The following is a 57671-nucleotide window of genomic DNA, read 5'->3' on the forward strand; positions in this document are numbered from 1 at the left end:
AGCTAGGCTTCCCCGGGTGCGGTATTTCTACGACACCGAGTTCATCGAGGACGGCCGCACCATCGAGCTGATCTCGATCGGCGTGGCCGCCGAAGACGGCCGGGAGTACTACGCGGTGTCCACGGAATTCGACCCCGAGCGCGCCGGGCCGTGGGTGCGTGCCAACGTGCTGCCCAAGTTGCCGCCGCCGGCCTCGCAGCAGTGGCGCTCTCGCCGGCAGATCCGGGAAGACCTGGAGGCCTTCTTCGGCGTGGATTCTGAGGGGACCGCCCCCGAGCCGATCGAGCTGTGGGCGTGGGTGGCGGCCTACGACCATGTGGCCCTGTGCCAGTTGTGGGGGACCATGCCGGAGTTGCCGCGGTCCATCCCCCGCTTCACCCGCGAACTGCGGCAGCTATGGGAAGACCGGGGCAGCCCGCGGATGCCGCCACGGTCATCCGATGCGCACGACGCGCTGGTCGACGCGCGGGATCAGCTGCGCAGGTACCGGCTCATCACAGCCGGCGACTAAGACCGCGGGCCGAGTCGCGTTCGCGCAGATCAGCCCCGACCGGGGGCGCCCGCACCCCCGCTAAGATGGACCGATGAACTGGACCGTCGACATACCGATCGATCAGCTGCCGCCCTTGCCGCCGCTGCCGACCGATCTGCGGGCCCGGTTGGACGCCGCGCTGGCCAAACCGGCCGCCCAGCAGCCCAGCTGGCCTGCCGAGCAGGCGACGGCGATGCGCACTGTCCTGGAAAGCGTGCCGCCGGTGACGGTGCCGTCGGAGATCGTCCGGTTGCAGGAGCAGCTCGCCCAGGTTGCGCGGGGCGAGGCGTTCCTGCTGCAGGGCGGCGACTGCGCGGAGACGTTCACCGAGAACACCGAACCCCACATTCGCGCCAACGTGCGCACCCTGCTGCAGATGGCGGTGGTCCTGACCTACGGCTCGAGCATGCCGGTGGTCAAGGTGGCCCGCATCGCGGGGCAGTACGCCAAGCCGCGATCGGCCGACATCGACGCGCTGGGTCTGAAGTCTTACCGGGGCGACATGATCAACGGCTTCGCCCCGGACGCCGCCGTGCGCGAGCACGACCCGTCGCGACTCGTGCGCGCCTACGCCAACGCCAGTGCGGCGATGAACCTGGTTCGGGCGCTGACGTCCTCGGGATTGGCCTCGCTGCATTCGGTGCACGACTGGAACCGGGAATTCGTGCGGACGTCGCCGGCCGGCGCCCGGTACGAGGCGCTGGCCACCGAGATCGACCGCGGCCTGCGCTTCATGAGCGCCTGCGGGGTGGCCGACCGCAACCTGCAGACTGCCGAGATCTACGCCAGCCACGAGGCTTTGGTGCTCGACTACGAGCGATCCATGCTGCGCCTTTCCGAGAGCGACGGCGGCGAAGCGCAGCTGTACGACCTGTCGGCGCACACCGTGTGGATCGGCGAGCGCACCCGCCAGCTCGACGGAGCCCACGTCGCCTTCGCCGAGGTGATCGCCAACCCGATCGGCGTCAAGATCGGCCCGACGATCACCCCGGAACTGGCCGTCGAATACGTCGAGCGGCTCGACCCGCACAACAAGCCCGGCCGGCTGACCTTGGTGAGCCGGATGGGCAACAACAAGGTTCGCGACCTGCTGCCCCCGATCGTGGAGAAGGTCCAGGCCACCGGTCACCAGGTGATCTGGCAGTGCGACCCGATGCACGGCAACACCCACGAGTCGTCCAACGGCTACAAAACCCGCCACTTCGACCGCATCGTCGACGAGGTGCAGGGCTTCTTCGAGGTGCACCGCGCGCTGGGCACCCACCCGGGCGGTATCCACGTCGAGATCACCGGCGAGAACGTCACCGAGTGTCTTGGTGGGGCGCAAGACATTTCGGACAACGACTTGGTCGGACGTTACGAAACCGCTTGCGACCCAAGGCTGAACACCCAGCAATCGCTGGAGTTGGCCTTCCTCGTCGCCGAGATGCTGCGCGACTGACTTCCTGCAGAGGTGTTGGCCGGGCCCCCTACCCGGCCACCAGTCCGTTGAGGTTGCTCCCGATGGTCCACGCCGCAGCGGCGGCCAACCCGGTGATCGCCAGCACCAGCGCCACCCAGACCAGCACCATGCGCCGGCCGTGCTGGCGCGCCCACACGAATTCGCTGATCGGGATTCCCGCGAATTCGCCTGTGACAGGCTCGTATTCGTAGTCTTCGTCGGGCTCATCGCCGGTCTGCAGTTCCGGCTCCGACCAATCCTCGGGACCCCGCGTCATCTGGCGAGTGGGTTGACGCACCGGCTGCGGCCCGGGCTGCGGCGCAGTGGCCGGGCGCTGGGTGGCCCGGCTGCGCTGCAGCGCCGCCGACCGGTGTTGTGCGGAGTTTTGAGGCGCCGGCACGGAGAAGTCGGGCAGCGCAAGCTCTTCGGCGATCGCCTCGAGGTCGGCCCGCATCTCGACCGCGTCGGCATAGCGCTCGGCCGGGTCGCGGGCCGTCGCACGCCCCACGAACTCGTCGAACTGCGCGGGCACACCGTCGATGGCCGCGCTGGGCGCCGGCACGTCGCTGTCCAGCCGCTGGTAGGCAAGCGACAAGGCCGAATCGCCGGTGAACGGCGTGCGTCCGGTCAGCAGCTCATAGGTCATGATCCCCGCGGAGTAGACGTCGCTGCGCGGACTGGCGTCGCCGTCGCGCACCTGCTCGGGCGACAGGTAGGCCGCGGTGCCCAAAATCACGCTGCTAGAGGTGATTCCGGCCGCCGCGACGGCCCGGACCAACCCGAAGTCGGCGATCTTGACCTCGCCGTCGTCGGAGATCAGCACGTTCTCGGGCTTGACGTCGCGATGCACCAGGCCGGCCCGGTGCGCGGCGGCCAGCCCGCCGAGCACCGGACGAAGCACCGCCGCCACGGCGTACGGCGGCATGGGCCCGCGTTCGCCCAGCAACTCCCGCAGCGTGCCACCCTCGATGAGCTCCATCACCAGAAACGGGTGTCGGCCGTCCAGGCCCTGGTCGTAGACCGCCACCAGCCCGGGATCCTTGAGCCTGGCCACGGTTTGGGCCTCGCGCTGAAACCGGGTCAGGAATTGCGCGTCGCCGGCGTAGCGGGAATCCATCACCTTCACCGCGACGGGCCGGTCGAGCCGGGTGTCCAGGCCGCGATACACCGTGGACGTGCCGCCGCTGGCGATCCGGGACTGAACCCGGTAGCGGCCGTCCAGCAAAGCGCTGTCCAACGGGTCGGCCGGCCCGCCTTCGCGCGGGTGACGGTGCGGGCCCGCCCGGCCGGAGGCGGGGGTCTGACCCGCTCGCGGGGACGGGCCGGGCGGTTCAGCTTTGGCCACGGGGCCATCGTATGTGCGCCCCCGGGATTGCCCGGCAGAACACGGGCTCAAGGCCGGCATCTAGGCATACACTTGCCCGGATGAGCAGTATTCCTGCCGGCGACGATGTGCTGGAGCCCGACGAGCCGATTTACGATTTGAAGCGGGTCGCCGAATTGATGGGGGTGCCGGTCACCAAGGTGCATCAGCAACTTCGGGATGGGCACCTGGTTGCGGTCCGGCGCGACGAGGGCCTCGTGGTCCCGCAGCTGTTCTTCACCAAATCCGGTGAGGTGGTCAAGAGCCTGCCGGGTTTGTTGACGATCCTGCACGACGGCGGCTATCACGACACGGAGATCGTGCGCTGGTTGTTCACCAGGGACCCCTCGCTGACGGTCACCCGCGACGGCAGCCGGGATGCCCTCAACAACGCCCGTCCCGTCGACGCCCTGCACGCCCACCAGGCGCGAGAGGTCGTGCGCCGGGCGCAGGCGATGGCCTACTGAGCCCGATCGCTCATCCGACCGTGACGTCGGCTCCTTCGTCCTGTTGTGCGCGAGCCCGGTACAGGCTGTACCACGCGATCAGCGCGCAGGCGGTGGCCAGCGAGAAGTGCAGCCACGAGTACATGCCGTGCGAGCCATCGGGTTTGAAGATCACCATCACCCAGGTCGACAAGCCGCCGATGATCGCGACCGCCCGTCGCGACTGCGCGAGCGGGGCCACGATCGCCAGCGGCCACGAGTAGTACCAGGGCAGGGCGGCCGGCACGAACAGCACCACGATCAGCATCGACCACGCGATGCCGGTCAGCGCGGCCCGGTCGTCGCGGCGGAAGCGCCACCACAGCAGCGGCAGCGAAATAGCGATGACCGCGATGCCGACCAGCCGGGTGACCCGAAGGATCGGATAGAAGCTCACCGGGAAGAACCCGCTGCCGATCGCGTGGATCAGGTTGGCGGCCGCGGTCGGCACCGTCAGCCAGTTGATGATCTTCACCGATCCGGCCAGCGCGGTCAGCCATCCCAGACCGACGCCGGCGACTGCCGACACGATCGCGAAGACGACGGCGAAGATCAACAGCGATAACGCCGTCGCGGCGAAAAACGCTGGCATTGGCCGATATCCCCGCCGATCGCGCAGATGCCGCATCCACACCCACACCAAAAACGGCAGCGCAATGCCCGCGGTGGCTTTGACCGCGATGGCGACCGTGATGAGCGTGATGCCGGCAACGTGGCGGCCACCGAACGTCAGCGCGACACCGGCGGCCATCAAGCCCACCATCAACATCTCGTTGTGCACCCCGCCCATCAGATGGATGAGCACCAGCGGGTTGAGCACACAGATCCACAGCGCCGTCGGACCGTCGGCGCCCAGATGGCGCGCCACGCGGGGCGTCGCCCAGACCAGCAACAGCAGCCCGGGCAGCATGCACAGCCGCAGCAACGCGGTGCCCGCCACCACGTTGTTGCCCACGATGATGGTGATGATCTTCGCCACCAGGATGAACACGGGGCCATAGGGCGCGGTCGTGATCGACCAGATGGGACTGACGTTGTCCAGCAAGCTGTTCGGGTTGGCGACGGGACCGACCGCGTACGGATCCAGGCCGTCGCGCAGCAGTGCGCCCTGCGCCAGATACGAGTAGGTGTCCCGGCTGAAGACGGGCACCGACACCAGCAGCGGCGCCAGCCAGAAGCCGGTCGTGGCTTTCATGACGAACTCGCTCGCCTCGCCGCCCAGCACCCGACGGCCCAGGCTCAGCCACGCGATCAGCATCAGGCCGACGCCGGTCCATAACACGATCGACGACAGCACCAGGCCGTGGCCAAAACGCAACCAGGACATGTGCATCGACTCGAGCAGCGGATCGTGCTGCCGGGTGCTGCCGGCGCCCAATCCGCCCAGGGTGATCAGCACCGATCCCAGCAAGCCCAGCTTCGCCGGTCCGGAGTCGGCGGCGGCGACGAATGCCTTCAGCTGTGAAAACCATTCTCCCCGAGCGGGTTTGGCGGCCGGCGAATCCGCTGCAGGGGTGTCCGTGGGCGTCGTCACCGGTTCAGGCCGACCGGTTCGTGGCCAGCTTGGCCAATTCGGACAGCCCCGCTTTGGCCGCGGTGTTGATAGGCGCGGCCGCCAGGGTGGCCAGCGCCCGCTGGGTCAGCGCGGCGATTCGTTGTTCGGCCGCGGCCAGGGCGCCCACCGCCTCGATGACGTCGCGCAGCTGATCCACCTGCGCGTCGGTCAATCGGGCCCCAACCGAGGTCCGTAACAGGTTGGCCGCCAACGGGTCTGACTTCTCCGCCAGCTCCACCGCCTCGGCCAGCAGCACGGTGCGCTTCCCCGATCTCAGATCGTCCCCGGACGGTTTGCCGGTGACCGCCGGGTCGCCGAAAACCCCCAGGACGTCGTCGCGCAGCTGAAACGCCACCCCCAGGTCCGTCCCGAATTGGCTGAAGGCGTCGTGGACGTCGGGCCGGTCGGCCGCGGCGGCCGCCCCGAGCTGAAGCGGCCGAGACACCGTGTAGCAGGCCGTTTTGAAGGTGTCGACGTTCATTGCCGAGGCGATCGAGGCGGCCGCGCTGGCCTCGGCGACGATGTCGAGGTACTGCCCGCCGAGCACCTCGGTGCGGATGTTGGCCCACACCCGCCGCACCCGCTTTTGGGCCTGGGGTGTCAAGTCGACACCGAAGACGATGTCGTCGGCCCACGCCAGCGCGAGATCGCCGAGCAGGATGGCGGCCGATATGCCGAACTGCTCCGGGGAGCCCTGCCAGTGCCGGTCGCGATGGAGCTTCGCGAACTGCACGTGCGTGGTCGGCCGGCCGCGGCGGGTAGAGGAGTCGTCGATCACGTCGTCGTGCACCAGCGCGCAGGCGTGCAGCAGCTCGAGAGCGGAAAACAGCAGCAGCACTTGCTCATCGGGGGCTTCGGTGGTCACGGCGCGCCACCCCCAATAGGCGAACAAGGGCCGTAGCCGCTTGCCCCCATTGAGCACGAAATCTTCCAGCGCGGCAATCAGACCGCTGTAATCCTCACCGATGTACGCGGTCTCGGTGCGCCGGTCATGCATGTACCGCCGCAATTGGTCGGTGATGGCTCCGGTCAACTCGACGGTTGCCGCTGCTTCTGAAGCTCCTAGGCTCAGCGCGGCACCCCTTTCTGCTCGGCTGACTGGGTGTTCCAGGCCCGACCAGTGTATTCGCCGCCCCACCCGTGTCACCCCGCACATGACCCGGGCCACCGGACCCAGTTGCTTCGCCTGCCTCACTAACCCGCCCCTATGCTGGCGGGTGCGCTGGGGCTCGCGCGCAATCCGCGCGTCCCGCAGGGCGCCCCCCGGGAGTCGTCAGATGGAGAGAAGCCGCGTGACCCTCAACACCATTGCGCTCGAGCTGGTGCCGCCGAATGCCGACGAAGGTCGGGAGCGGGCACTCGAAGAGGCGCAGAAAGTGGTGCGGAATTCCGCCGAGTCCGGCCTCGACGGCCGGATCCGGCACGTGATGATTCCGGGGATCATCGCCGAGGACGACGACCGGCCCATTCAGATGAAACCCAAGTTGGACGTGCTCGACTTCTGGTCGGTCGTCAAACCGGAACTGCCCGGCATCAAGGGCCTGTGCACGCAGGTCACCGCCTTCATGGACGAGCCGTCGCTGCGGGCGCGGCTGTCCGAGCTGACGTCTGCCGGCATGGAAGGCGTTGTCTTCGTCGGCGTTCCGCGCACCATGAACGACGGCGAGGGCTCCGGCGTGGCCCCCACGGACGCCCTGTCGATCTACCGCGAGCTGGTGACCAACCGCGGTGTCATCCTGATCCCCACCCGGGACGGCGAACAGGGCAGGTTCAACTTCAAGTGCGACCAGGGCGCCACCTACGGCATGACCCAGCTGTTGTACTCCGACGCGATCGTGGGCTTTTTGACCGAGTTCGCGAAAACGACCGACCACCGGCCGGAGATCCTGCTGTCGTTCGGCTTCGTGCCGAAGATGGAGAGCCGGGTCGGACTGATCAATTGGCTCATTCAGGACCCGGGCAATCCGGCGGTGGCGGCCGAGCAGGAGTTTGTCAAGAAGCTGGCCGCGGGCGAACCCGCGCAGAAGCGCCAGCAGATGGTCGACCTCTATAAACGCGTCATCGACGGGGTCGCCGGGCTCGGCTTCCCGCTGAGCATCCATCTCGAGGCGACCTATGGGAATTCCGGGCCGGCCTTCCAGACGTTCGCTGAGATGCTCGCCTACTGGTCACCGGCCGGGCAGTACAGCTAGCTAGGCGGCGGTTGGTCGCGCGGCGCGGTCAACCGCGGTGAGCGATCCCGGCTGACCCAGGCCAACAGCCCCACCACGCCCGCGGCCGCGAACGACGCGATGCACAGCCACACCACCGCTCCGGTGAAGGACCGGGTGTTGGGGTCGGTGTAGCGGGCCTGGGCGGTCATGGTGCTCACCACGCCCGGTTTGAGCTTCCACGCCACCACGTCGGGTTCGACTCGATCGCCGTTGGTGGAGGTCACCACGCCGGGGAAGGCCACAGTCAGCTCCACGTCGGCCTCGGGGTCGGTCAGCGAGGTCAAGTCCGCCCGGCCCTCCAGGAGCACCAGGTTGCCGTTGCGACGCAGTGTCAGGTTCACCCCGGAGGCGTCGGAGTTCATGTTGGCCAGCTGCGGCAACTCCGCGAACGTCAGATCGGAGAACACCGCCTGCGAGCCGACGTAGCCGTCGCTGTCGTAGTTCGACACCGCCACCTTCTGGCTGAACGGCAGGTTGTTGCTGTCGAGTTGTGGACCGGTGTCCTTGGAGGTCTTGGGCTTGGCGGCGGCGACGATCTCGCCGGACACCAGGTCGTCGGGGGAGATGGTGAGCGAGGCCCTGACCCGCAGGCACCCGGTGGCCAGCGGCACCAGCAGCAGCAACATCGCGAAGGCCGTCAGGCGGCGCCGCCGAGCTCGAAACGCTCGGGATCCTCGGCTGCTGGACGGGGGAGAGCTGGCTCGCACCAGGTCATCGTGCCAGATCCGATGTGCCAGTTAGTGGAGTCGTCCGATGTGTGCCGAGTTGGGGTGTTACAGAGGGAGCTTGCGGCCCAGGATCGCGAACGCCCGCGGGTCGCCGGCGAAGTGGTAGCCGCGGATGACATCGGTGAAGCCCAGGCGCCGGTACAACCGCCAGGCGCGGTTGGGCTCACCATTGGTTTCCGGCGTGGAGAGCAGCACATTCTGTTCGGCGCGACCCGCCAGCAGCCGTCGGGCCAACGCCTCGCCCAGGCCGCGGCCCTGAGCGCGGGGATGGATGTGCAGCTCGGTCAACTCGAAGTAGCTGTCCATCAGCCGGGAGATCTCCTGGGGCGGCGAGCCGCCGCGCTGCATGCCCAGCACGACCTGCTGCTGCCACCATTGCCCGGGCGCACCGGGGTAGCCGTAGGCCACGCCGAGCAGCGGGGCGCTGGCCAAGTCCTCCGCCGAGGGCGGTTGTGCGCCTGCGTCTTCGGCTTCCCGGGTTTCGACGACGCCGGCGCCCTGCCAGCCCCGCCGCCGGATGTGCTCGAGCCACATCGCGGCGCGCTGATTCTCGGTGCCCCGCGGGTAGCGCATCGCGTCGACGTACACCGCCAGGGCATCACCCAGGCGACGCTCCATGTCGTTGGGAAGCAGATCGATGAGGAATATCGCCAACTCGCGGTGTCCTCCTCATCCGTCGTCGGGCCTAGGAAGCGGTGTCGGCATCATGTTGTCGCTGTGGTCGGTGTCTCTTTGCCCATTATCGGACCCAGCTGCGACGGCCGGGCGGGCGGTCGTGGCACCGGACCGGTGCGCCGTCCCGGTTCGGGAAGCCGGTTGTAGCGCACGGCCGTTGCGGTCCGGCCGAGCGCCGGCAGGCGGGCGGGATAGAATCGGCGGCGAACCAGTGGTATGGGGCAGATCGACCTCGTATCATTGAATTAATGCCCTCCCAACGGGCATCCGCGTGTTACACCGATAGCCACGTGCCACACCGTCGGCAAGGAGGGACGAATGCCACTCTCCGATCATGAGCAGCGGATGCTCGATCAGATCGAGAGCGCGCTCTACGCCGAGGACCCCAAATTCGCGTCAAGTGTTCGCGGTGGAGGGTTTCGTGCACCTACCGCCCGTCGGCGGCTGCAGGGCGTGGCACTGTTCGTCATCGGTTTGGCGATGCTGGTCTCCGGGGTGGCGTTCAAGGCAACGATGATCGGAAACTTCCCGATTCTCAGCGTCTTCGGGTTCATCGTCATGTTCGGCGGAGTGATCTTCGCGATCACCGGTCCACGGTTGTCCGGCAGGACCGATCATTCCGGGCCGGCGCCCACCTCACTGCGTCAGCGCCGCAACAAGGGCGGCGGTTCGTTCACCAGCCGCATGGAGGACCGGTTCCGCCGCCGCTTCGACAACTAGGCGCAGCCACGCACTCGGGGTAGCCATCGGCTGCCCCGTTTTGTTCTCCAGTATTCGGTGGCGTCGACCCTTCCCCGCTTGACCATCAATCGTCGATGCCGTTTCGCAGCCCAATCGAGCCCTAACCGAGGCGCGTCGTGGCAGTCGTGCCCCACCGCGCCCCACTAGAGTCCCCCACGACGCCCCACTTGGCGTGTTTTGCCTGGTAAGCGCGCTTCACCCGATGCCCTCGAGCAAGCCCGTGCATGCCCTCGACACACCTCATGCGGCGCATTGACAGCGTCCTGACGTCGAATAACCCCGGAAACGCCACGACGACGCCTCAAGAATGGGGCAGAGTGGGGGATTGTGGGGTATGGTGGCTGCAGCGTTTGGGTGACCCCAAAGGGGAGGTGAGCTGGTGTTTCTCGGCACCTACACGCCCAAACTCGACGACAAGGGGCGGCTGACGCTGCCCGCCAAGTTTCGCGACGCGCTGGCAGGGGGGTTGATGGTCACCAAGAGTCAGGACCACAGCCTCGCCGTCTATCCGCGGGCGGAATTCGAGCAATTGGCCCGCCGCGCGAGCAAGGCCTCGCGGAGCAACCCCGAGGCCCGGGCGTTCCTCCGCAACCTCGCGGCAGGCACCGACGAGCAGCATCCCGACGCGCAGGGCCGGATCACGTTGTCGGCCGATCACCGGCGCTACGCGAACCTTTCGAAGGACTGCGTGGTCATCGGCGCGATCGACAACCTCGAGATCTGGGATGCCCAGGCCTGGCAGGACTACCAGCAGACCCACGAAGAGAACTTCTCCGCGGCCAGCGATGAAGCACTCGGCGACATCATCTGAGGCGCATGCCCGTGCAACGTGGCCTCTGCCCGAACCGACCCTGGCGTACTTCCCCAACGCCAGGTTCGCGACTTCGGTCAGAGACCTCGATGCAGGGGCCGCCCGCCTTCCCGAGCACCCGTGCCGGCAGATCCGTGGAGGCGTTGCGGTGGCAGAGAATTCGAGTTCCGACGACCACGGGCATGTCCCCGTCCTGCTGGATCGCTGCGTCGAACTGCTCACCCCCGCGCTGACCCGTCACCGCCCCGACGGGTCTGGGGCGACGCTGCTCGACGCCACCCTCGGCGCAGGAGGGCATGCGGAACGATTCCTCACCGACCTGCCGGGGCTGCGGCTGATCGGACTCGACCGCGACCCCAGCGCGCTGGGCATCGCCCGGGCCCGGCTGGCGCGCTTCGCCGACCGAGTCACGCCGGTGCACGCGCGCTACGACGGGATCGCCACGGCGCTGGACGAGTCCGGTTATGCGGCAACCGAATCCGTGGATGGAATGCTATTCGACCTCGGGGTGTCGTCCATGCAGCTGGATCGCGCGGAGCGGGGCTTCGCCTACGCCCAGGACGCGCCGCTGGACATGCGGATGGACCCCTCGTCGCCGCTGACCGCGGCCGACATCGTCAACACCTACGACGAGGCGGAGCTGGCGAACATTCTGCACCGCTACGGCGAAGAGCGGTTCGCACGCCGCATCGCCGCGCACATCGTGCGCCGGCGTTCCCGTCAGCCGTTCACGTCGACGTCGGACCTGGTGGCCCTGCTGTACGAAGCGATTCCGGCCGCCGCCCGGCGCACCGGCGGACATCCGGCCAAGCGCACCTTCCAGGCGCTGCGGGTCGCGGTCAACGACGAACTGGACACCCTGCGCCGCGCCCTCCCTGCCGCCCTGGACGCGCTGGACGTCGGCGGTCGCATCGTGGTGCTGGCCTACCAGTCGCTGGAGGACCGGATCGTCAAGCGGCACTTCGCCCAGGCGGTCGCGTCGCGCACCCCGGTGGACCTGCCGGTCGAGCTTCCCGGCCATGAGCCGCGCTTCCGGTCTTTGACGCACGGCGCCGAACGCGCCGACGCCGCCGAGGTCGAACGCAATCCACGCAGTGCCGCAGTGCGGTTGCGGGCTCTGCACCGAACGAAGTCAGGGCAGGTTAGCGGGAAAGGCGAGGCATGAGAGCGGAACGCGAGACGTCGAAACGGCGCGGTGGCAGCGACCGTCGGGGCGCACGCGACGGTTCTGCCCGGCGCAGCACTCGTCCCGCAGCCGAATCGGGATCGGCGCGGCGCACCCGCAGCGGCCGGAGCTCGGCGCCCGCCCGCGAAACGCGCGCGCCCAAGTCCGGACCGCAGACCAGCCCGATGGCAAGGCCCGTCGACCGCCAGGCCCGCCCCAAGAGCACCAGCCAGGCCAAGGCGCGGGCAAAGGCGCGGAAAGCCAAGGCGCCCAAGGTGGTTCGTCCCCGCCTGACCGAACGGTTGGCCGCCCGGCTGGCGTCGATCGACCTGCGGCCGCGGACGTTGGCCAGCAAGGTTCCGTTCGTCGTCCTGATCATCGGTGCGCTGGGCATCGGCCTCGGGCTCACGCTGTGGCTGTCCACCGACTCCGCCGAGCGCTCCTACAAGTTGAGCCACGCCCGGGAGCGGACCCGGTTGCTGCAGCAGCAGAAGGAAGCGCTCGAGCGCGACGTACGCGAGGCGGAGGCCGCCCCGGCGCTGGCGGAGGCGGCCCGCAAGCAGGGCATGATCCCGAGCAGGGACACAGCGCACCTGGTCCAGGACCCGTCCGGGAACTGGGTGGTGGTCGGCACACCCAAGCCGGCCGACGGCGTTCCGCCGCCGCCGCTGAACAGCAAGCTTCCCGACGAAATGCCGCAACCCCCCAAGCCGCCGGCCGCGCCCCCGGAGGTCTCGACTCTGGTCGGGCCGGCCCCCGGTGGCCCCGCCCCGGCCAGGTCCGGGCCCGAAGCGCTGCTGCGCGCCCCCGACGGCGCGTCGACGGTGGGCGGGCAGCACCTGGGGCCTGTGGTGCCCCCAGCGCCCGGCGCGCCTGCCGCCCCCGGGCTGCCGGTGCCGGGTACGCTGCCCGGCATGCCAGGCGGACCGGCGACGGGTGCACTGCCCGGCCTGCCCGCTGCACCGGCGACCGGCCCGGTCACCGGACGCGCTCCCGGCGCGCTGCCGGGGTTGCCGACTCCGGGATTGCCCACGCCGGGGTTGCCCACGCCGGGCGGACCCGCGACTCCGCCAGCCCCGGCCGAGGTACCGATTCCCTTGGGCGGGCTGCCGATTCCGGCTCCGGGGCAGACGCCCGCGCCGTTGCCCGCCGAGATCCCGGTCCCGTTGCAGCTGGGCCGTCCGGCGGCGCCGGCTCAACCGGTGGCCCCGACCGGGCCGGCTAACGGCCTGCCCGGCGCCGCGGTCGTCGCGCCGCCAGGTGGGCCCAGGTGAGCCGCGGTGACTCCCCGCGGGCACGACGGTCGCAGTCCGCACGGCCGACACGTGGTCCCCGTAAGGACGTGCAGGCCAAGGGCGTACGGCAACCGAAGCGGCGCGTGAAGCCGCAGAAAACGGACGTTCGCGAGCCGAAGCGGTTCCGGAAGGCCAAGCAAGCCAAAGCCGCCGGGGCGGCACAACGGTCCGAGGCGGCGGCCGGGCACTCGGCGCGGCAGCGCCGCACCCGCCAGATCGTGGAATTGACCAGCCGCGGCGGGTCGTTCGTCTTCCGGCATCGCGCGGGCAACGTGGTCATCCTGGTGTTGATGCTGATGGCCGCCGCCCAATTGTTCGTCCTGCAGGTGACCAACGCGTCGTCGCTGCGCGCCCAGGCCGCCGGTCAGCTCAAGGTCACCGACGTGGAAAAAGCGGTGCGCGGCAGCATCATCGACCGCCAAAAGGACCAGCTTGCTTTCACCATCGAGTCGCGGGCGCTGACGTTTCAGCCGAAACGGATCCGCAAGCAACTAGAGGAAGCCAGGGCCAAGAACTCGACGGCCCCGGATCCGCAGCAGCGGTTGCGCGATATCGCCAAAGAGGTGTCCAGCCGGCTGGGCAACAAACCGGACTCGGCGACCGTTTTGAAGAAGCTGCAAACCGACGACAACTTCGTTTATCTGGCGCGCGCCGTCGATCCCGCTGTCGCCAGCGCGATCTCGGACAAGTATCCCGAGGTCGGTTCCGAACGCCAGGATCTGCGCCAGTATCCGGGCGGATCGCTGGCGGCCAACATCGTCGGCGGCATCGACTGGGACGGTCACGGCCTGCTGGGTCTGGAAGAGGCGATGGATTCGGTGTTGTCCGGCACCGACGGCTCGGTCACCTACGACCGCGGCTCCGACGGTGTGGTCATCCCGGGCAGCTACCGCAATCGGCACCGGGCGGTCAACGGCTCGATGGTCCAGCTGACCCTCGACGACGACATCCAGTTCTACGTGCAGCAGCAGGTGCAGCAGGCCAAGAATGTGTCTGGCGCGCATAATGTTTCGGCCGTCGTGCTCGACGCCAAGACCGGTGAAGTGCTGGCCATGGCCAACGACAACACCTTTGACCCCTCCCAGGACATCGGGCGTCAGGGCGATAGACAGCTGGGCAACCTGGCGGTGTCCTCGCCGTTCGAGCCCGGCTCGGTGAACAAGGTGATCACCGCGTCGTCGGTCATCGAGTACGGGCTGACCAATCCCGACGAGGTGTTGCAGGTTCCCGGCACCATCCAGATGGGCGGGGTGTCCATCCACGACGCGTGGGAGCACGGAGTGATGCCGTACACCACCACCGGCGTGTTCGGAAAGTCCTCCAACGTCGGCACTTTGATGCTCGCGCAGCGCGTCGGGCCGGAGCGCTTCTACGACATGGTCCGCAAGTTCGGTCTGGGGCAACGCACCAACGTCGGCCTGCCGGGTGAAAGCGCCGGACTGGTGCCCCCGATCGACCAATGGTCGGGTAGCACCTTCGCGAACCTGCCCATCGGGCAAGGTCTTTCGATGACGCTGTTGCAGATGACCGGGATGTACCAGACGATCGCGAACGACGGCCTGCGGATACCGCCGCGGATCATCAAGGCCACCATCGCCCCCGACGGCACGCGCACCGAAGAGCCGCGCCCGGAAGGCGTGCGAGTGGTGTCGCCGCAGACGGCGCAGACCGTGCGCAACATGCTGCGTGCCGTCGTGCAAAAGGACCCGATGGGTTACCAGCAGGGCACCGGGGCCGCGGGAGCGGTGACGGGCTATCAGATGGCCGGCAAGACGGGCACCGCGCAACAGATCAACCCGGCCTGCGGCTGCTACTTCGACAACGTCTACTGGATCACGTTCGCCGGAATGGCCACCGTCGACAACCCCAGGTATGTCATCGGCATCATGATGGACAACCCGGAGCGCAACGCCGACGGCACGCCGGGCCACTCGGCGGCCCCGCTGTTCCACAACATCGCCGGCTGGCTCATGCAGCGCGAGAACGTGCCGCTGTCGCCCGATCCAGGCCCGCCGCTGACGTTGCAGGCCACCTAGCGGGTCGGCGCCGTACAGCCGCGCGGCGATCGCCGACGCGCAGCCGCCCCGACTGCTCCGTCGGCGCGCGGATCGGCTCATGGCCGGTTGCGGCTAGGTAGGGTGTCATGGCCGATCATGAGGACGACGCGGCGTCGGAGGGAGGTGTGAGCACAAGTGGTGCCGATGCCCACTGGGTTACGCCCCAGCGCCGCCGCAGGCGTGCGGCTGCCCGCGCTCGCCGGCCAGGTCGGCGCCGTGTTGGCCGATCACCCAGGTCAGGGCGCCGCCGTGCCCGACGTGACCATCACCGGGGTGACGCTGCGCGCCCAGGACGTGCTGCCCGGCGACCTGTTCGCCGCGCTGCCCGGTCGGGCGACCCACGGGGCCCGCTATGCCGCCGACGCGGTCGAACGCGGCGCCGTCGCCGTGCTCACCGATCCCGCCGGGGTCGCAGAGATGACCGCGCCGGCCGTCCCGACGCTGGTGCACCCCGATCCCCGCGGCGTGCTCGGCGGCCTGGCGGCCACGGTGTACGGGAATCCGTCCGACCGGGTGGCCGTCATCGGCATCACCGGCACGTCGGGCAAGACCACCACCACTTATCTCGTCGAGTCCGGTCTGCGTGCCGCCGGCCGTACCGCCGGGCTGATCGGGACCATCGGGATCCGCATCGACGGCGCCGACGTCCCCAGCGCGCTGACCACTCCGGAGGCCCCCGCGCTGCAGGCCATGCTGGCCGCCATGGCCGAACGGGGTGTGGACACCGTCGTCATGGAGGTCTCCAGCCATGCGCTGGCGTTGGGCCGCGTGGACGGAACAGGTTTCGCGGCGGGCGGTTTCACCAACCTGTCCCGCGATCACCTCGACTTCCATCCGACCATGGAGGACTACTTCAACACCAAAGCCCTGCTGTTCGAACCGGATTCGCCGCTGCGGGCGCGCCGCGTCGTGGTGTGCGTCGACGACGAGGCCGGGCGGGCCATGGCGGCCCGGGCCGGCGACGCGATCACCGTCAGCGCCGAGGGGCAAGCCGCGCATTGGCGGGCCCTCGACGTGGCCCCGATGGGCGCCGGGGGACAACAGTTCACCGTGGTCGATCCCGCCGGCGCCCGGCATCGGGTCGCAGTCCCGCTACCCGGCCACTACAACGTCGCCAATTGCCTTGTGGCGCTGGCCCTTCTGGACGTGGTTGGGGTGTCGCCGGAGGAGGCGGCCGCGGGGCTGCGGCAGACCCGCGTGCCGGGGCGGATGGAACAGATCGACGCCGGCCAGGACTTCCTGGCGCTGGTGGACTACGCCCACAAGCCGGGCGCCTTGCGTGCGGTGCTGACCACGCTGAAGCGGCCGGGCCGCCGCCTGGCGGTGGTGTTCGGCGCCGGCGGCGAACGCGATCCGGGCAAACGGGCGCCGATGGGCGCCACGGCGGCCGAGCTGGCCGACCTGGTCGTCGTCACCGATGACAATCCGCGCGGTGAAGACCCGGCCTCGATCCGCCGCGAGATCCTGGCCGGTGCGATCGAAAGTGGTTGTGCGGCAGAGGTTGTCGAGGTCGCCGACCGCCGCGACGCGATCAGGCACGCGGTCGCCTGGGCGGGTCCCGGCGACGTGGTGCTGATCGCCGGCAAGGGTCACGAGACCGGGCAAAGCGCCGGCGGACACACCCGCCCCTTCGACGACCGGGTGGAACTGGCCGAGGCCTTGCGTGACCTCGACGGGGTGCAGCGGTGATCGACCTGACCGTCGCCCAGATCGCCGACATCGTCGGCGGCACTTTGTCCGGTATCTCGCCGCAGGATGCCGCGCAGCGGCACGTCACCGCGACGGTGGAATTCGACTCGCGCGCCGTCAAGCCGGGCGGGCTGTTCCTGGCGCTGCCGGGAGCGCGGTCCGACGGGCACGACTTCGCCGACGCGGCTGTCGCCGCCGGCGCGGTGGCCGTCCTGGCGGCGCGGCCGGTCGGGGTTCCGGCCATCGTGGTGCCCCCGCAACCGCCGGATGCGCACCCGGATCGCGGGCCGGCCGGGGTGCTCGAGCACGACGCCGACGGGTCCGGCGCGGCGGTGCTGGGCGCGCTGGCCAGGCTGGCCCGGGTGGTCGCCGCCGAACTGGTGGCCGGGGGGCTGACGATCGTCGGCATCACCGGATCATCGGGAAAGACCTCGACCAAGGACCTGGTCGCCGCCGTCCTGGCGCCGCTCGGTGAGGTGGTGGCCCCGCCCGGGTCGTTCAACAACGAGCTGGGGCACCCGTGGACGGTGCTGCGCGCGACGGCCGACACCGACTACCTGGTCCTGGAGATGTCGGCCCGCCATCCCGGAAACATCGCCGCGCTCGCCGAAATCGCCACACCGTCCATCGGGGTGGTCCTCAACGTCGGCACCGCGCACCTCGGCGAGTTCGGCTCGCGCGAAGCCATCGCCCGGACGAAATCCGAACTGCCGCAGTCTGTTCCGGCCTCCGGCGTGGTGATCCTGAACGCCGACGATCCGGCCGTGGCGGCCATGGCGAACGTGACCGCGGCCCGGGTGGTCCGGGTCAGCCGCGACGAGCGCACCGGCGCGGGCCCCAGCGACCTGTGGGCCGGTGCGGTTTCCCTGGACGAGCTGGCCCGGCCGCGGTTCACGCTGCACCGGCGCGATGCGTCCGGGGTGACGCAGGTGCCGGTGCAACTCGGCGTCTACGGCGATCACCAGGTGGGCAACGCGCTGTGCGCGGCCGCGGTGGCGCTGGAATGCGGCGCCGACCTGCAGCAGGTGGCCGCCGCACTCGCCGGCACTGGCCCGGTGTCGCGGCACCGCATGCAGGTCACCACCCGCGCCGACGGGGTCACCGTGATCGACGATGCCTACAACGCGAACCCCGATTCCATGCGGGCCGGGCTGCAGGCGCTGGCCTGGATCGCCCACGGCGGCGGCGAAGGCGGCGGGCAGAACCCCGCCGAAAAGCGCAGGAGCTGGGCGGTGCTCGGCGAGATGGCCGAGCTCGGTGAGGACGCCATAGTCGAGCACGATCGCATCGGCCGGCTCGCCGTGCGCTTAGATGTGTCTCGACTCGTTGTCGTGGGAAGTGGGAGGTCGATGAGCGCCATGCACCACGGAGCGGTCATGGAGGGTTCCTGGGGCGCGGGTGACCAAGGGGCCGTCAACGTCGCCGACAGCGACGCCGCCCTGGCGTTACTGCGGGCCGAGGTGCAACCCGGTGACGTCGTCCTGGTCAAGGCGTCGAACTCGGCGGGGCTCGGTGCGCTGGCCGACGCCCTGGCAGCCGGTGACGATCGCGAGGGCGGCGAAGCCGGGCGAAGCGGGTCGTCACCATCAAAAGAGGGCGGGACGCGCGCATGAGGCAGATCCTCATCGCCGTCGCCGTCGCGCTGACGGTCTCGATCCTGCTGACCCCGGCGCTGATCCGGCTGTTCACCCGGCAGGGATTCGGCCACCACACTCGCGAGGACGGCCCGCCGACCCACCACGCCAAACGGGGCACGCCGTCGATGGGCGGCGTGGCCATCCTGGCCGGCATCTGGGCGGGCTACCTGGGCACGCACCTGGCTGGGATGGCCTTCGACGGGGAAGGCGTCACCGTGTCGGGCCTGTTGGTGCTGGGCCTGGCCACCGTGCTCGGCGGCGTCGGATTCCTCGACGACCTGATCAAGATCCGCAGGTCGCGCAACCTCGGTTTGAACAAGACGGCCAAGACCATCGGACAGGTCGCCGCCGCGGTCCTGTTCGGGGTGCTGGCGCTGCAGTTCCACAACAGCACCGGCCTGACACCGGCCAGCGCGGATCTGTCCTACGTGCGCGAGATCGCCACCGTCACACTGGCCCCGGGCCTGTTCGTGTTGTTCTGCGTGATCGTCGTGAGCGCCTGGTCCAACGCGGTCAACTTCACCGACGGCCTGGACGGCCTGGCCGCCGGGAGCATGGCGATGGTCACCGCCGCCTACGTGCTGATCACGTTCTGGCAGTACCGCAACGCCTGCGTGACCGCCCCCGGGCTGGGCTGCTACAACGTGCGCGATCCGCTGGACCTGGCGCTGGTCGCCGCCGCCACCGCCGGCGCCTGCATCGGCTTCCTGTGGTGGAACGCGGCACCCGCGAAAATCTTCATGGGTGACACCGGATCCCTGGCGCTGGGCGGCATCATCGCTGGCCTCTCCGTCACCAGCCGCACCGAGATCCTCGCCGTCGTGCTGGGCTCGCTGTTCGTGGCCGAGGTCAGCTCGGTTGTGTTGCAGATCCTGACGTTTCGCACCACCGGGCGCCGGGTGTTCCGGATGGCCCCCTTTCATCATCATTTCGAGTTGGCCGGCTGGGCCGAGACCACGGTCATCATCCGCTTCTGGCTGCTCACCGCGATCGCGTGCGGCCTGGGCGTCGCCCTTTTCTACGGTGAGTGGCTGGGCGCGATCGGTGCCTGATGAGCGGTCTTGAGGCCCCGCTGGAACCCCTGGCGCCCGGCGCGCCGGTGCTGGTGGCCGGCGGCGGCGTGACGGGCAAGGCGGTGCTGGCGGCGCTGAGCCGATTCGGGGCGGCACCGACGCTGTGCGACGACGACCCGGCCAGGTTGCGGGACTACGCCGACGCGGGAGCGGCGACCGCGTCCACGTCGACGGCCATCGAGCAGATCTCCCGCTACGCCCTGGTGGTCACCAGTCCCGGCTTCGCGCCGACCACGCCGCTGCTGGTCGCCGCGGCGGCGGCCGGGGTGCCGATCTGGGGCGACGTGGAGCTGGCCTGGCGGCTCGACGCCGCGGGCCAGTGCGGACCGCCGCGGCGCTGGCTGGTGGTCACCGGGACGAACGGCAAGACGACCACCACGTCGATGCTGCACGCCATGCTGATCGCCGGCGGCCGTCGCAGCCTGCTGTGCGGCAACATCGGCGACCCGGTGCTCGACGTCCTGGAGCAACCCGCCGAGCTGCTGGCCGTCGAGCTATCCAGCTTCCAATTGCATTGGGCGCCTTCGCTGAAGCCCGAGGCCGGTGTGGTGCTCAACATCGCCGAAGACCACCTGGACTGGCACGGCGGCATGGCCGCCTACGCCGCGGCGAAGGCGCGGGTGCTCGACGGCCGGGTGGCGGTGGTGGGCCTGGACGATGCCCGGGCGGCGGCGCTGCTGGACACCGCCCGGGCGCCGGTGCGGGTCGGCTTCCGGCTGGGCGAACCGGCGGCGGGGGAGCTCGGCGTGCGCGACGGCCACCTGGTTGACCGCGCCTTCGCCGACGACCTGGCCCTGCTGCCGGTCGAGTCCATCCCGGTTCCGGGCCCGGTCGGGGTGCTCGACGCGCTGGCCGCCGCGGCGCTGGCGCGCTGCGTCGGCGTGCCGCCCGAGGCGATTGCGGACGCGATCGCCTCCTTCCGGGTGGGCCGGCACCGGGCCGAAGTCGTGGCCGCCGCGGACGGCATCACCTACGTCGACGACTCCAAGGCCACCAACCCACACGCCGCCGAGGCGTCCGTGCTGGCCTACCCCCGGGTCGTCTGGATCGCCGGCGGCCTGCTCAAGGGCGCATCGGTCGACGCCGAGGTCGCCAGGATGGCGTCCCGGCTGGTCGGGGCGGTGCTGATCGGCCGAGATCGGCGCGAGGTTGCCGAGGCGTTATCGCGACACGCGCCGGATGTCCCCGTCCTGCAGGTTGTGACAGGCGAGGATGCTGGTATGGATGCGACTGCTGTGGTTCTTGGGGCAGATGTGACAGAAGTGCAACTATCAGGCGGCGATCGGGCCTCAGCGGTGATGAACGCGGCAGTGGCCGCGGCGCGCACCCTGGCGAAGCCCGGCGACACCGTCCTGCTCGCACCGGCGGGCGCGTCGTTCGACCAATTCTCGGGTTACGCCCACCGTGGCGACGCATTCGCGGCCGCCGTGCGCGCGGCGCTGCGGTAGGACGGGCGTGGGCAACGCACTGACCCGGCTACGGCGCCGGGGTAAAAACACCACCGGCACGGCCGCGCTCGAGCCAGCCGACGACGACGCCACGGACGGCGCCACGGAAGCCAAGGCCGAGACAAAGGCCGACAAGCCGCAGAAGGCCGAGCAGAAGCCCGACAAGGCCGCGGCCAAGGAGGGCGGCTCGCACAGCCGGTTCGGCGCCTGGCTGGGCCGGCCCATGACGTCGTTTCACCTGATCATCGCGGTGGCAGCGTTGCTGACGACGCTAGGGCTGATCATGGTGCTGTCGGCGTCGGGCGTGCGGTCCTACGACGCCGACGGGTCCGCCTGGGTGATCTTCGGCAAGCAGGTGCTGTGGACCGTGATCGGCCTCATCGCCTGCTACGCCTCGTTGCGGATGTCGGTGCGGTTCATCCGCCGGGTCGCGTTCACCGGCTACGTCGTCACGGTCATCCTGCTGGTGCTGGTGCTCGTTCCCGGAATCGGCAACCTGGCCAACGGATCCCGTAAGTGGTTCGTGGTCGCGGGCTTTTCGATGCAGCCGTCCGAGCTGGCCAAGATCGCCTTCGCGATCTGGGGTGCCCACATGCTGGCCGCCCGTCGCCTGGATCGGGCCAGCCTGCGCGAACTGCTGATCCCGCTGGTGCCGGCCGCCGTGATCGCGCTGGCCCTGATCGTGGCGCAGCCCGACCTCGGGCAGACGGTGTCGCTGGGCATCATCCTGCTGGCCCTGCTGTGGTACGCGGGCCTGCCGCTGCGCGTCTTCGTCACCTCGCTGATGGCCGTTTTCGTGGCCGGCGCGGTGCTGGCCATGTCGGCCGGGTACCGGTCGGAACGGGTGCGGTCCTGGATCAACCCCGAGAACGACCCGCAGGACACCGGCTACCAGGCCCGACAGGCCAAATTCGCGCTGGCGCACGGCGGCATCTTCGGCGATGGCCTGGGTCAGGGCGTGGCCAAATGGAACTACCTGCCCAACGCCCACAACGACTTCATCTTCGCGATCATCGGCGAGGAGCTCGGTTTCATCGGCGCGTTCGCGCTGCTGGTGCTGTTCGGGCTGTTCGCGTACACGGGAATGCGGATCGCCCGTCGCTCGGCCGACCCGTTCCTGCGCCTGCTGACCGCCACCACGACCATGTGGGTGCTGGGCCAGGCGTTCATCAACATCGGCTACGTGATCGGCATCCTCCCGGTCACCGGTATTCAGCTGCCACTCATCTCCGCAGGTGGAACCTCCACCGCCGCAACGCTTTTCATGATCGGCATCATGGCCAACGCGGCGCGTCACGAACCCGAGGCGGTGGCCGCGCTGCGCGCCGGGCGCGACGACAAGATGACCCGGATACTGCGGCTGCCGCTGCCCGAGCCCTACTCGCCGACGCGCCTGGAGTCGGTCCGCGATCGCAAGCGCGCCCGCCCGAAGTCGGCCGAGCCGTCGCGCAAGGCCGCGGGCGCGCCCGGGCGCAAAGCTCCACGCAAGGCCTCCCGCACGGCCGACGAGCCGCTGCGACCGGCGTCATCGCGGACGGCCGGCCGGCCGGCTCGACAGACTGGGGGCAACTCTCGATCACGGGCGAGGCATCATGGATCTGGCCAACGCCGCGTCAGTCAGGCGGCCGGCCAGCGTCAGCCACGACGCGCTCGCGCACTGGAAGGTCAGCGTTACGGGTGAACGACACGGTCAACAAGCCGACCGGCGGGCTGGGGGGAAACCCTTTGCCCGCCGGTGCCGCGTTGTCCTCTTTTAGGCCTCTCAAGCCACTGTCGGTCGTGCTCGCCGGTGGTGGAACCGCCGGCCATGTCGAGCCGGCGATGGCCGTCGCCGATGCGCTGAGCGCCCTCGACCCGCAGGTCAGGATCACCGCGTTGGGCACCGCCCGGGGTCTGGAGACCCGGCTGGTGCCCGAGCGCGGCTATGCCCTCGAGCTGATCACGCCGGTGCCGCTGCCGCGCAAACCCAGCGGCGACCTGGCCCGGCTGCCCTCGCGGGTGTGGCGGGCCGTCCGCGAAACCCGTGCCGTGCTGCGGGCGGTCGACGCCGACGTGGTGATCGGCTTCGGTGGGTACGTGGCGCTGCCGGCCTATCTCGCCGCGCGCGGAGTCTCGTCGCGCAAGCCGCGGGTGCCGGTGGTGATCCACGAGGCCAACGCCAGCGCCGGGCTGGCCAACCGGGTCGGCGCCCGCACCGCCGCGCGGGTGCTGTCCGCGGTGGCCGATTGCGGGTTGCCGCGTGCCGAGGTGGTCGGGGTGCCGGTGCGCGAGGCCATCACCGCACTGGACCGCGCGGCGCTGCGCGACGAGGCGCGCCGCCACTTCGGTTTCGCCGACGACGCCCGGGTGTTGCTGGTGTTCGGTGGCTCGCAGGGCGCGGCCTCGCTGAACCGGGCGGTCTCCGGAGCGGCCGCCGAGCTGGCCGCCGCCGGCGTGGCCGTCTTGCACGCGCACGGCCCCAAGAACACGCTCGACCTGCGCGAGCCCCAGCCGGACGACCCGCCGTACGTGGCGGTTCCCTACCTTGACCGGATGGACCTCGCGTATTCGGCCGCCGACCTGGTGATCTGCCGGTCCGGTGCGATGACGGTCGCCGAGGTCTCGGCGGTGGGATTGCCGGCCATCTACGTGCCGCTGCCGATCGGCAACGGCGAGCAGCGGCTCAACGCCCTGCCGGTGGTCAACGCGGGCGGCGGCATGATCGTCGCCGACGCCGACCTGACCCCCGAGCTGGTGGCTCGCGAGGTGGCGGGGCTGGTTGGCGACCCGCCGCGGTTGGCGGCCATGACGGCCGCCGCCGCGCGAGTGGGGCATCCCGACGCGGCGCGCCGGGTCGCCCAGGCGGCACTCGACATCGCCCGCAAGGCCCAGCTGGGCCGCTCGAGCGGCCGGTGGACCGGGGGGACCCCGTGAGCACCGACCAGCTGCCGCCCGAGCTGCAGCGGGTGCACATGGTCGGCATCGGGGGAGCCGGCATGTCGGGCATCGCCCGCATCCTGCTCGACCGCGGCGGCCTGGTGTCCGGCTCGGATGCCAAGGAGTCGCGCGGCATTCACGCGCTACGCGCCCGGGGCGCGCTGATCAACATCGGGCACGACGCGGCCTCGCTCGACCTGTTGCCCGCTGGCGCCACCGCGGTCATCACGACGCACGCCGCCATCCCGAAGACCAACCCCGAGCTGGTCGAGGCCCGCCGGCGCGGCATCCCGGTGATCCTGCGGCCCGCCGTGCTGGCCAAGCTGATGAACGGGCGCACCACGCTGATGGTCACCGGCACCCATGGCAAGACCACGACGACCTCGATGCTGATCGTGGCGCTGCAGCACTGCGGGCGCGACCCGTCCTTCGCCGTCGGGGGCGAGATGGGGGAGGCCGGCACCAACGCCCACCACGGCAGCGGAGGCTGCTTCGTCGCGGAGGCCGACGAGAGCGACGGCTCGCTGCTGGAGTACACGCCGAACGTCGCCGTGGTCACCAACATCGAGACCGATCACCTGGACTTCTACGGCAGCGCCGACGCCTATGTCGCGGTGTTCGACGCCTTCGTGGAGCGGCTGGCGCCCGGCGGGGCGCTGGTGGTGTGCGTCGACGACCCCGGGGCGGCCGAGCTGGCACGGCGCACGGCCGAGCTGGGGATCCGGGTGTTGCGATACGGATCCGCGGGCTCCGGCGACGATGAACTGGCCGCGACGTTGATGTCGTGGCAGCAACAGGGCACCGAAGCCGTCGCGCAGATCCGGCTGGCCCCGGAACTGGACCCGGAGCAGCACCCGCGGGTGATGCGGTTGTCGGTGCCCGGCCGCCACATGGCGCTCAACGCGATGGGCGCGCTGCTGGCGGCGCTCGAGATCGGCGCCCCGATCGACGCCGTGCTGGACGGCCTGGCCGGCTTCGAGGGCGTGCGCCGCCGATTCGAACTGGTCGGTAGCGCGGCCTCGGTGCGGGTGTTCGACGACTACGCCCACCACCCCACGGAGATCGTCGCCACGCTGGCGGCGGTCCGCACCCTGCTCGAGCAGAGCGGCGACGGCCGCAGCATCGCGGTGTTCCAGCCCCATTTGTATTCGCGGACAAAGGCTTTCGCCGAGGAGTTCGGGCGAGCCCTGGACGCGGCGGACGAGGTCTTCGTCCTCGACGTGTACGGCGCCCGCGAACAGCCGCTGACCGGCGTCAGCGGGGCCAGCGTCGCCGAGCACGTCAGCGCGCCGGTGCGCTATCTGCAGCACTTCTCCGCGGCCGCCGAGCAGGTGGCGGCCGCCGCCGGCCCGGGCGACGTCATCGTCACGATGGGGGCCGGCGATGTGACGCTGCTGGGACCCGAGATCGTCACGGCGCTGCGGGTGCGGGCCAACCGCAGCGCCCCCGGGGCGTTGCGATGACGAGGCCGGACGACCCCGTCCCTGCCAACCCAGTCCCTGCCAACGCGGTCGGCGAACAGGCCGAAGCCCAGGCCGCCGGCGACGGCGCGGTCACCGAACCGCTCGGCACGAACGCCGGCGCGGACCGGCCCGACAGCGACGCCGGTGACGATCGCGAGGCCGAGGGGCCCCGCCGGCGCGCCCGCCGGGAGCGGGCCGAACGCCGCGCCGCCCAGGCCCGCGCCACCGCGATCGAAGAGGCGCGCCGCGAGGCGAAGCGCCGGGCCAGCGGGCGGCTGATCAACGAGCCCAAACCCGTTGCGCGGGGCGTTGTTCGGGGCCTGAAGATGCTGCTGGCCACCGTTGCGCTGGTGATCGTCGGCGTCGGGCTGGCGCTGATCCTGTATTTCACGCCCGCGATGGCGGCCCGCAACATCGTCGTCGTCGGCACCGGGGTGGTGACTCGGGAAGAGGTCCTGGATGCGGCGCGGGTGCGGATCGGAACGCCGCTGCTGCAGATCAACACCAGCCAGGTCGCCGACCGGGTGGCCGCGATCCGGCGAGTGGCCAGCGCGCGGGTGCAGCGCCAGTATCCGTCGGCGCTGCGGATCACCATCGTCGAGCGAGTTCCGGTGGCCGTCAAGGACTTTCCCGACGGACCGCATCTCTTCGATCGGGACGGGGTGGACTTCGCGACCGGGCCGCCGCCGCCGGCGCTGCCGTACCTCGACGTCGCCGACCCGGGGCCGAACGACCCGGCCACCAAGGCGGCGCTGCAGGTGTTGACCGCGTTGCGGCCCGAAATCGAGAGCCAGGTCGGCCACGTCGCCGCGCAGTCGGTGGCCTCGATCACGCTGACGCTGGGCGACGGCCGGGTGGTGATCTGGGGGACCACCGACCGCACCGACGAGAAGGCCGAGAAACTGGCCGCGCTGCTGACCCAGCCCGGCAAGGTCTACGACGTGTCCAGCCCCGACCTGCCGACGGTCAAGTAGCGACCTTCGTCACGTCGGCGCGCTCGACGCCGTGGGGACCAGCGCACGCGCCCGGGCGCGGCGGAAATTGCCCAAAATTTGCGGGGCGCGTGTCGGCGCGCCTGCGTGGTTAGGGCGCGCCATACCCATACCGTTCTGGTTGCGCGGAACTACTTGACATAACTCTAACTCTATGGTTGAGGTTGAGGGTTTGCCACGAGAGCCGCGAAACGTCCGGAGGAGCCCACCGCCGGCAGAGAGCTGAGCCAAGCCCATCAGGGAGGAAGACGAATGATGACCCCCCCGCATAACTACCTGGCCGTCATCAAGGTCGTGGGTATCGGTGGCGGCGGCGTCAACGCCGTCAACCGGATGATCGAACAAGGCCTCAAAGGCGTGGAGTTCATCGCGATCAACACCGACGCGCAGGCGCTGCTGATGAGTGATGCCGACGTCAAACTCGACGTCGGCCGCGAGTCCACCCGTGGCCTGGGCGCCGGGGCGGACCCGGAAGTCGGCCGCAAGGCCGCCGAGGACGCCAAGGACGAGATCGAAGAGCTGCTGCGCGGGGCCGACATGGTGTTCGTCACCGCCGGCGAGGGCGGCGGCACCGGCACCGGCGGGGCGCCCGTCGTGGCCAGCATCGCCCGCAAGTTGGGCGCGCTGACCGTCGGCGTGGTCACCCGGCCCTTCTCCTTCGAGGGCAAGCGGCGCGGCAACCAGGCCGAGAGCGGCATCTCGGCGCTGCGCGAGAGCTGCGACACCCTGATCGTGATCCCCAACGACCGGCTGCTGCAGATGGGTGACGCCGCGGTGTCGCTGATGGACGCCTTCCGCAGCGCCGACGAGGTGCTGCTCAACGGCGTCCAGGGCATCACGGACCTGATCACCACCCCGGGCCTGATCAACGTGGACTTCGCCGACGTCAAGGGCATCATGTCCGGCGCGGGCACCGCCCTGATGGGCATCGGTTCCGCCCGCGGCGAGGGACGTTCGCTCAAGGCCGCCGAGATCGCCATCAACTCCCCGCTGCTGGAGGCCTCGATGGAGGGCGCCCACGGCGTGCTGATGTCGATCGCCGGCGGCAGCGACCTGGGCCTTTTCGAGATCAACGAGGCGGCCTCGCTGGTGCAGGACGCCGCGCATCAGGACGCCAACATCATCTTCGGCACCGTGATCGACGATTCGCTGGGCGACGAGGTGCGCGTCACCGTCATCGCCGCGGGCTTCGACGCCGCAGGCACCGGCCGCAAATCCGTGCTCGGCGGCGGTGCCGACAAGGAAGAAAAGGGCGGTGCGCACCGGATCGAGTCGGCGAAGGCGGGCAAGCTCACCTCGACGCTGTTCGAACCGGTCGACGCCGTCAGCGTGCCGGTTCACACCAACGGATCGACTTTGAATATCGGCGGCGATGACGATGACGTCGACGTGCCGCCGTTCATGCGCCGCTGAGGGTCTCAATTTGCTTGCCAGCGCGCGACAAACCGGCCTCGAAATATACGGGCCGGACGGCGCTGCCCCCTGGCAAGCACACCGCTCCGGATACTGGTCACGTGAGCGTTCGCATCAGGCGGGTCACCACCACCAGGGCCGGTGGGGTCTCGAAGCCGCCCTTCGACACCTTCAACCTCGGCGACCACGTCGGGGACGACCCGGCGGCGGTGGCCGAGAACCGGGCCCGGCTGGCCGCCACCGTCGGCCTGCGTGCGGGGCGCGTGGTGTGGATGAACCAGGTCCACGGTGACCGGGTCGAGGTGGTCGACGGAGCGCGTGACACCGCGGTCGACGACACCGACGCGTTGGTGACTCGCACCGCGCGACTCGCCCTGGCAGTGGTCACCGCCGACTGCGTTCCGGTTTTGATGGCCGATGCGCGCGCCGGCGTTGCCGCGGCAGTGCACGCCGGCCGGGTCGGCGCCCAGCGCGGGGTGGTGACCCGAACGGTGGAGGCGATGCAGAAGCTCGGCGCGCAACCGCAAGACATCTCGGCGCTGCTGGGCCCGGCGGTCAGCGGCCGCAATTACGAAGTGCCCGCGGCCATGGCCGACGAGGTCGAGGCGGCGTTGCCGGGCAGTCGTACCACCACCGCCGCGGGAACTCCCGGCCTCGATCTGCGGGCCGGAATCGCCTGCCAGCTAAGGGATCTGGGCGTGACGGCGATCGATATCGATCCTCGGTGCACGGTGGACGACCCGGCGTTGTTCAGTCATCGGCGGGATGCCCCGACCGGCCGGCTGGCCTCACTGGTCTGGATGGAGTGACTGCGATGGCGGTAGGAATGCACGCCGGTGACAGTCGCAGCGACCGCGACTCGGAATTGACCCACGCTTTGGCATCGGTGCGCTCGCGCCTGGCGGCGGCGGCCGAGGCGGCGGGTCGCAATGTCGGTGAAATCGAAGTTCTACCGATTACCAAATACTTCCCAGCAACCGATGTTGTGACTTTGTCGCGCTTGGGTTGCCGAGTCGTCGGCGAATCTCGCGACCAGGAAGCGAGGGCAAAAGTGGCCGAAGTCACCCGATTGCTGGCGGCATCGGCGCACGGGGACGTGGGAAATCCGCGCTGGCACATGGTCGGTCATATCCAGCGGAATAAGGCCAAATCGGTGGCGGGCTGGGCACACACCGCGCACTCGGTCGACAGCGCGCACCTGGTGTCCGCGCTCGACAAGGGCGTGGCGGCGGCGCTGGCCGAGGGCCGCCGCACCGCCCCGATGCGGATCTACGTCCAGGTCAGCCTCGACGGCGACGAGTCCCGTGGCGGCGTCGACATATCGCGGCCGGGCGCCGTTGACCAGGTGTGCGATCAGGTCGAGGACTCCAAAAACCTGGACCTGGTCGGGCTGATGGGGATCCCGCCGCTGGACTCGGACCCCGACGAGGCCTTTGACCGGCTGCAATCGGAGCATCGCCGGGTTCTCGAGTCGCATCGCGACGCGGTCGGGTTGTCCGCGGGCATGTCCAACGACTTCGAAATTGCCGTGAAACACGGTTCGACGTGTGTGCGTGTCGGTACCGCGCTATTGGGCCCGCGGCGGTTACCGTCACCGTAAGTAGTCACTGTAGTAACAGCTTTATCACTGACACCAGTACTCCCAGGGGCTAGAAGGGTCAACGCAATGAGCACACTGCACAAAGTCAAGGCCTATTTCGGTATGGCCCCAATGGACGACTACGAGGACGAGTATTACGACGACCACGCTCCGTCCCGTGGTTTTCCCCGGCCGCGATTTGACGACGGATACGGTCGCTACGAGCAAGACGACTACGACGATCCGCGCCGCGAGCCCGCCGACTACCCGCCGCCCGCCGGTTACCGCGGCGGCTACGGGGACGAGCCCCGCTACGGCGCCGTCCACCCCCGCGAGTTCGACCGGGGCGAGCGGGGCGGCCCGCGCTTCGGGTCGTGGTTGCGCAACTCCACCCGAGGCGCGTTGGCGATGGACCCCCGCCGGATGGCGATGATGTTCGAAGAGGGCCATCCGCTCTCGAAGATCACCACGCTGCGGCCCAAGGACTACAGCGAGGCGCGCACCATCGGTGAGCGCTTCCGCGACGGCACCCCGGTCATCATGGACCTGGTGTCGATGGACAATGCCGACGCAAAGCGCCTCGTCGACTTCGCGGCCGGCCTGGCCTTCGCGCTGCGCGGATCCTTCGACAAGGTCGCGACCAAGGTGTTCCTGTTGTCGCCCGCCGACGTCGACGTGTCCCCGGAGGAGCGCCGCCGAATCGCCGAAACCGGTTTCTACGCTTACCAATAGCCACATCGGCCGCCCGCTGCACAGCGGGAGCTCGGATCCTCGACGGCCGGAAGTGCCCACGTGAGATGAGGCCCCTCGCCCGGAGTCGGTACGCTGGCAGGCGCCGCGCTGGTCGGCGGCGCTTGGCTTCTCACGGGTAAGGTCGGGGCACTTCAGTTGGTGTTGTTCTTTCAGATCCTTGGGTTTGCGCTATTCATTTTCTGGCTGCTGCTCATCGCTCGGGTCGTGGTTGAGTTCATCCGCTCGTTCAGCCGGGACTGGCATCCGACGGGGATCACCGTCGTGGTGCTGGAGATCATCTTGTCGATCACGGATCCGCCGGTGAAACTGCTCCGCAGGCTGATCCCGCAACTCACCATCGGAGCGGTCCGCTTCGACCTCTCGATCATGGTGCTGTTACTCGTCGCGTTCATCGGGATGCAGCTGGCGTTCGGCGCGGCGGCTTAGCTCCCCATGGGGCCCGATGGTGTGACCCATTCCGTCCCGGAGACGGTTCGGCCACGCTTTAGCGTCGGTTTGGTACCCGCGATTTAAAAATTCTAAGGTTTCGGATTTTATTGCCTTCAAAGTTTGAAATTGGTCCTTATTTATTGGGCTAATCGGCAACGGTCGCGCCTGGTGTGACAGGATGGACGGCAGTTGCACTACGGCTACCACTGCGTTCTACACTTTCCAGAACGTTCGAGAAGGAACTTGAGGGGACGAAACAATGCCGCTTACACCAGCCGACGTCCACAATGTGGCGTTCAGTAAGCCACCGATCGGCAAGCGGGGCTATAACGAAGACGAGGTAGACGCCTTCCTCGATCTGGTGGAAGCCGAGCTGACGCGGCTCATCGAAGAGAACAGCGATCTGCGCCAGCGGATCGAGGAACTGGACCACGAGCTGTCCTCCGGTGGTGGCTCGGCCACCCCGGCCGCAGCGGCCGCGCCCACCCAGGCGATTCCCGTCCGCGAGCCCGAGCCCGAGCCGGTCAAGCCGACGCCGGCCGCAACGCCGGCCGCGGGGGCCGCCGCGGCCAACAACGAGGAGCAGGCCATGAAGGCCGCTCGGGTGTTGACGCTGGCGCAGGACACCGCCGACCGCTTGACCACCACGGCCAGGACCGAGTCGGAGAAGATGCTGTCCGACGCCCGCGCCAACGCCGACCAGATCCTCAGCGAGGCGCGCAGCACCGCCGAGACCACGGTCGCCGAGGCCCGGCAGCGCGCCGACGCCATGCTCGCCGACGCGCAGACCCGCTCCGAGACCCAGTTGCGCCAGGCCCAGGAGAAGGCCGACGCCCTGCAGGCAGACGCCGAACGCAAGCACTCCGAGATCATGGGCACCATCAACCAGCAGCGCACCGTGCTGGAAGGCCGCCTCGAGCAGCTCCGTACCTTCGAGCGCGAATACCGCACCCGGCTCAAGACCTACCTGGAGTCTCAGCTGGAGGAGCTCGGTCAGCGTGGGTCCGCCGCGCCCGTGGACTCCAGCGCGGATGCGGGCAGCTTCGACCAGTTCAACCGGGGCAGCAACTAGCCTTTCGGACGTGCCGGTCACTCGCCGAGCTTCGGGGTTGGCACACTTGGTCATGAAACCGCGGTCCCACTCGTCGCTTGGAGGATGACTGATGCTCATCATTGCGCTGGTATTGGCGCTTATCGGGCTCGTCGCGTTGGTGTTCGCGGTCGTCACCAGCAACGAGCTGGTGGCGTGGGTGTGCATCGCCGCGAGCGTGGTGGGTGTGGTGTTGTTGATCCTCGACGCCCTGCGCGAGCGCCAGCGGCCTGACGTGGCAGGCGACGAAACCCCAGCTGCCGACGAAGCCCACGAGGACGACTACGTCGACTACCCCGAGGAAGCCCCGGCCGCGGGCGAACCGGCGACCACCGCGGAAACCGCGCAGACCGAGGAGTCCACTGTCGCGGCCGAGGGCCGCGGCGACGAGCCCGCCAAGTAACTCCTGTTTTTTGGCGGTTCGGCGCTCAGCAAGTCGGCGTGGCGAGCAGTTGGCGGACCTCGTCGTCGCTGATCTGATGAAAGTCGTCGTAGACCTGCCCGACGGCTTCGAATCCCGGCGGTGTGGTCGCGCACACCACGTCGTCGGCCTCTCGTAGGAGCTCGCGGCAGGTCGACTCCGGTCCCACCGGGACGGCGACCACGATGGATTTCGGACCGGCGGCTCGGACGGCGCGTACGGCGGCGAGCATGCTTGCGCCCGTTGCGATTCCGTCGTCGACCAGGATGACAATCCGGTCGCGCAAGTCGGCGATCGGGCGACCACCCCGGTAGGCGTGCTCGCGCCGGAGCAGCTCCGCCGTCTCACTGTCGATCACCTCGCGCACCTGCTCGTCGGTGACATGCAGGCTGGCCACCACGTCCCGGTTCATCACCACGCCACCACCGCTGGCCAAAGCGCCCATCGCCAGTTCCGACCACTGCGGCACCCCGAGCTTGCGGACCAGGAAAACGTCGAGCGGCGCCTCCAGGGCGGTCGCGATCTCCCAGGCAACCGGCACGCCGCCACGGGCCAGCCCGAATACCTGCACATCGCCCCGGCCGCGATACGCGGCCAACCACCGCGCCAGTTCGCGGCCGGCCTCGCGTCGGTCGACGAACGTCTTCGGTGATGTCCGCCGGACAAAACGACTCGATGGGTTCATTCGTTTACGCTCCCGGCTGCTAAGCCTCTTTCCAGGCTACGTGCGTCGGGCCGAGCGCGGTGGCAGAGTTCGGGTTGGCTGCAGGCTCAGGCACGACCGAGAGGATCCGCGAGATGAGACGGCGTTACGGCACCTACACGGCCTACAGCATCGCGTGCGCGATCGTCTGGGCGGTCATCTTGGCGGTGGTTTCGACGACGGGCGACGCCGCCAGCCGGCATACGTTCCTGCTGGTGTGCGGCGGCTGGGCGATCGGGTGGCTGTCGGCGACGATCGCCAGGGGCGTCTACCCGCCACCGAAGCGGCGTCTTCGGCAGTGAGTTACCGGGTGTAATCGCGGCTTCGCCGCTCAACACGCTCCATCGGCTCGGAAATGAACGCGAGCATTCATTCCGTTCGCCTCAATCGTGTGTGCTCGCGGCTTTGCCGCTCAACACGCTCCATCGGCTCGGAAATGAACGCGAGCGTTCATTTCCCTCGCCTCAGTCGTGTGTCCGAGGGGGTCTGTGATTCATTGACATAGAGGACGGATGTCTCCCGACATAGAGGACAGCTCCCCAGCGGCCAGTATCACCGACCTACAAGCACAGCTAGACACCTTCACCGAGTACTACAACACCGTGCGCCCCCACCGCTCCTGCGGTCGCCGCACCCCACACGACGCCTACTGCGCCCGACCCCCCGCCGGGCCCGCCACCACCCCCGCTGGCATCCACTGGCGAGTGCGCACCGACCGCGTCGACAGCTACGGCAAGCTCACCCTGCGCCACGCCGGACGCCTCCACCACATCGGCATCGGCCACCGCTGGGCCAACACCCCCGTGCTCATGCTCATCGCCGACCTCAACATCCGCATCATCGCCACCCCCGGCGGCCAACTCATCCGCCAACTCACCCTCGACACCAACAGCGACTACCAACCCCAACAACAGAAAACACCCCCAGCCAACAACTGAGGGTGTTCACTATGTCGCGAGACATCTGTCCTCGATGTCTCGCGACATCACAGTGTGTCCGAGGGGGGACTTGAACCCCCACGCCCATTAGTAGGGCACTAGCACCTCAAGCTAGCGCGTCTGCCATTCCGCCACTCGGACAAGGCCAAACCAGCATGGGTTGGCAGCTAAGGCTATCGGATCGCGCGCCGCGAACCCAACCCAGCTCCCCGAGACGGCGCGATGATCGGGCAGCACGCCGCCGAGTCGCGGCAATGGTAGGAAAGGTGGTTGTGACCATCCAGAGCGGGGCGACCGAGGCGCCAACCAACCCGAGCGACGACGTGGTCGAGGTTGTCAGCAAGTTGATTCGTTTCGACACCACCAACACCGGCGAACCGGAAACGACCAAGGGCGAGGCAGATTGCGCGCAATGGATCGCCGAGCAGCTCGCCGAGGTCGGTTACGCGCCGCAGTATGCCGAGTCCGGCGCGCCGGGCCGCGGCAATGTATTCGTCCGCCTGCCCGGCGCCGACAGCTCGCGCGGCGCGTTGCTGATCCACGGGCATCTCGACGTGGTCCCGGCCGAGCCGACCGAATGGAGCGTGCACCCGTTCTCCGGCGCGATCAAAGACGGCTTCGTCTGGGGTCGCGGCGCGGTCGACATGAAGGACATGGTCGGCATGATGATCGTGGTGGCCCGCCACTTGAAGCGGGCGGGCATCGTGCCGCCCCGCGATCTGGTCTTCGCGTTCATCGCCGACGAAGAGCACGGCGGCACGTACGGGGCACAGTGGCTTGTCGATCACCGGCCGGATCTGTTCACCGGCGTCACCGAGGCGATCGGCGAGGTGGGTGGGTTCTCGCTGACCGTGCCCCGCCGCGACGGGGGAGAACGCCGGCTCTACCTGATCGAGACAGCAGAAAAGGGGCTGTCCTGGATGAAGCTCACCGCCCGGGGTCCGGCCGGACACGGCTCGATGGTCCACGACCAGAACGCGGTGACCGCCGTCGCCGAGGCCGTCGCCCGATTGGGCCGCCACCAGTTTCCGCTCGTGGTGACCGACACCGTCGCGCAGTTCCTCGCCGCCGTCAGCGAGGAGACCGGGCTGACCTTCGACACCGAATCGGGCGACCTGCGCGGAATGATCGAAAAGCTGGGCCCGATGGCCCGCATGCTCAAGGCGGTGCTGCACGACACCGCGAACCCGACAATGCTCAAGGCCGGATATAAGGCCAACGTCGTACCGGCGATCGCTGAGGCGGTGGTTGACTGCCGCATCCTGCCGGGCCGCAAGGAGGCGTTCGAGGCCGAGATCGACGAGCTGCTGGGCCCCGACGTGACGCGCGAATGGATCAAGGATTTCTCGTCGTATGAGACCAGCTTCGACGGCGACCTGGTCGACGCCATGAACGAGGCTGTGCTGGCGCATGACCCGGGCGCCCGTACCGTGCCGTATATGCTTTCCGGCGGTACCGATGCGAAATCGTTCGCGCGCTTAGGTATTCGCTGTTTCGGGTTCAGCCCGCTGCGGTTGCCGCCGGATCTCGATTTCACCGCGCTGTTCCACGGTGTCGATGAGCGGGTACCCATCGATGCGCTGCGGTTCGGCACCGACGTGCTGGCCCACTTCCTGACCCACTGCTAGATCACCAAGCCGATCACACGAGAGGACCACCATGAGCACTGCTCCCGACCCGTACGCATCGTTGCCGGAGCTGCCGACCTTCACGTTGACCTCGCAATCGGTTGGCGACGGCCAGCCGCTGGCTAAAGCGCAAGTCAGCGGAATCATGGGTGCGGGCGGCGAAGACGTCAGCCCCCAGCTGAGCTGGTCGGGATTCCCGGACGAGACCCGCAGTTTCGCCGTCACCGTCTATGACCCCGACGCCCCGACGGCCTCTGGGTTCTGGCACTGGGCGGTGGCCAACCTGCCGGCCGACGTCACCGAGTTGCCCGCGGGCGCCGGCGATGGCAGCAACCTGCCCGGCGATGCGCTGACGCTGGTGAACGACGCCGGGCAGCGCCGCTACATCGGGGCCGCGCCGCCGGCGGGCCACGGCCCGCACCGGTACTACATCGCCGTGCACGCCGTGGACACCGACAAGCTGGATCTGCCAGAGGACGCGAGCCCCGCCTTTCTCGGCTTCAACTTGTTCCAGCACGCGATTGCTCGTGCGGTCATCCACGGCACCTACGAACAGAAGTAGGGCAGGGGCTTCGGTCCGCGGCCCGGGGTTCCCGGCGCTCCCGCCCGAAGCGGGGGTGCCTGCTCGAAGAGGCGCCCCGGCCGCCTTCCGCTGAAATCACTTGCGCCACTTTCGTCCCGGTGTTCTCAGCTGAGCGGATTCTGTCGGCGGGCGAACGTATCATTCGAACATGCGTTCGAGAAATTGGACAGCGATTCGAGCTGACGTTGACGCCTTGAGCGCTGCCCTCTCCCGCTTCCAGGCGCTTTCCTGGGAGTCGCTGAGTCCCGCCGAGTTCGTTGACGCGCTGGAAAAGTACGTGTTTCTGGTCGGCCGGCTGGATGCACTCATCTATGAGCTGTGGAGCCCGTTCGCGCAGCCGAGTGGGCGGCGCACATGGCTTTGACCGACCGTGACGACATCCAGGACGACGTAGACGCTCTGCACGCCATCGTCTCTCGCTTCCGTGAGCATTCGTATGAGGCGCTGACCAACCCGGAGCGGTTGCAGCTGCTGGAGAACCTCGAGTGCGAGACACGCAAACTTCAAGCGCCTACCCATCAGCTCATCAATCAGCTTGGTGAGCAAGGGGGTTCAGCGGAGTTCGGCGGCAAGCTGTCCTGGGTGTTGGCCGATCGGTTGCACATCACTCGCGCCGAGGCCGGACGGCGCATCGCCGAGGCGGCGGATTTGGGTCCGCGCCGGGCGTTGACCGGGGAGCCGTTGGCGCCGGTGTTGCCCGCGACCGCGGCGGCCCAGCGCGACGGGGCAATCGGTGCCGACCACGTGTCGGTGATCCGGCGGTTCTTCCACCAGTTGCCCGAGTCCGTCGACCTCGAGACTTGTGTGCATGCCGAAAAGCAGTTGGCGGTCAAGGCCACAGAATTCCGCCCCGATCAGCTCGCCAAACTCGCCCGGCGCCTGATGGATTGCCTCAACCCCGACGGCAGCTACACCGACCAAGACCGGGCCCGGATGCGGGGGGTGGTGCTCGGCAATCAGCAGGCCGACGGTATGTCGCGCCTGAGTGGATGGCTGACGCCGGAGGCGCGCGCCAGTTGGGAGGCGGTGCTGGCCAAGCTGGCCGCGCCCGGCATGGGCAACCCCGACGACGACACACCCGTCGTCGACGGCACCCCCTCGGTAGATGCGATTCAGCGCGACACCCGCAGCACCGGGCAGCGCAACCACGACGGCCTCAACGCCGCCCTTCGCGCCGTCCTCGCCAGCGGAAACCTCGGTCAGCACAACGGCTTACCGGCCAGCATCATCGTGACCACCACCCTCGCCGACCTCGAAGCCGCGGCCGGAAAGGGTTTGACGGGTGGTGGCACCATCCTGCCGATGTCCGACGTCATCCGGCTGGCTCGCCATGCGCACCATTACCTCGCGATCTTCGACAAGGGCAAGGCGTTAGCGCTGTATCACACCAAGCGCCTCGCGTCGCCGGGGCAACGAATTGTTCTGTACGCCAAGGACCGTGGCTGTACGCATCCCGGCTGCGACGTCTCCGGCTATAACTGCGAGATTCACCATGTCGAAGATTGGGCCAGGACGTACCGCACCGACATCGACCAACTCGCCATGGCCTGCGGGCCCCACCACCGGCTGCTCGAGAAGGGCTGGACCACCCGACGACGTGCGAACGGCGATACCGAATGGATACCGCCGCCGCATCTCGATCGCGGGCAACCGCGAACCAACACCTTCCATCATCCCGAGGATCTGTTGCGCGAAAAGGAAGACGGCGAAGCCGACGATGCAATGGGTCCAGCTTAAGGCGCCGACTCACATGCGTCCATACGCGACGGCCATGACTAGGCCCAAACCCGCCAGCAACAAAAACATGATGGTCACCGGGTCGATTACTTCGAAGATCATGTAATCACCCGTGACCGAGCGGGGCGGTCGACAATGGCCGAGTGGCCACCGGCGTATGCAAGCTACGGGCCTGCCATGCGTGTTGGACGGCGATGGCCAATTCGCTCTGTAGCCGTTCGTAGCCGCGCGGCGAAATCCAGACCGGTTGTGTGCTGGGCATGTTCATTGCTCTCCTCAAGCCATCGTGGCTGGTCTCCGGGACACTCGCTGAGGTACTTGCGCCGTTGTGACGCAGTGGGCCTTCCGCGACCGCAGGACTTTCGCCAGATGCATTTCATACGGCACGGCCTCGAGCAGCGTCACCGGTCGCCCCGACTCACCGGGAATCGAGTAGATGCGTTGGTCGCCCGGCCGCGCGCCGGCTATTGCGCGGCCCAACGGCGACGCCATCGAGTACACCTTGATGTCGGCGCCCTCGCTGCCGCGTCTGCCCAGCAGGAACCTTTCGGTCTCACCGGTGACGTCGTAGCGGATGGTCAAAACCATGCCCGGTTCGGCGACGGGGCCCGCGGTGGGATCGCTAACGACCGCCCGCGCCAACAGGTTCTCGATCTCGCGGATACGTCGTTGTAGCGCTGAGCGTTTCGCGTCGAAATCCATCATGTCGTCAGGGACTTCAACGATCAGCTCCGACCGCAACGCGTTGAGTGTGTTCCGCAGGCGCGTGTACTGGTGTCGGGTCATGCCCATGGATTTGATACCGGTCAATTTTGAGTCGTGTCCTTCCTTTTCTCGGGGGAGCGTCGTCAGAGGCGGGCCAAAGGAGGCAGCCGCCGCTGACGACTCGGACGCCCACGGCGGGCGAAAATCCGTTGCGGTTGAGTGTTTTTCCGCTGGAGTCGTTAATTCCAGGTGGTTAATTCCATGGTGGCCTGCGGCGACTCGACCGTGTTTGCCGGAAACCGACAAAGGCGGTTCGATGCGTTGTCACACCTCGACAACGCTGCTGTCGAGGCTGCCGGAATCAACGGGCTGGCGCCGCTTATCGCCGCTCGACGAGGCGGTCGAAGCTTCGCTGCCATCGGTCGTAGCGGAGGCGGTCAAGGGTGATGCGTGCACGCGCGACTAGGGCCACTGCCAAGAGGCTCACCGCCCACCAGGTCGCCACTGCAAAGGCGACCGCCTCGTCGCGGGCGGTGTTCAGCGGTCGGGCCACCGGCAGGCCCTCGTCATCGACCCAAATTTCAATAGTGTCGCCGATCTTGGCCTTCAGCGGCGCGGTGACGTCACCGGTGCGTTCGGCCCCGGCGGCAAACCATCGGGCAGTGACCGTCACTGTTGGGCTCTCGAGGCTGCGGCGAGGGTGGCTGTCCCCGGTGACAGTCGCGGTCACCGGGTGGCGAGTTCGGGCCTGCTCGGCGTAGAGACGGCTACGAGAATCATGGACCGCGGTGCCCACCGCGGCACTGAAGGGCACGGCGATCAGCGACACCGCGACGGCTAACACCACAATCAGCGCCTCCACCCGGTCGGTGGTGCGTATCAGCGGGTTACGGCCGAACAGACGCGCGAACAGCCTCCGCGGCAGCGGCACGGTGAAGGTCTCCATCGCGGCGTCATCATCAGGTCGCCGGTCGGCGATCGGCTGATGATCCGGGTCTGAGGTCGACAACGAACAATTCCTATCGGAAGTCGGCATGGCTCACAGGTGTCGCGCGGCCGGGGGGATACCAGCCGTCACTGGAATCTGCCGGGCAACCTTCATGATGGTGCGCATAGCCGCCGCAGGCTTTGCCACAGCCAGACAACGACGCTGTCCCGCTTTGTCGAATTGCGACAGCGGTCAGATGTCAGTGGCCGCGAGTTCTATCATCATCGCCAGCCGCTTTCTGGCATCGTCCAACGGCAGATTGGTGATCTCGGCCATCTTGCGCAGCCGGTAACGCACGGTGTTCTCGTGCACTCCCAGCCGGTCACCGGCTTCGGCCGGATCGCCCTGGGCCTCCAGCCATGCGCGCAGCGTGGCCACGTAATCGGTCCCGTTGGCGCGGTCACGACGGCCTAGCTCGGCCACCGGCCCACGCGACGGTGACCGGCCTGAGCGCGCCGCCGTGCGCAACCGCTGCAACAGGATGTCAGCCCACGACTCGTCATAGACCGGAGGCGTGGCCCCGGGGGAATTCTCTTGCAGCGCAAGACATTCCTCGGCTTCCCGGCGTGCGGCGGCGAGCTCGGTCACCTCAGCGGCGCCACTGATGCCGGCCAGCACCGTCACCTGTTCGGGGAGGGCCGCCCGTAGGCCGGTTACCCAGCGCCGCGCCGTCGCCGCCTGCGCGCCGGGAAGCAGCGTGTAGACGATATTGCCCGCCAAGGCGCTGCGCCCCGGCCGTGACCAGCCAAACCCCGTCGTGGCACGCTCGAACGCCAACAACAGAGCGGCATCGCGTTCATCGCCGATAAACGCCTGCAGCGCAATAACCCTCAACCCTTCGTGCGGCAGACCCAGCCTGCTCGCCACCATGGCGGCATCGGCCGTTCCCTCGAGCAACCGAATCACCAGTTCCGATTCGACTTGACGCTCCAAATCCGCGCTGGCTCGCGAGCGTAGAAGATGCAGTGCCACCGTGTGCGCCCCATCGGCCAAGGCGGTGCGTGCCGCCCCGTCCAGCGGCGCCGAACACGCCACCCAAACCGATCCGATCAACTCGCCCCCGGAGCGCACGGCCACCACCATGCGCCCGATCAAGCCGTGCTCGGCGTCCTCGGGGACAAACAGCGGCTCGTCGGAGACCCGCAGGTGTGCGAATACGCCCCGCGCATCGAACAATGCGCGCAGCTGCTCCGGTGTCTGCCGCTCCAGGATCGTCTGCACCCGCGCCGGGTCGGCATGTTGCTGCAGTTTCGAATACGCCAGCACGCGCAACAGCCGATCGTGAATGACGACTGAACTGCCGATAGCGTCCGCCAGGCTGTCGGCCAGTGCGAAGAGATCCGTTGGGCCACGACCGGATTCAGTCTCGCGACCCTCCAGCACCAGTCCGTAGACGACCGTAGCCACCTCGCTCCAGGTGACGGTCTCGTCGACCACCATCACCGCGCCGACCTCGGCGTCGGCATCACCGTCGATCGCGATCGGCTCTTCACCGTCGCGTACCAACACCACGACAGCACGCGCTGAAGCTGCCCACTGCACCGCTTCGCGAAACGAGCCGGCACCGACGGCCAGCAGTACATCGCCCACCACCACACGATCCGGCGCGGCTTCGTGGATCACCACGCTGCGCAGCTCAGCCGACCTGGGCACCGACGACCAACGCAACCGGACTCCATAACCACCCAGCACATTCACCAGGCGGTCCAACGTGATCACCAGCCGCTCCTCATGCCGAACTGTTGTCAGCCTAACCAGGAGTCAAGCTCGGCTTGACTCAATCCGGTGTGCGTGCCGCCGAGCCGACGGCATCGCCGAGCGAGGCGAAGCCGCCGTCGTGCAGTCGCAGCGCAATGCCCTGGTGAATCCGCTTGGCCCACAAGCCTCCTCCGTAGATGAAGCCCGTATAACCCTGCAGCAGCGATGCTCCCGCGGTGATCCGCTCCCAGGCATCGTCCGCGGTCTCGATGCCCCCGACGCTGATCAGCACCAGGCGGTCGCCGACACGGCTGTACAGTCGGCGCAGCACCTCGACGGCGCGGCGTGCCACCGGCGGCCCGGAGATGCCGCCCGGGCCCAGCTCGTCCACGCCCGGTGTGGTCAACCCGCGCCGCGACACCGTGGTGTTGGTGGCGACGATGCCGGCCAGGCCGAGTTCGACTGCCAGGTCCGCGATGTCGTCCACGTCGGAATCGGAAAGGTCCGGCGCGATCTTCACCAGCACCGGCGTGGACGTCTCGGCCAGCACGGCCGACAGGATTGGCCGCAGCGACTCGACCGCCTGCAGATCACGCAGCCCGGGCGTGTTCGGCGAGCTGACATTGACCACGAGATAGGACGCCAACGGGCCGACCAGCCGGGCGCTCGCCCGGTAATCGTCGACGGCCTGCTCGGCCGGTGTCGCCTTCGTCTTGCCGATGTTGACCCCGATCGGCACCTCGGGCCGCTGCCGCGAAAGCCGCATCGCCAGCGCGCCCGCACCGAGATTGTTGAAGCCCATCCGGTTCAGCAGGGCCCGGTCGGCCGGCAGCCGAAACATCCGCGGGGCGGGATTCCCGGGTTGCGGGTTCGCGGTGACCGTCCCAACCTCGGCATGTCCGAAACCCAGCGCACCCCAGGTGAGCAACCCCAAACCGTCCTTGTCGAAGCCGGCCGCCAGCCCCAGCGGCGCGGGGAAGCACACTCCGAACACCGTGCTGGCCAGCGCCGGATCGGTCGGGGCTAGTAGCCGGTGCAGCACCCGCCGCGTCCACCCGGCAGCGGTGACGGCGCGCAGCAGGGCGAACACCAGCGTGTGAATTCGTTCGGGCGGGATGACGAAAAGCAGCCGTCGCAGCAGGCCGTACATCCGGTGTTCGCCCTTGCGCGGCCGGGCGGGCGTCACAGTTCCGGCTGGTCGGGCCGTCGCCCCTCGGAGCCCGCGCTGTCTAAACGGGACTTCTTGCGGCGCAACAGAACTCGTCTGCTGCCGTCGGTGTAGAGCCGCACCCTGGTCAACTCCCAGCCGCGGTATTCGGCCTCGATGGACAACCGGGTGGACGCGCTGACCCGGGTCACGTCCGGCGGCAGGCGCAGCGGCGCCCATTCGTATTCATCGGACATCTCGGTGTCCCAACCCGCGGGCAAGCGGCTGCGCCGCGCCGCGGTCAACGCTTGCCCGCCGCGTGCTCGATGACCTGTACCCCCGCACCCGAACCCGACACCACGTACAGGGTGTCTGACGCCTCGTCGAAGGCCAGCGAGTTCGGTTGCTGCACGGTCGGGTAACGCACCTTTTCGACGGGAATTCCGGTGGACAGATCGTAACCAATGACGATATTGGAAACGGTCTGCGAAACCCAGGCTAACGCGCGCGAGCCGGCCAGGCCGTATGGCGCCTGCGGTACCGGGTAGGCCTGACGCAGGATCAGGGGATCGACGCCGTACACCAGCAGTTGGCCACCGCGGGTATCGGCGACCAGCACCCGACCCGCCTGATCGGCGGCCATGGTGGTGGCGCCCCGGCCCGCGCGCAGCGCCTGCTGGGCGTGGCCGTCGGCGTCGATCGTCGTCACCGAAGTCTGCCCACGGTCCAGCACCACCGTCGTATTCCCTTGTGTGGCAAGCCAATCGACGCGCGCGAAGATCTTGGTCTTGTTGGCGACGGCCGCGCTGGTCACGGCGCCGGGCGCCGGGGAGGCCGGTGTCGGAGAAGTAAGGGTGTAGACGGCGCCGTCGGCGCTGCCCAGCACCAGCCCGCCGTCGGCCCGCTGGGCCACCGCGGTGAATTCGGTCTGGGGAGCGTCGGCGACGGCCACCTGCGCCGCGCGACCGGTGGCCAGGTCGACCGTGTAGTAGCCGCCGCGGGCGGACAGGTAGGCGGTTCCGTGGCCGTCATCGGCCAAGGCGGTCGCCGGTCCCGGGAGCTCGACGACGCGGGGCGTGACCTGCGGGTTACCGAAGACCGTGACGCTGGCGGGGGCGGCCGGGTCGGCGCCCGGCGTCAGGGCCACCAGCTGATGAGTGCCGCTATCGAAGGCCGCCGCCGCGGCGTGACCGGCCAGCGGCCGCACCGCCCCGGCCGGCCGCTGCGAGGAGGGCGGCGACACCGCCGCACGCGCCGGTTCGATGGTGCGCGGCGCGGTGTCGAGCGGATTCGATGAACATCCGACGACAGCTCCCAGCAAAGCCGCCAGACCCAATGCACCGCCGCAAGCTGCCAGCTTGTGACGTGATTGTCGTGACGGCAACTTTTTCCCTCGGGGTGTGGCGGCGGAACTCAAATTTTAGGAGACCCTCTCGCGTCGGCCGGGGCCTGCCGCCTTCATCCGACCCTACCGGCGAGGTATGGTCAGCTCATGGCCGTCACCGCTGACCGTCATATGACGCATAGTGAGTTTGCTGTCGAGGACATGTCGACAGGGATTGCCGCAAGCGGATATGGACAAGTCGGTGATGGGCGGAGTTTTTCGTTCCACATCGAGAACCGCTCCCTAGTCGTCGAGATTTACCGGCCGCGCCTGTCCGGGCCCGTTCCACAGGCCGACGAGGTCGTTGCGAGGGCGGTCCGCAGCGTGATCGAGCTCGACCTCACCGACGAGCGCAGTCTCAGCGCCGCGGTGCGGGACTCCGTGGCGCACGCGGTACCGGTTTCGCACTAGTCATCACGGACCCGTCCACCGGGTACCGTCGTGGTCGATATGACCGTCATCCTGTTACGGCACGGCCGCTCGAGTTCGAACACGGCGGGCGTTCTCGCCGGTCGCTCCGAGGGCGTCGACCTCGACGACAAGGGCCGCGAACAAGCCGACGGCCTGATCGATCGGATCGGTGATCTGCCGATTCGGGCGTTGGTCAGTTCGCCGCTGCTGCGCTGCCGCCGCACGCTCGAGCCGTTGGCCGACGCGCTCTGCCTGACACCGCTCGTCGACGATCAGCTCGCCGAGGTGGACTACGGGGAATGGACGGGTCGCAAGATCGGCGACTTGGTCAGCGAGCCGTTGTGGAAGGTCGTTCAGGCTCACCCCAGCGCGGCGATATTCCCCGGCGGTGAGGGCCTGGCTCAGGTCCAGGCGCGCGCGGTGTTCGCCGTGCGCGAGCACGATCGCCGACTGGCCGCCGAGCACGGCGGCGATGTGCTGTGGGTCGCTTGCACTCACGGTGATGTCATCAAGGCGGTCATCGCGGATGCGTACGGCATGCACTTGGACGGCTTCCAGCGCGTCACCGCGGACCCGGCGTCGGTGAGTGTGATCCGGTACACCGAGCTGCGTCCGTTTGTGTTGCACGTCAACCACACCGGTGCACGCCTGTCGGCCGCCCTGCGGGCCGGCCCCCCCGCGAAAGAAGAGGCGAAAGTAGAGGCCAAGGGCGAGGCCGACCCCACCTCCAACGGAGAGGCGCAGGAATCGGCCGCCGCGGTACCGACGAGCGACGCGGTGGTCGGCGGTTCCACGGATTAATTCGGCGGCTACCTCCATCGGATCGCACGGCGGTGGCAACAGCCGGTATTTTGGGAAGTGCCATGGCCCGCGCAATTCATGTCTTCCGCACACCCGACCGCTTCGTGGCCGGGACCGTCGGCCAGCCCGGGAATCGAACGTTCTACATCCAGGCTGTGCACGACGCCCGGGTGGTGTCGGTGATATTGGAGAAGCAGCAGGTGGCGGTGCTCTCCGAACGGATCGGTGCGCTGCTGCTCGAAGTGAATCGCCGGTTCGGCACGCCCGTTCCGCCGGAGCCCGCCGAGATCGAGGACCTCGATCCGTTGGTCACCCCGGTGGACGCCGAGTTCCGGGTCGGAACCATGGGCCTGGGTTGGGATTCGGAGGCCCAGACGGTGGTGGTCGAGTTGCTGGCGGTCACCGACGCCGAGTTCGACGCGTCGGTGGTGCTCGACGACACGGACGAGGGGCCCGACGCGGTGCGGGTGTTCTTGACGCCGGAGTCGGCGCGCCAATTCGCCACCCGCTCCAATCGCGTCATCTCCGCGGGACGTCCGCCGTGTCCCCTGTGCGACGAACCGTTGGACCCGGAGGGCCATATCTGCGCGCGCGCCAACGGATATCGGCGCAGTGCGCTGCTCGGGCCTGACGATGACCCCGAGGTCTGACGACCGTGAGGTGTTACGCGACGGCGAGCTGACGGTCATCGGACGGATCCGCTCCGCCAGCAACGGCACCTTCCTGTGCGAATCGACGCTTGGCGAGTCCAGCGTGCACTGCGTCTACAAGCCGGTGGCCGGGGAGGCGCCGCTGTGGGATTTCCCGGACGGGACGTTGGCCGGCCGCGAACGGGCCGCCTATCTGGTCTCCGCGAAGCTGGGCTGGAATATCGTGCCCTACACGATCATTCGGCACGGGCCGGCGGGGCCGGGCATGTTGCAGCGGTGGGTGCAGCAACCCGGCGACGCGGTGGACACCGAGCCGCGGCCGGGACCGGATCTGGTCGACCTGTTTCCGGCCGGCACCAGGCAGCCGGGCTACCTGCCGGTGTTGCGCGCCCTCGACTACGCCGGCGACGAGGTCGTCCTGATGCACGCCGACGACATTCGCCTATGGCGGATGGCGGTATTCGACGTGCTGATCAACAACGCCGACCGCAAGGGCGGCCACGTGTTGCGTGACCTCGACGGCCACATCTTCGGGGTCGACCACGGGGTGTGCCTGCATGTCGAGGACAAGCTGCGCACGGTGCTGTGGGGATGGGCCGGAAAGCCGATCGACGATCACACGTGCAAGGCCGTCGCCGGCCTCGTCGACGCGATCGACGGCCAGTTCGGCGACGAACTGGCCGAGCAGATCACCCGCGCGGAGATCGCCGCTCTGCGCAAGCGCGCGCACGCGCTGCTGGACAATCCGGTGATGCCCGGACCGAATCGGCATCGCCCCATCCCGTGGCCGGCTTTCTAGCGGTGATCGCAGTTGGGTCGCGGCCATCGCTGCAGGCCGCCCTTCGGCGTCGGCGATACTGAAGCGGTGAGCCCCGCCGACGACGAGACGACCGCCGACGGGATAACCGATGCCGCGTTGGCCGCCGATCTCGCCGCAGACGCGGGGGAGTTGCTGCTGAAAGTCCGCGACGAACTCGGCTTCGGGTATCCCTGGGCACTCGGTGATGCGGGCGACAGCCTGGCGAACGCCCTGATCCTGCGGCGTCTGCGCGAGGAGCGGCCCGACGATGCCGTGCTCAGCGAGGAGGCGTACGACGACCTGTCCCGGCTGAACCACGACCGCGTGTGGATCATCGACCCGCTGGACGGCACCCGGGAGTTCTCGACCCCGGGCCGCGACGACTGGGCGGTGCACATCGCGTTGTGGCAGCGCTCCAGCAACGGCCAGCGCGAAATCACCGACGCGGCGGTGTCGTTGCCCGCCCGCGGAAACATCGTCTACCGAAGCGACACCGTGACCGCCGACGCCGCGCGAGCCGGCGTCACCGACACCATCCGCATCGCCGTCAGCGCAACCCGTCCGCCCGCGGTGCTGCACCGGATGCGGCAGACGCTGCCCATCCAGCCCGTCGCGATCGGCTCGGCCGGCGCGAAGGCGATGGCCATCATCGACGGGGATGTCGACGCCTATGTGCACGCGGGCGGTCAGTGGGAGTGGGATTCGGCGGCCCCGGCCGGGGTGGTGATGGCCGCCGGTATGCACGCGTCGCGGCTCGACGGATCGCCGATGCGCTACAACCAACTCGACCCGTACCTGCCCGACTTCGTGATGTGTCGCGCCGAGCTGGCGCCGATCCTGCTGGGGGCCATCCGCGGCGGGTGACTCGGACGTGCATCGTCGTCGCGCATAGGCTGATTGCCATGCAGTCGTGGTCGTCCCCACAGGTTCCCGTGTTAACGGGGCGCGGTCCGGAGCTTCGGCTGTATGACACGTCTGACCGGCAGGTGCGTCCCGTGGCGGCCGGCTCGACCGCCACGATCTATGTCTGCGGCATCACCCCGTATGACGCGACCCACCTGGGGCATGCCGCGACCTACTTGGCGTTCGACCTGATCTACCGGCAATGGCTCGATCTCGGCCACGACGTCCACTATGTCCAGAACGTGACCGACGTCGACGATCCGCTGTTGGAGCGCGCCGAGCGCGACGGCATCGACTGGCGCGACCTGGCCGAGCGTGAGGTGTCGCTGTACCGCGAGGACATGGCGGCGCTGCGCATCCTGGCGCCGCGCGAATACGTCGGCGCGACCGAGGCCATCGCCGAGGTCGTCGAGCTCGTCGAGAAGATGCTGGCGTCGGGAGCCGCCTACGTCGTCGACGGCGAATACCCGGACGTCTACTACCGCGCCGACGCCACGCCGCAGTTCGGGTACGAATCCGGCTATGACCGCGACACCATGCTGCGCCTGTTCGCCGAGCGCGGCGGCGACCCGCAACGGCCCGGCAAGACAGATGAGCTCGACGCCCTGCTGTGGCGGGCCGCCCGGCCCGGCGAGCCCAGCTGGCCCTCGCCGTTCGGTCCTGGTCGCCCGGGCTGGCATGTCGAATGCGCGGCGATCGCGCTCAGCCGCATCGGCAGCGGTCTGGACATCCAAGGCGGGGGCAGCGACCTGATCTTCCCGCATCACGAATTCACCGCAGCCCACGCCGAATGTGTCCGCGGCGAGCGGAGATTCGCGCGCCACTACGTGCACGCCGGAATGATTGGCTGGGACGGGCACAAGATGTCCAAGAGCCGCGGCAACCTGGTGCTGGTGTCACAGCTGCGGGCCCGGGGTGTCGAGCCGGCGGCGATTCGGCTGGGGCTGCTGGCCGGCCACTACCGCGGGGACCGGTACTGGAGCGATCAGGTGCTCGACGAGGCCATCGCCCGGTTGAGGCGCTGGCGCGACGCGACCGCGCTGCCGGCCGGCCCGGACGCCGGCGATGTGATCGCGCGGGTGCGCCGATACCTGGCCGATGACCTGAACACTCCCAAAGCGCTTGCCGCACTTGATGGTTGGAGCACGGACGCGCTGGAATACGGCGGCCACGACGCCGAGGCGCCCAACCTGGTGAGAGCGGCCATCGATGCGCTACTGGGAGTGGTCGTCTAGCCGAAGTCGCCCGCAACGCCTACGTTGGCAACCATGCAATCGCTGCAGGACAAAGTCGTTTTCATCACCGGTGGCGCGCGGGGCATCGGGGCCGAGACCGCTCGCCGGCTGCACGCCAAGGGCGCCAAGCTCGTGCTGACCGATCTCAACGAAACGGACCTGAAGTCGCTCGCCGCCGAGCTCGGCGAAGAACGGGTCCTGACGGCGGCCGCCGATGTGCGTGACCTGTCCGCGATGGAAGCCGCCGCCGCCCGCGCCGTCGAGCGTTTCGGCGGCATCGACGTGGTGGTGGCCAACGCCGGCATCGCCAGCTATGGGTCAGTGCTGCAGGTCGACTCCGACGCATTCAGACGGGTGCTCGACATCAACGTGCTCGGCGTCTTCCACACCGTGCGCGCCACCTTGCCGGCGCTGATCGAGCGCCGCGGCTACGTGCTCATCGTGTCTTCGCTGGCCGCCTACACCGCCTGCCCCGGTCTGGCGCCGTACAACGCCTCCAAGGCGGGCGTCGAGTTGCTGGCCAACGCCCTGCGGCTGGAGGTGGCCCACCGGGGCGTCACGGTCGGCTCGGCGCACATGTCCTGGATCGACACCGCCCTGGTCCGTGACACCCAGTCCGACCTTCCCGCGTTCAACCAGTTGCTGGCCAGCTTCCCGTGGCCGCTGAACAAAACCACGACGGTCAACAAGTGCGCGGCCGCTTTCGTCAAGGGCATCGCGCGCCGTCGCACCCGCGTGTACTGCCCGCGCTGGGTGGCAGTGTTCCGTTGGTTCAAGCCGGTGCTGTCCAGTCCGGTCGGAGAGGCGCCCCTGCACAAATCCACCGCCGAGTTACTGCCTCAATTGGACGCCCAGGTCGCCGCGCTGGGCCGCTCCACCAGCGCCTACAACCGAGACCTCGGCACGTCCTAGCGGGCCTGGGCCGCGCGCTCGGACGCGACGGCCGCCACCCGGTTGCGCACCAGGAACCATCCGGCGCTCAGCGCCGGGATCACGACGACCACCGTCGCGATGGTCCACGTGCCGGTCTCCTTGTCGAAGGCCATCATGACCAGGACGCCGGCCAGGAACGCCAGGGTGAGATAGCCCGAATACGGGGCCCACGGCATCCGGAATCGGGGCCGTTGGATGAGCCCGGCCTTGGCCAGCCGGTAGAACCGCAGCTGACACAGCACGATGGTCGCCCAGCACGCGATGATGCCTGGCGCGACGATGTTCAGGACGATCTCGAATGCTTGGCCGGGGTTGGCGGCGTTCAGGGCGATGCCGAGCAGGCAGATGGCGGCTGCCATCGCGATGCCGACGTAGGGCACCCCGTTCTTGGACATCCGGGCCGCGAACCTGGGCCCGCTGCCGCTGAACGCCATCGAATGCATGATCCGTCCGGTGGAATACAGTCCCGCATTCAGACTGGACAGGGCTGCGGTGAGCACCACCACGTTCATCAAGTCCCCGGCGCCGTGGAAGCCGATCTTGGAAAAGAAGGTGACGAAAGGACTTTCGGTGGCCTTATAGGACGTGTACGGCAACAGCAACGCCAGCAGCCCCACCGACCCGACATAGAAGATCGCGATGCGCGCGATCACCGAATTGATGGCGCGCGGCATCACCCTCTCCGGCTCGGCGGTCTCCCCGGCGGCCGTCCCCACCAATTCGATTGCGGCATAAGCGAACACCACGCCGGATGTGGTCAGCAGCACCGCCAGCACGCCGGAGGGGAACAGTCCGCCATGATCCGTCCACAGACTCAGGCCGGTGCTGTGGCCGTCGATCCGGTAGCGCCCCGCGAGGAAGACGATCCCGACGACCAGGAAGGCGACGAGCGCGAGAACCTTGACCAGCGCCGCCCAGAATTCCAGCTCACCGAACCACTCCACCGAGATCAGGTTCATCGACAGCACGACGACGAGGGCGAGCAGCGCCAGCACCCACTGGGGGATCGATTCGAAGGTCGTCCATCGACGCAGATAGGTGGCGATCGCGGTGGTGTCGACGATGGCCGTCATCGACCAGCCCAGGAAATACATCCAGCCGATGGCGTAGGCGGCCTTCTCGCCGAAGAATTCGCGGGAGTAGGACACGAATGAGCCGGACGACGGGCGGTGCAGGACCAGTTCGCCCAGCGCCCGCAGGATCAGGAAGACGAAAACGCCGCACACGGCGTAGACCAAAAACATGCCGGGTCCGCCCTTGGCCAGCCGACCGCCCGCGCCCAGGAACAGCCCGGAGCCGATCGCGCCGCCGATGCCGATCATCTGCACTTGCCGGGCCTTGAGTCCCTTGCGGTAACCGGCGTCTTCGCCGCCCGTGCCAGCCACAGGATCTGCGCCGGCTACAGGATTTGGGTTGCCGTCGCCAGGCAACGCGGCCATGAGACATCCAATCGGTAGGTCGCGAAGCGATGCTTCCGCAATCGATCGGTCGACGGCAAGTTCGCCGACGAGTGGGCGGGTTAGCGCCCGAAGCCGGGACGACGGCGGCGCAGGTAGCGCTCGAACTCGGCCGCCAGCGCGTCGCCGTCGATCTTGCCCAGGGCGTCGTTCATGTCAACCTCGGCGTCGCCGCGTTGCTCGAGCGACAGCACATACTCGGCGAGGTCCTCGTCCTCGGCGGTCATCTCCGTGACCGCCTGCTCCCAGTCCTCGGCGTCCGTCGGCAGGTCGGCGAGCGGCACCTCGATGTCGAGCACGTCCTCGACGCGCCGCAGCAGGGCCACGGTCGCCTTGGGGTTCGGCGGCTGCGAGACGTAGTGCGGCACCGCCGCCCAGAACGTCACCGCAGGGATCCCGGCGGCCACGCAGGAGTCCTGAAACACCCCGGCGATGCCGGTCGGGCCCTCGTAGCGGCTTTCCTCGAGGCCGAAGCGTTTCGCCGACTCGGGGGAGTAGGCGGCGCCCGACACCGGGACCGGCCGGGTGTGTGGGGTGTCGGCCAGCAGGGCGCCCAGGATCACCACGGTGTCCACGTTGAGCTTGTCGGCGATGGCCACCAGCTCCGAGCAGAAGGTTCGCCAGCGCATGTTGGGTTCCACCCCGTGCATCAGCACGACATCGCGGTCGCTGCCAGGGGGCCGGCAGTGCGAGATCCGCATGGCCGGCCACACCAGCTCGCGGGTCACCCCGTCCACCTGCCGGATCACCGGGCGATTCACCTGGTAGTCGTAGTACGCCTCGTCGTCGATCTCCAAGATCGGGTCGGCTTCCCAGATGGCCTCGAGGTGTTCCAGGGCGTCGCTGGCCGCGTCGCCGGCGTCGTTCCAGCCCTCGAACGCAGCCACGACGACGGTCTGGTGCAGTTCGGGCAACGCGGCCTTGCCACTAGGCAGGCCAAAGGGGGGGCCGTCGGGCGGGGTCACAGAATTAGCGTACGGCCTTCCGGGCGGCGACGATGCGGACCGCGCGCGGTTGGGTGGGTCCCCCCCCAGTCGCGGAAGCCAGTCGGGCAATCGGCCAGATGTTCGGGGCGGGGTGGCCGTGGGACTGTCGGCCGATTCGCGGTCAACCGGGGACTTTACATAGGACGACTATTCTTATGGCGTGACTGCCGGCGTGCCCCGCGACGACTTGCGCCACGGGCGCCGGCGCGGTCAGGGCGAAATACGCTCGGCTGCGAACTGGTTAACCTTGGTAAGTACTTCGCCGCTGGTATTCGCGAACTGTGGATCGCGGCGATGAGTTGGGCGTCCAGACGTCGATCGGGTGACGACGTACACTTCTCTGGTCGAGAGGCGTTGCAACGGTTCCGGTTCCCGCCGGTAGCCGCCACGCTCGGCAGAGTCGACGTCGTTGACGAGAAGGACGCCTTCCGCTACGGAAGGAACGTACGTGAACGCCTCTGAGTCGAACAGCTCGGCGTCGAAGATTTTCGAGCCACAAATCCGCCCCGACTGCACCGACGAGCTGACGGCAGCTCTGCGCCAGCGGATCATGGTGATCGACGGCGCGATGGGCACGGCGATCCAGCGGGACCGGCCGGACGAGGCCGGCTACCGCGGCGACCGGTTCACCGAGTGGCCGACGGCGCTGCAGGGCAACAACGACCTGCTCACCTTGACGCAGCCGCAGATCATCGAGGGCATCCACCGCGAGTACCTGGACGCGGGCGCCGACATCCTCGAGACCAACACGTTCAACGCGAACGCGATCTCGCTCTCCGACTACGACATGGCCGACCTGGCCTACGAGTTGAACTACGCCGGCGCCGCCCTGGCCCGCAAGGCCGCCGACGAGTTCAGCACCCCGGAGAAGCCCCGCTACGTCGCGGGCGCCATCGGGCCGACGACGCGCACCGCGTCGATCTCGCCGGACGTCAACGACCCCGGGGCCCGCAACGTCTCCTATGACCAGCTCGTGGCCGCCTACCTCGAAGCAGCCAACGGCCTGGTCGACGGCGGCGCCGACCTGCTCATCATCGAGACGATTTTCGACTCGCTGAACGCCAAGGCGGCGGTGTTCGCCGTCGAGACGCTGTTCGAGGACCGCGGCCGCCGCTGGCCGTTGATCATCTCGGGGACCATCACCGATGCCTCCGGGCGGACGTTGTCCGGTCAGGTCACCGAGGCGTTCTGGAACTCCATCAGGCACGCCAAGCCGATCGCGGTGGGCCTCAACTGCGCCCTGGGTGCGCCGGAGATGCGGCCCTACATCGCCGAGGTGTCGCGGATCGCGGACACCTTCGTCTCCTGTTACCCGAACGCCGGCCTGCCCAACGCCTTCGGCGAGTACGACGAGTCCCCGGAGCGTCAGGCCTCCTACATCGCCGACTTCGCCGAGGCCGGCCTGGTCAACCTGGTCGGCGGTTGCTGTGGAACCGCGCCGCCGCACATCGCCGAGATCGCCAAGGTCGTCGAGGGCACACCCCCGCGCGAGGTGCCGGAGATCGAGGTGGCCACCCGGCTCTCGGGCCTGGAGCCGCTCAACATCAACGACGACTCCCTGTTCGTGAACATCGGTGAGCGCACCAACATCACCGGCTCCGCCCGGTTCCGCAACCTGATCAAGGCCGAGGACTACGACACCGCGCTGTCGGTCGCCCTGCAGCAGGTCGAGGTCGGCGCGCAGGTCATCGACATCAACATGGACGAGGGCATGATCGACGGCGTCGCCGCGATGGACCGGTTCACCAAGCTGATCGCGGCCGAGCCGGACATCAGCCGTGTCCCGGTGATGATCGACTCCTCCAAGTGGGAGGTCATCGAGACGGGCCTGAAGAACGTGCAGGGCAAGCCGATCGTCAACTCGATCTCCATGAAGGAGGGCGAGGAGAAGTTCATCCGCGAGGCACGGCTGTGCCGCAAGTACGGCGCGGCCGTCGTCGTGATGGCCTTCGACGAGCAGGGGCAGGCCGACAACCTGGAGCGCCGCAAACAGATCTGCGGGCGCGCCTACCGGATCCTGACCGAAGAGGTGGGCTTTCCGCCCGAGGACATCATCTTCGACCCGAACTGCTTCGCGCTGGCCACCGGCATCGAGGAGCACGCGACCTACGGGATCGACTTCATCGAGGCCTGCGCCTGGATCAAGGAGAACCTGCCGGGGGTGCACATCTCCGGCGGCATCTCGAACGTGTCGTTCTCGTTCCGGGGCAACAACCCGGTCCGTGAGGCGATCCACGCGGTGTTCCTGTTCCATGCGATCAAGGCCGGCCTGGACATGGGCATCGTCAACGCCGGCGCGCTGGTGCCCTACGACTCGATCGATCCGGAATTGCGGGACCGCATCGAGGACGTCGTGCTGAACCGTCGCGAGGATGCGGCCGAGCGGCTGCTCGAGATCGCCGAGCGGTTCAACAGCAAGGACAAGGGTGAGGACCCGAAGGCGGCCGAGTGGCGCGGCCTGCCCGTCCGGGAGCGGATCACGCACGCGTTGGTCAAGGGCATCGACGCGCACGTCGACGACGACACCGAGGAGTTGCGGGCCGAGATCGACGCCGCGGGTGGCCGCCCGATCGAGGTGATCGAGGGCCCGCTGATGGACGGCATGAACGTCGTCGGCGACCTGTTCGGCTCCGGCAAGATGTTCTTGCCCCAGGTGGTGAAGTCGGCGCGGGTGATGAAGAAAGCCGTCGCGTACCTGCTGCCGTTCATCGAGGCGGAGAAAGAGCAGAACGGCACCGCTGCCGCCAAGGACACCAACGGCACCATCGTGATGGCGACCGTCAAGGGCGACGTCCACGACATCGGCAAGAACATTGTCGGAGTCGTGTTGCAGTGCAACAACTTCGAAGTGATCGACCTCGGCGTGATGGTGCCCGCCCAGAAGATCCTCGACGCGGCGAAGGAGCACGACGCCGACATCATCGGGCTGTCCGGCCTGATCACTCCGTCCCTGGACGAGATGGCCAACTTCGCCGTCGAGATGGAACGCGAGGGCTTGGAGATCCCGCTGCTGATCGGGGGCGCGACCACCTCGCGCGCCCACACGGCCGTGAAGATCTCGCCGCGGCGCAGCGGTCCGGTGGTCTGGGTCAAGGACGCGTCCCGCTCGGTGCCGGTCGCCGCCGCGCTGCTGGACGACAAGCAGCGGCCGGCCCTGCTGGAGGCCACCGAGAAGGACTACGCATCCCTGCGGATGAGGCACTCGCAAAAGAACGAGCGGCCGATGCTGACACTGGAGAAGGCGCGCGCGAACCGGACGCCGATCGAGTGGGACGGGTACACGCCGCCGGTGCCCGTTATCGGCGCGGGAGTACGGGAATTCCAGGACTACGACCTCGCCGAGTTGCGCGAGTACATCGACTGGCAGCCGTTCTTCAACGCCTGGGAGATGAAGGGCCGGTTCCCGGACATCCTCAACAACCCGTCCTCGGGTGAGGCCGCCCGCAAGCTGTACGACGACGCCCAGCAGATGCTCGACACCCTGATCAAGGAGAAGTGGCTGACCGCCAACGGGGTGATCGGATTCTTCCCGGCGAACGCGGTCGGCTCCGGTGTCGAAGACATCGAGGTGTACACCGACGACACCCGCACCGAAGTGCTGACCACACTGCACAACCTGCGCCAGCAGGGCGAGCACCGGGAGGGCATCCCGAACCGGTCGCTTGGCGACTACGTCGCGCCCAAGGACACCGGTCTGGCCGACTACGTGGGCGCCTTCGCCGTCACCGCCGGGCTCGGCAGCCAGGAGAAGATCGCGGAGTTCAAGGCCGCCCTCGACGACTACAGCGCGATCCTGTTGGAGTCGGTCGCCGACCGGCTGGCGGAGGCGTTCGCGGAACGGCTGCACCAACGGGTTCGCAAGGAGTTCTGGGGATTCCAGCCGGACGAGCAGCTGGACAACGAGGCGCTCATCGACGAGAAGTACCGGGGAATCCGCCCTGCCCCCGGCTACCCGGCCTGCCCGGAGCACACCGAGAAGGTGACGCTCTGGAAGTTGCTGGACGTCACGGAGCGGACCGGCATAGAGCTGACCGAGTCGATGGCGATGTGGCCCGGCGCCGCCGTCAGCGGCTGGTACTTCTCCCACCCGCAGTCGCAATACTTCGTGGTCGGCCGGATGGCCCAGGACCAGGTCGCGGACTACGCCAAGCGCAAGGGCTGGACTCTGGCCGAAGCCGAGCGCTGGCTCGCCCCCAACCTCGGCTACAACCCGGAGGACTGAGTTTCGGCGGCTACGAGGTCCGCCGGCCCCTTCCCGGTGCTAAACGCGCATCACCGAACCCAGCGCCGACAGCGGGATGTGGGCCTGCACGGTGCCGCCGTCCATGAACCACTGCGGCAGGCCGGGGGAGAAGTTGATCGGCTCGTCGTGGCCGACCGGATAGTCGGGCATGTAGATGATCAACTCGTCGGGCGTCAGCGCCCACGCCTTGTACGCGCCCGAGTACACCTTGTCGGGGGTCCAACGGTCGAGGATGAACGGGTAGGTGCCCGGATCGTGCGGTGGCGGAGCCTGATTGAGCGCGGTGTCGATGAATGGCGCAGCCAGCGGCGGGATGGCGGTCAGCGGATTCGACGTCGTCAGATCGGCGAGCTGCACCCGTCTGCCCGCCGCCATGTCGAAGGTGAAGGTCCGATAGGCGTTGTTGGGTTTGGGTCCGTCGGCGTGGTAGTCCTCGTGGAACACGGCGCTGAGCAGGTTGCCGTGCCGGAAGACTTCGAAGTTCTCCTCGCCGTAGCTGTCGGCGGCCATGCTGCCGTTGGCGGTCTTCCAGTTGTTGACCAGCGTGCGCAGATAGTCCCGGATCACCGGACCGGTGGTCGGATTGTCGACCAGATCGTCGGGCACGGCGACCTTGATGTCGCGCACGGCGTTGCGTTCCGAGGTCACCGCGGTGTGGCAGTACTGGCCGTCCCAACTGCCGCCGAGCTCGCCGCAGAAGGACGGCGCGGACGCGTGCGTGGTGGCAGTGCCGGGAATGGTTGCGGCCGCGGCCAATACGACGGCCGCTGACAGGCGCTTGAGCATGAGAGGGCTCCGCTCGGCTCAGAGAAGTTGGACTTTGCTTGCCCGCCAACGACCGTCGACCTTCTCCATGGTCATCTTGATCCTGCTGCGGTCGATGCGCGGGTCTGGTGCGGCCGTGTTGGTGACGGTCTGGTCGATGAAGAGCAGCACGACGACCCTGTCGGTGGATTCGGACTGAATCGCCGAGTCCACCACCACTCCGTGGGCGGTCGCCTTGTTGTCGATCAACAGCTGCCGGAGTTTGACGCTGGACTGGGTGTACATGTCCTTGAATTCGCCGGTCGCGCCGTCGAGCACCTGCTTGAAGTTCTCGTCGACCTTGTTCGAGTCGATGCTCGTCAGCACCTGCGCGTAGGCGATGGCCGCCTGTCGGGCCTGTTCACCCGCCGCCTTCACCTGGTGGTCCTGCCATTGCTGCCACCCGAGATAGCCCGAAACGGCAAGGGAGGCAACCAGTAACGCCGGCACCACGCTGCGCCGCAGATACCGGCGCCAGGGGCGCTTGGCGCGCCCCGCGGTGCGGCTCTTGCGCTTGAGGAGCCCGCCTTCTTCGTCCTCCTCGTCCTCGGCCTCCTCGTCGGCCTCGTCCGTGGTTGCCTCGTCCGTGGTTGCCTCGTCCGTGGTTGCCTCGTCCGTGGTTGCCTCATCCGTGGTTGCCTCGTCGGCCGAATCCTCGGGCGCCGCGGCGGATTCGTCGGCGCGCGCCTGCTCGACTTCTGCGACTTCGGGCGCATCGGCGCCCGATTCGGTTTCGGCTTTCGGATTCCTCTTGGTGGTCACGACCACGATCATCTCCTAAAGGTCGATGGGTTCAATGCTCAGTGCGGCGGTTCGATCGGCAGCTGTGGGCCGCCGTAGGGGGTGGGAATGGTGTAGCGGCCCCGCGGCGTCGGATCGGTTCGCTGGCCCAGGTTCGCCCCCGGCGGGGGACCGGCGGTGTCGTCGCCCCCGGGGCGTGGCGCGTTTTTGGCGCCGCGGATCGAGACCGCCGG

54 protein-coding genes, 1 tRNA gene and 1 pseudogene (1 of these 56 cut by a window edge) are annotated in these 57671 nt (G+C 68.5%); 38 read left to right on the plus strand and 18 right to left on the minus strand.

From position 1 onward, the window contains the following. Positions 1–16 precede the first annotated feature (16 nt). Together AC5Y30_RS02415 and AC5Y30_RS02420 are read left to right on the plus strand one after the other, a co-directional pair. On the plus strand, positions 17–511 hold the full coding sequence (locus tag AC5Y30_RS02415) for a polyadenylate-specific 3'-exoribonuclease AS (RefSeq protein ID WP_499915979.1): 495 nt from the start codon (positions 17–19) through the stop codon (positions 509–511). Positions 512–584: 73 nt separating this feature from the next. Further along, positions 585–1973: a class II 3-deoxy-7-phosphoheptulonate synthase gene (locus tag AC5Y30_RS02420; protein ID WP_499915981.1), complete on the plus strand. Its 1389-nt coding sequence runs from the start codon at positions 585–587 to the stop codon at positions 1971–1973. A gap of 28 nt (positions 1974–2001) precedes the next feature. On the opposite strand, the gene AC5Y30_RS02425 is transcribed toward AC5Y30_RS02420, so the two are convergent. Next, entirely contained in the window at positions 2002–3210 is a 1209-nt protein-coding gene (locus AC5Y30_RS02425; protein ID WP_499916741.1) for a protein kinase domain-containing protein, read from the minus strand. 188 nt (positions 3211–3398) lie between these two features. Here AC5Y30_RS02425 and AC5Y30_RS02430 point away from each other — a divergent pair, with 188 nt between their 5' ends. After that, a complete protein-coding gene (locus tag AC5Y30_RS02430) occupies positions 3399–3803 on the plus strand; it encodes an Rv2175c family DNA-binding protein (protein ID WP_499915983.1) in 405 nt (134 codons plus the stop codon). A gap of 10 nt (positions 3804–3813) precedes the next feature. Here AC5Y30_RS02430 and AC5Y30_RS02435 read toward each other — a convergent pair whose 3' ends face one another. Beyond that, positions 3814–5355 (minus strand): alpha-(1->6)-mannopyranosyltransferase A, encoded by a 1542-nt coding sequence (locus tag AC5Y30_RS02435; RefSeq protein ID WP_499915985.1) that lies wholly within the window; start codon positions 5353–5355, stop codon positions 3814–3816. A 4-nt stretch (positions 5356–5359) separates the two neighbouring features. After that, positions 5360–6409, minus strand: coding sequence for a bifunctional (2E,6E)-farnesyl/geranyl diphosphate synthase (gene idsA2 / locus AC5Y30_RS02440; RefSeq protein WP_499915987.1), 1050 nt, complete (start codon positions 6407–6409; stop codon positions 5360–5362). 259 nt (positions 6410–6668) lie between these two features. On the opposite strand from idsA2, the gene AC5Y30_RS02445 reads away from it, so the two are divergent. Continuing rightward, entirely contained in the window at positions 6669–7568 is a 900-nt protein-coding gene (locus AC5Y30_RS02445; RefSeq protein WP_499916743.1) for a mycobacterial-type methylenetetrahydrofolate reductase, read from the plus strand. On the opposite strand, the gene lppM is transcribed toward AC5Y30_RS02445, so the two are convergent. Together lppM and AC5Y30_RS02455 are read right to left on the minus strand one after the other, a co-directional pair. Then, positions 7565–8215, minus strand: a complete 651-nt coding sequence (gene lppM / locus AC5Y30_RS02450; protein ID WP_499915989.1) for a lipoprotein LppM — start codon at positions 8213–8215, stop codon at positions 7565–7567. The genes AC5Y30_RS02445 and lppM overlap by 4 nt on opposite strands. Positions 8216–8362: 147 nt before the next feature. Further along, positions 8363–8971, minus strand: a complete 609-nt coding sequence (locus AC5Y30_RS02455; RefSeq protein ID WP_499915991.1) for a GNAT family N-acetyltransferase — start codon at positions 8969–8971, stop codon at positions 8363–8365. Positions 8972–9310: 339 nt separating this feature from the next. Between AC5Y30_RS02455 and AC5Y30_RS02460 the strand changes: the two genes are divergently transcribed. From AC5Y30_RS02460 to AC5Y30_RS02555, 20 genes are all read left to right on the plus strand, one after another. Continuing rightward, on the plus strand, positions 9311–9712 hold the full coding sequence (locus AC5Y30_RS02460) for an SCO2097 family morphological protein (RefSeq protein ID WP_499915993.1): 402 nt from the start codon (positions 9311–9313) through the stop codon (positions 9710–9712). Positions 9713–10112: 400 nt separating this feature from the next. After that, on the plus strand, positions 10113–10544 hold the full coding sequence (gene mraZ, locus AC5Y30_RS02465; protein WP_067352892.1) for a division/cell wall cluster transcriptional repressor MraZ: 432 nt from the start codon (positions 10113–10115) through the stop codon (positions 10542–10544). Continuing rightward, positions 10519–11709, plus strand: a complete 1191-nt coding sequence (rsmH, locus tag AC5Y30_RS02470) for a 16S rRNA (cytosine(1402)-N(4))-methyltransferase RsmH (RefSeq protein WP_499915995.1) — start codon at positions 10519–10521, stop codon at positions 11707–11709. Before mraZ ends, rsmH begins: the two co-directional genes overlap by 26 nt. Further along, positions 11706–12983: a cell division protein FtsL gene (gene ftsL / locus AC5Y30_RS02475; RefSeq protein ID WP_499915997.1), complete on the plus strand. Its 1278-nt coding sequence runs from the start codon at positions 11706–11708 to the stop codon at positions 12981–12983. The genes rsmH and ftsL overlap by 4 nt, the downstream gene beginning before the upstream one ends. Continuing rightward, positions 12980–15040, plus strand: coding sequence for a peptidoglycan D,D-transpeptidase FtsI family protein (locus tag AC5Y30_RS02480; RefSeq protein ID WP_499915999.1), 2061 nt, complete (start codon positions 12980–12982; stop codon positions 15038–15040). Before ftsL ends, AC5Y30_RS02480 begins: the two co-directional genes overlap by 4 nt. Before the next feature lie 165 nt (positions 15041–15205). Then, positions 15206–16750: a UDP-N-acetylmuramoyl-L-alanyl-D-glutamate--2,6-diaminopimelate ligase gene (locus AC5Y30_RS02485; protein WP_499916745.1), complete on the plus strand. Its 1545-nt coding sequence runs from the start codon at positions 15206–15208 to the stop codon at positions 16748–16750. Beyond that, complete coding sequence (locus AC5Y30_RS02490) at positions 16747–18363, plus strand: UDP-N-acetylmuramoyl-tripeptide--D-alanyl-D-alanine ligase (protein ID WP_499916001.1); 1617 nt, start codon at positions 16747–16749, stop codon at positions 18361–18363. The genes AC5Y30_RS02485 and AC5Y30_RS02490 overlap by 4 nt, the downstream gene beginning before the upstream one ends. Beyond that, positions 18360–19439: a phospho-N-acetylmuramoyl-pentapeptide-transferase gene (gene mraY, locus AC5Y30_RS02495; RefSeq protein ID WP_499916003.1), complete on the plus strand. Its 1080-nt coding sequence runs from the start codon at positions 18360–18362 to the stop codon at positions 19437–19439. The genes AC5Y30_RS02490 and mraY overlap by 4 nt, the downstream gene beginning before the upstream one ends. Beyond that, the gene (gene murD, locus AC5Y30_RS02500; RefSeq protein ID WP_499916005.1) at positions 19439–20908 is read left to right on the plus strand and encodes a UDP-N-acetylmuramoyl-L-alanine--D-glutamate ligase; all 1470 of its coding nucleotides are present in this window, start codon (positions 19439–19441) and stop codon (positions 20906–20908) included. Before mraY ends, murD begins: the two co-directional genes overlap by 1 nt. A gap of 7 nt (positions 20909–20915) precedes the next feature. Next, complete coding sequence (gene ftsW, locus AC5Y30_RS02505) at positions 20916–22589, plus strand: putative lipid II flippase FtsW (RefSeq protein ID WP_499916007.1); 1674 nt, start codon at positions 20916–20918, stop codon at positions 22587–22589. Further along, positions 22586–23821 (plus strand): undecaprenyldiphospho-muramoylpentapeptide beta-N-acetylglucosaminyltransferase, encoded by a 1236-nt coding sequence (murG, locus tag AC5Y30_RS02510; protein ID WP_499916009.1) that lies wholly within the window; start codon positions 22586–22588, stop codon positions 23819–23821. Before ftsW ends, murG begins: the two co-directional genes overlap by 4 nt. After that, the gene (murC, locus tag AC5Y30_RS02515) at positions 23818–25287 is read left to right on the plus strand and encodes a UDP-N-acetylmuramate--L-alanine ligase (RefSeq protein WP_499916011.1); all 1470 of its coding nucleotides are present in this window, start codon (positions 23818–23820) and stop codon (positions 25285–25287) included. Before murG ends, murC begins: the two co-directional genes overlap by 4 nt. Next, positions 25284–26261 (plus strand): cell division protein FtsQ/DivIB, encoded by a 978-nt coding sequence (locus AC5Y30_RS02520; protein ID WP_499916013.1) that lies wholly within the window; start codon positions 25284–25286, stop codon positions 26259–26261. The genes murC and AC5Y30_RS02520 overlap by 4 nt, the downstream gene beginning before the upstream one ends. 273 nt (positions 26262–26534) lie before the next feature. After that, positions 26535–27692, plus strand: coding sequence for a cell division protein FtsZ (gene ftsZ, locus AC5Y30_RS02525; protein WP_499916747.1), 1158 nt, complete (start codon positions 26535–26537; stop codon positions 27690–27692). Positions 27693–27793: 101 nt separating this feature from the next. Further along, the gene (pgeF, locus tag AC5Y30_RS02530) at positions 27794–28501 is read left to right on the plus strand and encodes a peptidoglycan editing factor PgeF (protein WP_499916014.1); all 708 of its coding nucleotides are present in this window, start codon (positions 27794–27796) and stop codon (positions 28499–28501) included. 17 nt (positions 28502–28518) lie between these two features. Beyond that, positions 28519–29292: a YggS family pyridoxal phosphate-dependent enzyme gene (locus tag AC5Y30_RS02535; protein ID WP_499916749.1), complete on the plus strand. Its 774-nt coding sequence runs from the start codon at positions 28519–28521 to the stop codon at positions 29290–29292. Positions 29293–29358: 66 nt separating this feature from the next. Next, positions 29359–30003, plus strand: a complete 645-nt coding sequence (locus tag AC5Y30_RS02540; protein WP_007770769.1) for a cell division protein SepF — start codon at positions 29359–29361, stop codon at positions 30001–30003. A gap of 156 nt (positions 30004–30159) precedes the next feature. After that, positions 30160–30450 carry a YggT family protein gene (locus AC5Y30_RS02545; protein ID WP_007770770.1) on the plus strand — a complete coding sequence of 97 codons (291 nt, stop codon included), beginning with the start codon at positions 30160–30162 and terminating at the stop codon, positions 30448–30450. A 262-nt stretch (positions 30451–30712) separates the two neighbouring features. Continuing rightward, positions 30713–31525 (plus strand): DivIVA-like cell division protein Wag31, encoded by an 813-nt coding sequence (wag31, locus tag AC5Y30_RS02550; RefSeq protein WP_499916017.1) that lies wholly within the window; start codon positions 30713–30715, stop codon positions 31523–31525. A gap of 91 nt (positions 31526–31616) precedes the next feature. Continuing rightward, positions 31617–31946, plus strand: coding sequence for a hypothetical protein (locus tag AC5Y30_RS02555; protein WP_499916019.1), 330 nt, complete (start codon positions 31617–31619; stop codon positions 31944–31946). Positions 31947–31971: 25 nt separating this feature from the next. Here the strand turns inward: AC5Y30_RS02555 and AC5Y30_RS02560 are convergent. Then, positions 31972–32661: pseudogene (locus tag AC5Y30_RS02560) on the minus strand (phosphoribosyltransferase); the annotation flags it as partial. 101 nt (positions 32662–32762) lie between these two features. Between AC5Y30_RS02560 and AC5Y30_RS02565 the strand changes: the two are divergent. Next, positions 32763–32969 (plus strand): hypothetical protein, encoded by a 207-nt coding sequence (locus AC5Y30_RS02565; RefSeq protein ID WP_499916021.1) that lies wholly within the window; start codon positions 32763–32765, stop codon positions 32967–32969. Between the two features lie 210 nt (positions 32970–33179). Beyond that, positions 33180–33605: an integrase core domain-containing protein gene (locus tag AC5Y30_RS02570; RefSeq protein ID WP_499916023.1), complete on the plus strand. Its 426-nt coding sequence runs from the start codon at positions 33180–33182 to the stop codon at positions 33603–33605. Between the two features lie 55 nt (positions 33606–33660). On the opposite strand, the gene AC5Y30_RS02575 is transcribed toward AC5Y30_RS02570, so the two are convergent. Beyond that, positions 33661–33746 (minus strand) — tRNA-Leu (locus tag AC5Y30_RS02575). Between the two features lie 113 nt (positions 33747–33859). Between AC5Y30_RS02575 and AC5Y30_RS02580 the strand changes: the two genes are divergently transcribed. The 4 genes from AC5Y30_RS02580 (at position 33860) to AC5Y30_RS02595 (ending at position 37553) form a co-directional block, all read left to right on the plus strand. Then, positions 33860–35233, plus strand: coding sequence for a M20/M25/M40 family metallo-hydrolase (locus AC5Y30_RS02580; RefSeq protein WP_499916025.1), 1374 nt, complete (start codon positions 33860–33862; stop codon positions 35231–35233). A 31-nt stretch (positions 35234–35264) separates the two neighbouring features. After that, positions 35265–35795 carry a YbhB/YbcL family Raf kinase inhibitor-like protein gene (locus tag AC5Y30_RS02585; RefSeq protein WP_499916027.1) on the plus strand — a complete coding sequence of 177 codons (531 nt, stop codon included), beginning with the start codon at positions 35265–35267 and terminating at the stop codon, positions 35793–35795. Between the two features lie 214 nt (positions 35796–36009). After that, the gene (locus AC5Y30_RS02590; RefSeq protein ID WP_499916029.1) at positions 36010–36180 is read left to right on the plus strand and encodes a hypothetical protein; all 171 of its coding nucleotides are present in this window, start codon (positions 36010–36012) and stop codon (positions 36178–36180) included. Then, positions 36171–37553 carry an HNH endonuclease signature motif containing protein gene (locus AC5Y30_RS02595; RefSeq protein WP_499916031.1) on the plus strand — a complete coding sequence of 461 codons (1383 nt, stop codon included), beginning with the start codon at positions 36171–36173 and terminating at the stop codon, positions 37551–37553. The genes AC5Y30_RS02590 and AC5Y30_RS02595 overlap by 10 nt, the downstream gene beginning before the upstream one ends. A gap of 276 nt (positions 37554–37829) precedes the next feature. Here AC5Y30_RS02595 and AC5Y30_RS02600 read toward each other — a convergent pair whose 3' ends face one another. The 6 genes from AC5Y30_RS02600 to AC5Y30_RS02625 all read right to left on the minus strand — a co-directional run bounded on the left by AC5Y30_RS02600 (position 37830) and on the right by AC5Y30_RS02625 (position 43448). Further along, entirely contained in the window at positions 37830–38339 is a 510-nt protein-coding gene (locus AC5Y30_RS02600; RefSeq protein WP_499916032.1) for a GreA/GreB family elongation factor, read from the minus strand. A gap of 298 nt (positions 38340–38637) precedes the next feature. After that, the gene (locus AC5Y30_RS02605; protein ID WP_499916034.1) at positions 38638–39267 is read right to left on the minus strand and encodes an Rv1733c family protein; all 630 of its coding nucleotides are present in this window, start codon (positions 39265–39267) and stop codon (positions 38638–38640) included. A 171-nt stretch (positions 39268–39438) separates the two neighbouring features. Continuing rightward, complete coding sequence (locus tag AC5Y30_RS02610; RefSeq protein ID WP_499916036.1) at positions 39439–40965, minus strand: PucR family transcriptional regulator; 1527 nt, start codon at positions 40963–40965, stop codon at positions 39439–39441. A gap of 58 nt (positions 40966–41023) precedes the next feature. Beyond that, positions 41024–42094 carry a quinone-dependent dihydroorotate dehydrogenase gene (locus tag AC5Y30_RS02615; RefSeq protein WP_499916751.1) on the minus strand — a complete coding sequence of 357 codons (1071 nt, stop codon included), beginning with the start codon at positions 42092–42094 and terminating at the stop codon, positions 41024–41026. A gap of 32 nt (positions 42095–42126) precedes the next feature. Beyond that, complete coding sequence (locus tag AC5Y30_RS02620) at positions 42127–42396, minus strand: DUF5703 family protein (RefSeq protein ID WP_499916038.1); 270 nt, start codon at positions 42394–42396, stop codon at positions 42127–42129. After that, positions 42393–43448: a YncE family protein gene (locus AC5Y30_RS02625; RefSeq protein WP_499916753.1), complete on the minus strand. Its 1056-nt coding sequence runs from the start codon at positions 43446–43448 to the stop codon at positions 42393–42395. The genes AC5Y30_RS02620 and AC5Y30_RS02625 overlap by 4 nt, the downstream gene beginning before the upstream one ends. Before the next feature lie 135 nt (positions 43449–43583). On the opposite strand from AC5Y30_RS02625, the gene AC5Y30_RS02630 reads away from it, so the two are divergent. The 7 genes from AC5Y30_RS02630 (at position 43584) to AC5Y30_RS02660 (ending at position 49186) form a co-directional block, all read left to right on the plus strand. Further along, positions 43584–43886 (plus strand): hypothetical protein, encoded by a 303-nt coding sequence (locus AC5Y30_RS02630; RefSeq protein WP_499916040.1) that lies wholly within the window; start codon positions 43584–43586, stop codon positions 43884–43886. Positions 43887–43925: 39 nt separating this feature from the next. Continuing rightward, complete coding sequence (locus tag AC5Y30_RS02635) at positions 43926–44687, plus strand: histidine phosphatase family protein (protein ID WP_499916041.1); 762 nt, start codon at positions 43926–43928, stop codon at positions 44685–44687. A 62-nt stretch (positions 44688–44749) separates the two neighbouring features. Beyond that, complete coding sequence (locus AC5Y30_RS02640) at positions 44750–45337, plus strand: DUF3090 domain-containing protein (RefSeq protein ID WP_499916043.1); 588 nt, start codon at positions 44750–44752, stop codon at positions 45335–45337. Continuing rightward, positions 45321–46136, plus strand: a complete 816-nt coding sequence (locus AC5Y30_RS02645; RefSeq protein WP_499916044.1) for an SCO1664 family protein — start codon at positions 45321–45323, stop codon at positions 46134–46136. The genes AC5Y30_RS02640 and AC5Y30_RS02645 overlap by 17 nt, the downstream gene beginning before the upstream one ends. 66 nt (positions 46137–46202) lie before the next feature. Then, the gene (locus tag AC5Y30_RS02650) at positions 46203–47000 is read left to right on the plus strand and encodes a 3'(2'),5'-bisphosphate nucleotidase CysQ (RefSeq protein ID WP_499916045.1); all 798 of its coding nucleotides are present in this window, start codon (positions 46203–46205) and stop codon (positions 46998–47000) included. 38 nt (positions 47001–47038) lie between these two features. Further along, positions 47039–48274 carry a cysteine--1-D-myo-inosityl 2-amino-2-deoxy-alpha-D-glucopyranoside ligase gene (gene mshC, locus AC5Y30_RS02655; RefSeq protein ID WP_499916047.1) on the plus strand — a complete coding sequence of 412 codons (1236 nt, stop codon included), beginning with the start codon at positions 47039–47041 and terminating at the stop codon, positions 48272–48274. 33 nt (positions 48275–48307) lie between these two features. Further along, positions 48308–49186 (plus strand): SDR family oxidoreductase, encoded by an 879-nt coding sequence (locus AC5Y30_RS02660; RefSeq protein WP_499916049.1) that lies wholly within the window; start codon positions 48308–48310, stop codon positions 49184–49186. On the opposite strand, the gene AC5Y30_RS02665 is transcribed toward AC5Y30_RS02660, so the two are convergent. Both AC5Y30_RS02665 and AC5Y30_RS02670 read right to left on the minus strand, forming a co-directional pair. Continuing rightward, positions 49183–50646 (minus strand): amino acid permease, encoded by a 1464-nt coding sequence (locus tag AC5Y30_RS02665; RefSeq protein WP_499916051.1) that lies wholly within the window; start codon positions 50644–50646, stop codon positions 49183–49185. The genes AC5Y30_RS02660 and AC5Y30_RS02665 overlap by 4 nt on opposite strands. A gap of 80 nt (positions 50647–50726) precedes the next feature. Then, positions 50727–51629, minus strand: coding sequence for a PAC2 family protein (locus AC5Y30_RS02670; protein ID WP_499916053.1), 903 nt, complete (start codon positions 51627–51629; stop codon positions 50727–50729). A 469-nt stretch (positions 51630–52098) separates the two neighbouring features. On the opposite strand from AC5Y30_RS02670, the gene metH reads away from it, so the two are divergent. Then, complete coding sequence (gene metH, locus AC5Y30_RS02675) at positions 52099–55872, plus strand: methionine synthase (protein ID WP_499916055.1); 3774 nt, start codon at positions 52099–52101, stop codon at positions 55870–55872. Positions 55873–55911: 39 nt separating this feature from the next. Here metH and AC5Y30_RS02680 read toward each other — a convergent pair whose 3' ends face one another. The 3 genes in view from AC5Y30_RS02680 to AC5Y30_RS02690 are tightly spaced (at most 26 nt apart) and all read right to left on the minus strand, a layout consistent with a single transcriptional unit that may run on beyond the window. Continuing rightward, entirely contained in the window at positions 55912–56679 is a 768-nt protein-coding gene (locus tag AC5Y30_RS02680; RefSeq protein ID WP_499916057.1) for a mannan-binding family protein, read from the minus strand. A gap of 18 nt (positions 56680–56697) precedes the next feature. Continuing rightward, positions 56698–57471 carry an Rv1363c family protein gene (locus tag AC5Y30_RS02685; protein ID WP_499916059.1) on the minus strand — a complete coding sequence of 258 codons (774 nt, stop codon included), beginning with the start codon at positions 57469–57471 and terminating at the stop codon, positions 56698–56700. A 26-nt stretch (positions 57472–57497) separates the two neighbouring features. Then, positions 57498–57671 carry the 3' portion of an MlaD family protein gene (locus AC5Y30_RS02690; RefSeq protein WP_499916061.1) on the minus strand. Its footprint extends 1086 nt past the window's final position, so 174 of the gene's 1260 nt are visible here — the last part of the coding sequence; its start codon lies beyond the right edge, outside the window — the gene reads right to left on this strand; its stop codon occupies positions 57498–57500.

The organism is Mycobacterium sp. NGS27 (genome assembly GCF_059813005.1).

Excerpts from the sequence above, each read along its gene's own strand:
- AC5Y30_RS02420 (WP_499915981.1), top strand. The coding sequence starts at position 585 with ATGAACTGGACCGTCGACATACCGATCGATCAGCTGCCGCCCTTGCCG.
- AC5Y30_RS02430 (WP_499915983.1), top strand. The coding sequence starts at position 3,399 with ATGAGCAGTATTCCTGCCGGCGACGATGTGCTGGAGCCCGACGAGCCG.
- lppM (WP_499915989.1), bottom strand. The coding sequence starts at position 8,215 with ATGTTGCTGCTGCTGGTGCCGCTGGCCACCGGGTGCCTGCGGGTCAGG.
- AC5Y30_RS02460 (WP_499915993.1), top strand. The coding sequence starts at position 9,311 with ATGCCACTCTCCGATCATGAGCAGCGGATGCTCGATCAGATCGAGAGC.
- rsmH (WP_499915995.1), top strand. The coding sequence starts at position 10,519 with ATGAAGCACTCGGCGACATCATCTGAGGCGCATGCCCGTGCAACGTGG.
- ftsL (WP_499915997.1), top strand. The coding sequence starts at position 11,706 with ATGAGAGCGGAACGCGAGACGTCGAAACGGCGCGGTGGCAGCGACCGT.
- AC5Y30_RS02485 (WP_499916745.1), top strand. The coding sequence starts at position 15,206 with ATGCCCACTGGGTTACGCCCCAGCGCCGCCGCAGGCGTGCGGCTGCCC.
- mraY (WP_499916003.1), top strand. The coding sequence starts at position 18,360 with ATGAGGCAGATCCTCATCGCCGTCGCCGTCGCGCTGACGGTCTCGATC.
- murD (WP_499916005.1), top strand. The coding sequence starts at position 19,439 with ATGAGCGGTCTTGAGGCCCCGCTGGAACCCCTGGCGCCCGGCGCGCCG.
- AC5Y30_RS02520 (WP_499916013.1), top strand. The coding sequence starts at position 25,284 with ATGACGAGGCCGGACGACCCCGTCCCTGCCAACCCAGTCCCTGCCAAC.
- ftsZ (WP_499916747.1), top strand. The coding sequence starts at position 26,535 with ATGACCCCCCCGCATAACTACCTGGCCGTCATCAAGGTCGTGGGTATC.
- AC5Y30_RS02535 (WP_499916749.1), top strand. The coding sequence starts at position 28,519 with ATGCACGCCGGTGACAGTCGCAGCGACCGCGACTCGGAATTGACCCAC.
- AC5Y30_RS02540 (WP_007770769.1), top strand. The coding sequence starts at position 29,359 with ATGAGCACACTGCACAAAGTCAAGGCCTATTTCGGTATGGCCCCAATG.
- wag31 (WP_499916017.1), top strand. The coding sequence starts at position 30,713 with ATGCCGCTTACACCAGCCGACGTCCACAATGTGGCGTTCAGTAAGCCA.
- AC5Y30_RS02555 (WP_499916019.1), top strand. The coding sequence starts at position 31,617 with ATGCTCATCATTGCGCTGGTATTGGCGCTTATCGGGCTCGTCGCGTTG.
- AC5Y30_RS02565 (WP_499916021.1), top strand. The coding sequence starts at position 32,763 with ATGAGACGGCGTTACGGCACCTACACGGCCTACAGCATCGCGTGCGCG.
- AC5Y30_RS02570 (WP_499916023.1), top strand. The coding sequence starts at position 33,180 with ATGTCTCCCGACATAGAGGACAGCTCCCCAGCGGCCAGTATCACCGAC.
- AC5Y30_RS02580 (WP_499916025.1), top strand. The coding sequence starts at position 33,860 with ATGGTAGGAAAGGTGGTTGTGACCATCCAGAGCGGGGCGACCGAGGCG.
- AC5Y30_RS02585 (WP_499916027.1), top strand. The coding sequence starts at position 35,265 with ATGAGCACTGCTCCCGACCCGTACGCATCGTTGCCGGAGCTGCCGACC.
- AC5Y30_RS02595 (WP_499916031.1), top strand. The coding sequence starts at position 36,171 with ATGGCTTTGACCGACCGTGACGACATCCAGGACGACGTAGACGCTCTG.
- AC5Y30_RS02600 (WP_499916032.1), bottom strand. The coding sequence starts at position 38,339 with ATGACCCGACACCAGTACACGCGCCTGCGGAACACACTCAACGCGTTG.
- AC5Y30_RS02615 (WP_499916751.1), bottom strand. The coding sequence starts at position 42,094 with ATGTACGGCCTGCTGCGACGGCTGCTTTTCGTCATCCCGCCCGAACGA.
- AC5Y30_RS02630 (WP_499916040.1), top strand. The coding sequence starts at position 43,584 with ATGGCCGTCACCGCTGACCGTCATATGACGCATAGTGAGTTTGCTGTC.
- AC5Y30_RS02635 (WP_499916041.1), top strand. The coding sequence starts at position 43,926 with ATGACCGTCATCCTGTTACGGCACGGCCGCTCGAGTTCGAACACGGCG.
- AC5Y30_RS02640 (WP_499916043.1), top strand. The coding sequence starts at position 44,750 with ATGGCCCGCGCAATTCATGTCTTCCGCACACCCGACCGCTTCGTGGCC.
- AC5Y30_RS02645 (WP_499916044.1), top strand. The coding sequence starts at position 45,321 with ATGACCCCGAGGTCTGACGACCGTGAGGTGTTACGCGACGGCGAGCTG.
- mshC (WP_499916047.1), top strand. The coding sequence starts at position 47,039 with ATGCAGTCGTGGTCGTCCCCACAGGTTCCCGTGTTAACGGGGCGCGGT.
- AC5Y30_RS02660 (WP_499916049.1), top strand. The coding sequence starts at position 48,308 with ATGCAATCGCTGCAGGACAAAGTCGTTTTCATCACCGGTGGCGCGCGG.
- AC5Y30_RS02665 (WP_499916051.1), bottom strand. The coding sequence starts at position 50,646 with ATGGCCGCGTTGCCTGGCGACGGCAACCCAAATCCTGTAGCCGGCGCA.
- AC5Y30_RS02680 (WP_499916057.1), bottom strand. The coding sequence starts at position 56,679 with ATGCTCAAGCGCCTGTCAGCGGCCGTCGTATTGGCCGCGGCCGCAACC.
- AC5Y30_RS02685 (WP_499916059.1), bottom strand. The coding sequence starts at position 57,471 with ATGATCGTGGTCGTGACCACCAAGAGGAATCCGAAAGCCGAAACCGAA.